Genomic DNA, 56,555 nt, shown 5'->3' with positions numbered 1-56,555 from the left:
GAAACCTGTGGTTGGTGGAGGCGGCGGGAATTGAACCCGCGTCCGCCAGCACGCACCCATTGGCTCTACATGCTTAGATTCCGTCATTTGCTTTAACGCTACTGGCTCCGACGGTCAGGATCCAGCCACGCGATTCCTCTGAAGTTTAACGACCGGCAAGAGGACGCTACCGATCGCGATCCCATCAGTCTTGGCTCGTATCCCCTCCGTGATGAATGGGCACATCACTTCGGGGCCGGACTAGAAGCTAGCGGCTGTTAAGCTGCCAGCGCGCCCTGAGCGTAGTTGTCGTCGTTTGCGACTATTTAGTCGTGATGTTGGATTTACGAGATACATCACGCTCTCGGCATGCACCGCAGGGGTTGTCACCGGCGTCGAAGCCATGTCGCCCCCTTAACTTCCATCCTATCAGGATGTTGCCACTTATGACAGATCAGCTACGGTTTTGTTCCCGCATGATGCGTCCCTTCTGGCGCTGCCAATCGCGATTCTTCTCGGTGGCGCGCTTGTCGTGCAGCTTCTTGCCGGTCACCAGCGCCAGCTCGCACTTCACCCGGTTGCCCTTCCAGTAGAGCTTGAGCGGTACACAGGTGTGCCCCTTGTCCTGGGTGCGCGAGAAGATCTTGGCGATCTCCTTCTTGTGCAGCAGCAGCTTGCGAGTGCGCGTGGGATCGGCCACCTCGTGGGTGCTCGCGGTATTGAGCGGCAGTATATGGCTGCCCAGCAGCCAGGCTTCGCCATTCTTGATCAGTATGTAGGTGTCGGTGAGCTGGGCCTTGCCCGCGCGCAGGCTCTTGACCTCCCAGCCCGCCAGCGACAGGCCGGCCTCGAAGCTTTCCTCGATGTGATATTCGAAGCGCGCCTTCTTGTTCAAGGCGATGACGTTGCTGCCGGGACCCTTGCCCTTGCCTTTCTTGTTGGCCATGAAACCTCGTATCGTGTCCTTGCCCGTGGCGGCTCCCTCCGAGATGGGGGGAAGCGTGGTACCATTCAAGGCCTGAAATGACGCCCATGATACGCCCTGGGCAGCGTGAAGTCAGCGAGGAGCGCAATGCCAACGGTCAACCGAACCGCCATGGTGCGGCATACCCCCCAGGAAATGTTCGATCTGGTCAACGATTTTGAGCGCTATCCGGAGTTCCTGCCGGGCTGCAGCCGTGCCCGCCTGGTGGAGCGTGACGATGCGCACCTGATCGGTGAGATGACGCTGGGGCGAGCCGGCATCGAGCAGAGCATCAAGACGCGCAATGATCTGATCGAACCGGAGCGCATCGAAATGTCGCTGGTCAGTGGTCCCTTCAAGCGTCTTCGCGGCCGATGGCTATTCACTCCAATGGGCGAGGACACTTGCAAGGTGAGCCTGGAGATGGAGTTCGAGTTTGCCAATCGCCTGCTCGGCATGGCCTTCGGCAAGCTCTTCCAGCAGGTGGCCGGGCAGCTGGTCGACTCCTTCACTCGTCGCGCCAACGACCTCTACGGGCGCTGAAGCATGGCCGAGATAGACGTCGAGGTCGCCTTCGCCCTCCCCGAGAAGCAGCGTGTCATTACCCTGCGAGTGCCAATAGGCACCACGGCCAGTGAAGCCGTATCGCTGGCTGACCTGCCGTCTCACTTCCCCGAGCTGTCCGCCGACACCTTCAACGCCCCTGATCTAGGGCTGTTCGGCAAACGTCTTCGCGAGCCCGAGGCCCACCGACTGCGCGCCGGTGATCGGGTCGAGGTCTATCGTGGGTTGATCATCGATCCCAAGGCCGCCCGTCAGGCGCGCGCCGGCACCCGGCGCTGACGCCCCGTCGAGCGAAGGCGTCGGGGCGGCCGGTATCAGCGCTGATCCGAGGGAGCGGCGTTGGGGGTTGCCAGCGGGGTGGTGGTGTCGCCTTCCGGCAGCGGACCGCCGTCGCTCTGGCCCATCTCGATCGCTTCGTCGAGCTTGCCCTCGCGCTGGATATCGACCAGGCGATTGTCATCGAAGGTCAGCGTCACGCGACGGCGTTCGGTACCCGCATAGGCCTTGTCCAGATAGAAGACATAATCCCACTGGTTGGCGTCGAAGGGTGCCTCCAGTAGCGGGCTGCCCATCACATAGATGACGTCATCGCGGGTCATCCCGGTCTGCAGCTGCCCGACCATCTCGGCGGTTACCAGGTTGCCCTGGGGAATGTCGCGCTTGTAGACCCCGAAATAGCTGCAGCCACTGGCCAGCAGGAGGGCGGCGGTAAGGGTGATGGTTTTCGTCAGCTTTTGCATTTGCGCCTGTTCTTCACTATCGTGGTTTCGGTCGATCATACCCGACCCTACCCGTTACTGCGAAGAGCTACCATGGCCGACCAGAACCATGAATTACGCAAGGCCGGTCTGAAAGTGACCCTGCCACGCGTCAAGATTCTGCAAATCCTGGAGAGTGCCCAGGGGGAACACCACCTGAGCGCCGAGGATGTCTACAAGACCCTGCTGGATGCCGGTGAAGACGTAGGCCTGGCCACCGTCTACCGCGTGCTGACCCAGTTCGAGACCGCGGGCCTGGTGGTTCGCCACAACTTCGATGGCGGCCACGCCGTGTTCGAGATCTCCCAGGAGGAGCACCATGACCACATGGTGTGCCTGGAGAGCGGCGAGATCGTCGAGTTCTTCGACGATGTGATCGAACGTCGTCAGCAGGAGATCGCCGAGGAGCATGGCTACGAGCTCGTCGACCATGCCCTGGTGCTTTACGTTCGCCCGCGCGGCTCCAGCGTGACTCGCCAGGATGGCCCGCCGCGAAAGTAGCCGGCAGTGCCACTCAGCATCAGCAAGCCGACGGCCCCGATCATCGATCGGGGCCGTCGTTTTTCAGGGCATGGCATCGGCGGGCCATGAGTAGCGGCACCGATGGTCGCGATCAGTGGTGAGGATGCTGGCTGGCGTCGAGCATCTCCCGGGCATGGGCCAGGGTGCGGTCGGAGAGGTTGACGCCGCCGAGCATGCGCGCCAGCTCGCCGACGCGGCCGGCCTCGTCCAACAGCGCCATGCGCGTCAGGGTGGTGTCGCCCTCGGCCTCTTTCTCGATATGCAGGTGACGGTGTGCCTGGGCCGCCACCTGGGGCAGGTGGGTCACGGTCATCACCTGGCCCTGTTCACCGAGGCGGCGCAGCAGCTGGCCGACGATTTCGGCGGTGGCGCCGGAAACCCCCACGTCGACCTCATCGAAGACCAGGCTGGGGATCGTGGAGTGGCGGGCCGCCACCACCTGGATCGCCAGGCTGATGCGTGACAGCTCGCCGCCCGAGGCGACCTTGGCCAGCGGTCGCGCCGGCTGGCCGGGGTTGGCGGCTATCAGGAAGCGCACGGTATCCAGGCCCTCGGCGGCGGGTGATTCACGTTCGCCGACTTCTACTTCGAAGCTCGCCTTGCCCATGGCCAGAAAGGCAAGCTGTTCCTGAACGGCCTTGCCGAAGCCCCGGGCGGCCTGGTGGCGCGTTTCACCCACGTCACGGGCCAGGCGTTTCCAGTGTTCACGGAGTGCCTCGACTTCGGCGCCAAGGGCATCCAGGTCCTGGTCACCATCATCGAGGGCCGCCAGCTCGGCATGCAGGCGCTGATGCAGGTCCAGGAGCTCTTCGGGCATTACATGGTGCTTGCGGGCCAGGCGATGCACGCTACCCAGGCGCTCATCCACATGGGCCAGGCGTTCCGGGTCGAGCTCGGTGTCGGCGGCGAGGTGGGTCAGCTCACGGGCCGCCTCTTCGACCTGAATGCGTGCCTCGCCGAGCATGGTCAGGACTTCCGCCAGGCGGCCTCGCTCGCAGCCGGGAAGCGCTTCGAGCCGGCCGATCGCCTGGGTGAGCCGAGTGATGGCGCCCCCCTCGTCGTTATCGCAGCATTCGCTGGCGAACTGGGCCTCGCTCAGGCGCTCCTCGGCGTGAGCCAGCTCCTCCTGCTCCTCTTCCAGGGCCTTCAGCTCGCCTTCGGCAAGCCCCAGCTGGTCGAGCTCCTCGACCTGGTAGCACACCAGTTGACGGCGGGCACTCAGCTCGTCGCCGTCCTCGGCCAGGCGCTTGAGCCGCCGTCGTGCCGCCTGCCAGGCGCGGAAGGTCTCGGCCATGTCGGCAACGGCCTCACGGTGACCGGCGAAATCATCGAGCAGGCGCAGGTGGGTCTCTTCACGCAACAGCTGCTGGTGGGCGTGCTGGCCATGCACCTCGATCAGGTGCTCCCCCAGGCCGCGCAGATCGGCGATGGTGGCCGGCTGGCCGTTAATCCATGCCTTGGAGCGGCCGTTGGCACTGACCACGCGCCGCAGCAGGCAATCGTCGGCGGGTAGCTCCCGGGTCGCCAGCCAGTCGCGGGCCAGGGGCAGGTCGGTGATATCGAAGCGCGCGGAAAGGTCGGCTCGCTCGCGGCCGTGGCGAACGCTGGCGGCATCGGCGCGTTCGCCCAGACACAGGCCGAGGGCCCCGAGCAGAATCGACTTGCCGGCACCGGTCTCGCCGGTGATGGCGGTCATGCCACCGGCAAGCTCCAGCTCGAGATGGTCGACGATGGCGAAGTCGCGAATGGCAAGTTCCGTCAGCATGGTGTCTCCCCGGGCGGGCCTGTTGGCGAGTGCCTGTTTATCTGTACACGGATTGAGTTTTTATACAGTAGTTCAGGATCTCCGGCAATGCACGGCCGGCTCCTTGCCGTTCGATGCCTTGAGTTCCGACGAGGCGTCCCCATATAGCGGGCATATCCCTTTCACATTCATGCTGCATTGGCGTCCCTTGGTCGCCGTTTTGCACTCAAGACAAGCGCTTCAGGAGAGACCCATGGCCAAAGACCCCCAGACCCCGCTGGACGAGGAGCTCAAGCGTCGCGAGGAGGAGGCAGACCCCCGGGTCGAGCCGGAGCCCGTGGAAGGCGAGCTGGAGGATGTGGCCGATGCCGCCGAAAAGGCGGAGCCGGTGGCATCAGACAGCGACAATCCCGAGGCTGAAATGCTGGCCGCCCGCGTCGAGGAGCTCGAGCAGAGCCTGACCGAGGCCAAGGACCAGTCGCTGCGCGCCGCCGCCGAAGCACAGAACGTGCGTCGTCGTGCCGAGCAGGACGCCGAGAAGTCGCGCAAGTTCGCCCTGGAGAAGTTCGTCAAGGAGCTGCTGCCGGTGGTCGACAGCCTCGAGAAAGCGCTGGAGGCCATGGCCGACGGGGCCAGCGACACCCATCGTGAAGGGGTCTCCATGACCCTCAAGCTGCAGCTCGATGTGCTCGGCAAGTTCGGCGTCGAGGTGGTCGACCCCGCGGGTGAGCCCTTCGACCCGCAGTACCACGAGGCCATGGCCATGGTGCCCAACCCTGAGCTCGACCCCAACAGCGTGATGGAAGTGATCCAGAAGGGCTATCTGCTCAACGGGCGCCTGGTGCGTCCGGCCATGGTGGTGGTCAGCCAGGCCGCCGGCTGAACGGCAACAAATCCGGGCCGCGGCACTTGAAATGTTCTCTGCGGCCCCCAGATAGAAAGCAACTCCGCGGCACACGCCGCTGAATACGACTACTGAATACATCACACGACTTTCGAGGATTTCCTATGGGACGCATCATCGGAATTGACCTGGGTACCACCAACTCCTGTCTCGCCGTGCTCGACGGTGACAGTGCCAAGGTGATCGAGAACGCCGAGGGTACCCGCACCACGCCGTCCGTTATCGCCTACACCGACGATGGCGAGACACTGGTGGGCCAGTCGGCCAAGCGCCAGGCAGTGACCAACCCTGAAAACACCCTGTACGCCATCAAGCGCCTGATCGGTCGTCGCTTCAAGGACGATGTGGTCCAGAAGGACATCAAGATGGTGCCCTATACCATCGCCGAGGCCGATAACGGCGATGCCTGGGTGGAAGTGAAGGGCGACAAGCTGGCACCGCCCCAGGTCAGCGCCGAAGTGCTGAAGAAGATGAAGAAGACCGCGGAAGACTACCTGGGTGAAAGCGTCACCGAGGCGGTCATCACCGTGCCGGCCTACTTCAACGACAGCCAGCGTCAGGCGACCAAGGACGCGGGCCGCATCGCCGGCCTCGAGGTCAAGCGCATCATCAACGAGCCCACGGCAGCGGCGCTGGCCTACGGCATGGACAAGTCGCGCGGCGACAAGACCATCGCGGTCTATGATCTGGGCGGCGGTACCTTCGATATCTCCATCATCGAAGTCGCCGACGTCGATGGCGAGACCCAGTTCGAGGTGCTGGCCACCAACGGCGACACCTTCCTGGGCGGCGAGGACTTCGACCTGGCGCTGATCAACTACCTGGTCGACCAGTTCAAGAGCGATAGCGGCATCGACCTCTCCGGCGACAACCTGGCCATGCAGCGCCTCAAGGAAGCCGCCGAGAAGGCCAAGATCGAGCTCTCCAGCGCCCAGCAGACCGACGTCAACCTGCCGTACATCACGGCCGACAACACCGGTCCCAAGCACCTCAACGTCAAGGTGACCCGCGCCAAGCTCGAGTCGCTGGTCGAGGACCTGGTCAAGCGCTCCCTGGAGCCGTGCAAGACCGCGCTCAAGGATGCCGGCCTGTCCGCATCCGAGATCGACGACGTCATCCTGGTCGGCGGCCAGACCCGCATGCCCATGGTCCAGCAGAGCGTTGCCGACTACTTCGGCAAGGACTCTCGCAAGGACGTCAACCCGGATGAGGCGGTCGCCGTGGGCGCTGCCATTCAGGGTGGCGTGCTGGGCGGCGACGTCAAGGACGTGCTGCTGCTCGACGTGACCCCGCTGACGCTGGGCATCGAGACCCTCGGCGGCGTGATGACACCGCTGATCGAGAAGAACACCACCATCCCGACCAAGAAGACCCAGACCTTCTCGACCGCGGATGACAACCAGACGGCCGTGACCATTCACGTGCAGCAGGGCGAGCGCAAGCAGTCCAGCGGTAACAAGTCGCTGGGTCGCTTCGACCTCTCCGATATTCCGCCGGCACCGCGCGGCGTGCCGCAGATCGAGGTCGCCTTCGACCTGGATGCCAACGGTATCCTCAACGTGTCCGCCAAGGACAAGGCCACCGGCAAGGAACAGTCCATCGTCATCAAGGCCTCCAGCGGTCTCTCCGATGAGGAGATCGAGCAGATGGAGCGCGATGCCGAGGCGCATGCCGACGAGGACAAGAAGTTCGAGGAGCTTGTCCAGCTGCGCAACCAGGCCGACGGCATGGTCCACGCCGCACGCAAGACCGTGGAAGAAGCCGGTGAAAAAGCCAGCGACGAGGAAAAGGAAGCCATCGAGAGCGCTGCCAAGGAGCTGGAAGAGGCCATCAAGGGTGACGACAAGGACGACATCCAGGCCAAGCTCGACACGCTGACCGAGGCCTCCGGCAACCTGGCGCAGAAGATGTACGCCGACCAGGCAGAAGCCGGACAGCAGGAAGGGGCCGAGGCAGGTGACGCCGGTGCCAAGCCGGAAGATGACGTGGTCGACGCCGAGTACGAAGAAGTCAACGACGACGAGAAAAAGCAGTAAATCACGCATCTTAGCCACGGATGACACCAGCGCGGGGGCCTGACTCCCGCGCTGGTGTTTCCGAGGGACCGCGACGGAGGCGGACAGACCCATGTCCAAGCGCGACTATTACGAGGTACTGGGCGTAGAGCGCGGTGCCGATACCAAAGAGATCAAGAAGGCCTACCGCCGGCTCGCCCAGAAGTATCACCCCGACCGTAACCCGGATGACGACACCGCAGCGGAAAAATTTCGCGAGGTCTCCGAGGCCTACGAGGTACTCAGCGACAGCGAGAAGCGTAGCGCCTATGACCAGTTCGGCCATGCCGGCGTAGACGGCCAGGGTGGCGGCGGCTTCGGTGGCGCCGGTGCGGGTGCCGGTGGCTTCAGCGATATCTTCGGCGATGTGTTCGGGGATATCTTCGGCGGCGGTGGCGGCCGGCGCCACCCCAACGCTCCTGCCCGCGGCAGCGACCTGCGCTATAACCTCGAGCTTGACCTCGAGGATGCGGTTGCCGGCACCAGCGTGGATATCCGTGTGCCGCGCCATATCGAGTGCGAGCGCTGCGACGGCGAGGGTGCCGAGCCGGGCTCCAGTAAGGAGACCTGCCCGACCTGCAGCGGTATGGGCCAGGTACGCATGCAGCAAGGCTTCTTCGCCGTGCAGCAGACCTGCCCGACCTGTCATGGCTCCGGCCAGCACATCAAGGTGCCGTGCCATAAGTGTAATGGCGAGGGTCGCGTGCGCGAGACCCGTACCCTGTCGGTGAAGATTCCCGCGGGAGTGGATACCGGCGACCGCATTCGCCTCAACGGCGAGGGCGAGAGCGGCATCAACGGCGGCCCGCCCGGGGACCTCTACGTTCAGGCACATCTCAAGCCGCACCCGATCTTCCAGCGCGACGGTCGCAATCTGCAGTGCGAAGTGCCGATCAACTTCGTGGATGCGGCGCTGGGCGGCGAGCTCGAAGTGCCTACCCTGGATGGCCGGGTCAAGCTGAAGATCCCGGCCGAGACCCAGACCGGCAAGCTCTTCCGCCTGCGTGGCAAGGGCGTCAAGCCGGTGCGCGGCGGCGCCCCGGGCGACCTGATCTGCAAGGTGGTGATCGAGACGCCGGTGAAGCTCAAGGAAGAGCAGAAGGAGCTGCTGCGCCAGTTCCAGGACAGCCTGGGAGGCTCCAGCAGCGCCCACCACTCGCCCAAGAAGAGCGGCTTCTTCGACGGCGTGAAGAAGTTCTTTGAGGACATGAAGCCGTAACGGCCGCATTGCCTCGCAGGCGCTTGTCAGGGCCCCGTCACCGAAAGGTGACGGGGCCCTGCCGTATCTAGAGGCGCCTCACCGCCGCAGGTGATCCAGACGCCAGGCCAGCGCCTCCGCTATAGCCACCCGGCGCGGCGGAAGCGTCGATAGAGGCCGCCGCAGGCGCCGCCCATGGTCAGCAGGGCCAGGGGATAGCCGAGCCGCCAGTCGAGCTCGGGCATATGGGTGAAGTTCATCCCCCAGATGCCGGCGAAGATGGTGGCCACCCCGAAGATCGCCGCCCAGGCGGCGAGCCGCTTGTTTACCTCGCCCTCGTCGATGGCCACCATCGAGAGGTTCACCTGGATGGCGGTGATGATCATCTCGCGGATGGTGTCCACCGCCGACTCGATGCGGTGCAGGTGGTCGTAGACGTCGCGGAAGTACTCCCGGGTCTCGCGGCAGAGTGCCGGCACCCGGCCGCCGAACAGATGACTGACCGCCTCGCCCAGCGGCATGGCGGCGTGTTTCAGCTGCATGGTCTGGCGCTTGAGTTGGTAGAGCCGCTCGAGGCTGGTGCGAGCCGACCCTTGAACGAAGATCTGGTCCTCGATGCTCTCCAGCTCCGCCTCCAGTGTCTGCACCATCGGGAAGTAGTGGTCGACCACCGCATCCAGCAGCGCGTAGAGCACGAAGGCCGGCCCCTGGCTGAGCAGCTTGGGGTCGCTCTCGCAGCGCCTGCGCACCTCGGCGAAGCCCTGGCCCGGATGCAGGCGTACCGAAAGTACATAGCTGGGACCGGCGAATACCGCCACCTGCCCAGACTGCAGTTCGCCCTCGGCCATGGAGACCATGTGCATGATCATGAACAGCGCCGAGTCATACTCCTCGAGCTTGGGACGCTGGTCGCCCTTGAGGGCATCCTCCACGGCCAGCTCATGCAGGTCGAACGCCTCCTGGTAGTGTGCCATCTCCTGTGCGCTGGGGTTGTGCAGGGCCACCCAGACAAAGCGCTCGGGTTGCGTCAGATAGTCGCTAATCTGGTCGGGCCGGATATCCTGCAGGCGGTGGCCCTGGTCGTAGACCACGCAATTGATAAGCATGGCGTGCCCCCCTTGTCGATAGTGTCTTCGCCAGTGCGCAGTATCGCGGGATGCGGGCTCCTTGTCTTCGTCGGAAGGCAAGGCGTCGAGTGAGTGGCGTTGCCGAGGGCAGTATCATAGGCTGGTGCTTTTTTATGTATTCCTGCTGGAGGTGAGGGTCATGTCGAGTCTTCGTGGCGCCCACCTCGGCATGCTGCTGTGGGCTTTTCTGGTCGGGCTCTCTTTCCCGGTGGTGGGATGGCTGAATGCGCTGCCGCCGCTGCAGCTTACCGCGCTGCGCTTTGCGGTCGCCTGCGCCGGGCTCTGGTGGCTGGCCCGGCGCTCACCGGACTTCTGGCCGGCATGGCGGACGCTGCCGCTCTACGGCGTGATGGGCCTGTGCCTGGCCGGCTTCTTCGCGGCCATGTTCTGGGCCGCGCACCGCGCCACGGCCCTATCCATGGCCACACTCTACGTCACCGTGCCGCTGCAGGCCTATGCCATGGGGCTCGTGCTCGGTGTGGAGCGCCGCGCCTGGCGTATGCCCGCCATTTTGCTGCTGGGCGCCTGCGGCGCACTGCTGCTGGCGCTGGCCGAGGCCATGGTCGAGGGCGGTGCCCTGCAACTGGGTCACGGCGAGGCGGTGTTCTTTTTCGGCTGCATGGCCTCGGCGTTGTATCCGGTGGTCAGCAAATGGGGGCTGTCCAGCGGACGACTGGCGTCCTCGGCGGCGGTACGTACCTTCTGGAGCCTGGCGCTTGGGGGGGGGCTGATCGGCGCCCTGGGGCTTGCGATAGAGCCTGCAAGCGAGATTGCCGCTATGGGCATGCGAGACGCGCTGTTGCTGGTCTATCTGGGGCTGGGGTCCAGTGCCCTGACCTTCTGGCTGATGCAGCGTGCCACCGCGGTGCTGACGCCTGGGGTGGTCACCGCCTACGGCTATCTGGTGCCCTTCGTCTCCATGCTGTTGCTGTTCGCGCGTTCGCCGCAGCATATCGGCTGGGTGTGGCTGCCCGGCAGCCTGGCGGTGCTGGTCGCCATGGCGCTGCTGATGTGGCGAGAGCGGCCGGCGCCACCGGCCGGGTAGCGTCGGCTCTGATATACTGGCGCCCATTCTCGAACCGCTACCGCTTACGCAGGAGTTCCTATGACCCGTATCGCCATCGTCGGTGTCGCCGGCCGCATGGGCCGCACCCTGGTCAACGCCGTTCAGCAGGATGATGGCGCCACCCTGGCGGGGGGCATCGTGGAGCCCGGCAGCACGCTGGTGGGGGTCGATATCGGCGAGCTGGCGGGAATCGGCAGGCAGAGGGTGACGGCCGTAGACAGCATCGAGGCCATCGTCGACGATTTCGATGTGCTGATCGACTTCACCGCGCCGCGGGTCACCCTGGCCAACCTGGCATTCTGTGCCGACCACGGCAAGCGCATGGTGATCGGTACCACCGGGCTCGCCGACGAGGAGCTGGCGGCGCTGGATGCCTTCCGCGAACAGATGCCCTTCGTCTTCGCGCCCAACATGAGTGTCGGGGTCAACCTGACCCTCAAGCTCCTGGAAACCGCCGCCAAGGCGCTGGGCGACGAGGGTTACGATATCGAGGTGATCGAGGCGCACCATCGCCACAAGGTGGATGCGCCCTCCGGCACGGCCCTGAAGATGGGCGAGGTAATGGCCGATGCCCTGGAGCGCCCGCTCAAGGAGTACGGTGTGTATGAGCGGGTCGGGCAGTGCGGGCCGCGCAGCGACACGGAGATCGGCTTTGCTACCGTGCGCGCCGGGGATATCGTCGGTGAGCATACCGTGATGTTCGCCACCGAGGGCGAGCGAATCGAGATCACTCACAAGGCGTCCAGCCGCATGACCTTCGCCAAGGGCGCGGTGCGGGCGGCGCGTTGGGTCGCCGATCAGGGCAATGGTCGCTATTCGATGCAGGACGTGCTCGGTCTGGAGTGACTCGGTCTGGAGTGAGGGGCCCCTCGGGGTCAGACCCCATTTCCGGGGGGCTGATCCCATAGGAGAGGAGCGGGGCGAGTCGGCCAAAGGGTAGTCGCCAGGCGGCATTTCCTGTAACATCCCCAAAATTTTGGCCGGGCGCATGGGCGAGAGCCCCTTCACAGCGCTTGTTGCTTCGGCCCCCAGAGTTCTGAGCACATCAGTTCCGAGCGAATGACAACAAGCGGGATGAAACCGGTTTAGATCAGGTTTCATCCCGCTTTTTTGCGACTGGCGTACGGCGGCGCTAGGAAATCCTTGACGAGCAGGAGGGCATTACCTTGAACAGACCCGCGATACTGGCCCTGGAAGACGGCAGTGTGTTTCACGGCACAGCGATTGGCGCTGATGGACAGACCTGCGGTGAGGTGGTGTTCAATACGGCCATGACCGGTTATCAGGAGATTCTTACCGATCCCTCTTATGCCCGCCAGATCGTTACCCTGACATACCCCCATATCGGCAATACCGGCGTCAATGCCGAGGACGTGGAGTCCAGCGGTATTGCCGCCGCCGGCCTGGTGATCCGTGACCTGCCGCTGTTGGCCAGCAACTTCCGCTGTGAGCAGACTCTCTCCGATTACCTCAAGAGTCAGAGCGTGTTGGGCATCGCCGAGATCGATACGCGCCGCCTGACCCGCTTGCTGCGCGACAAGGGGGCCCAGAACGGCGCAATCCTGGCCGGCGCCGAGGCCGAAGGCGATGATGCCGTCGAACGTGCCCTGGCCGCCGCTCGCGACTTCCCGGGCCTGGAGGGCATGGATCTGGCCAAGGTGGTCTCCTGCCAGAGCTCCTACGAATGGAGTGAAGGCGAGTGGACCCTGGGAGAGGGGTATGCCGATGTCATTCAGGGCGATGAGCGCGCCTTTCACGTGGTGGCCTACGACTTCGGGGTGAAGTACAACATCCTGCGCAAGCTGGCCTCCCGGGGCTGCCGGCTGACCGTGGTGCCGGCCCAGACCCCGGCCGCCGAGGTGCTGGCGATGAGCCCGGATGGCATCTTCCTCTCCAACGGCCCCGGCGACCCGGAGCCCTGTGACTATGCCATCAGGGCGATCGAGGAGCTCCTCGAGAGCGGCATTCCGCTGTTCGGCATCTGTCTAGGCCATCAGCTGCTGGCGCTGGCCAGCGGGGCCAGGACCATGAAGATGAACCATGGCCACCATGGTGCCAACCACCCCGTTCAGGATCTCGAGTCAGGCCGCGTGATGATCACCAGCCAGAACCATGGCTTTGCCGCCGACGAGGACAGCTTGCCGACCAATCTGCGTGCCACCCACCGCTCGCTGTTCGACGGCACCCTGCAGGGGGTCGAGCGTACCGATTGTCCCGCCTTCAGTTTCCAGGGACACCCGGAAGAGAGCCCCGGCCCTCGGGACGTCTCGCCGCTGTTCGATCGTTTCGTCGAAATGATGCGGGTTCGTCGGGCCTGAGCCCGCACTTAGAGTCAGATTAGAGCCAGAAACACGTCGCCACTCGTCACTTACTTCTGCGGGAAGCATCATGCCAAAGCGTACCGACATCCAGAGCATCCTGATCATTGGCGCCGGCCCTATCGTCATCGGCCAGGCGTGTGAATTCGACTATTCCGGCGCCCAGGCCTGCAAGGCGCTGCGTGAGGAAGGCTATCGAGTCATCCTGGTCAACTCCAATCCGGCCACGATCATGACCGACCCGGCCATGGCCGACGCCACCTATATCGAGCCGATCACCTGGCAGGCGGTGGAGAAGATCATCGAGGTCGAGAAGCCGGATGCCGTGCTGCCGACCATGGGCGGCCAGACCGCGCTTAACTGTGCCCTGGAGCTCGACAAGCACGGCGTGCTGGCCCGGCACGGCGTGGAGATGATCGGTGCCAATGCCGATGCCATCAACATGGCCGAGGACCGCGACCTCTTCGACCAGGCCATGAGGCGCATCGGCCTGGAATGCCCCAGGGCAAAGGTCGCTCACCGCATGGACGAGGCCTGGGAGATCCAGGGCGAGCTGGGCTTCCCGGTCATCATCCGTCCCTCCTATACCATGGGCGGCTCCGGCGGCGGCGTGGCCTACAACAAGGAGGAGTTCGAGGAGATCTGTACGCGTGGCTTCGAGCTCTCCAACAACCACGAGCTGCTGATAGACGAGTCGCTGCTGGGGTGGAAGGAATACGAGATGGAGGTCGTTCGTGACAAGAACGACAACTGCATCATCGTCTGTGCCATCGAGAACTTCGACCCCATGGGCGTGCACACCGGCGACTCCATCACCGTGGCGCCGGCCCAGACGCTGACCGACAAGGAATACCAGATCATGCGTGACGCCTCCCTGGCGGTGTTGCGTGAGATCGGCGTCGAGACCGGCGGCTCCAACGTGCAGTTCGGCGTCGACCCCGAGACCGGCCGCGTGGTGGTCATCGAGATGAACCCGCGGGTGTCGCGCTCCTCGGCGCTGGCCTCCAAGGCCACCGGCTTCCCGATCGCCAAGATTGCGGCCAAGCTGGCGGTGGGCTACACCCTGGACGAGCTGCAGAACGATATCACCGGCGGTCGCACCCCGGCCTCGTTCGAACCCTCCATCGACTATGTCGTCACCAAGATTCCGCGCTTTACCTTCGAGAAGTTCCCCCAGGCCAACGACCGCCTGACCACCCAGATGAAGTCGGTGGGCGAGGTCATGGCCATCGGTCGCACCTTCCAGGAGTCGCTGCACAAGGCGTTGCGGGGCCTGGAGACCGGCAACGATGGCCTGGATCCCAAGGTGATCCGGTTCGATGCCGACGGCATGGCGCATATCAAGGGCGAGCTGCAGGCCGCCGGCGCCGAGCGCATCTTCTTCATCGCCGATGCCATCCGTGCCGGCATGAGCCGTGATGAGCTCTTCGCCCTGACCAAGATCGATCCCTGGTTCCTGATTCAGCTCGAGGACCTGGTCGCCACCGAGGGCGAGGTCGCCAAGCGTTCGCTGTCCGAGCTCGATGCCCGTGAGCTGTTCCGCCTCAAGCGCAAGGGCTTCTCCGATGCCCGGCTGGCCGCCCTGCTGGGCGTTTCCGAGAAGGAATTCCGCAAGACGCGTCAGAAGGCGGGGATTCGTCCCGTTTACAAGCGGGTCGATACCTGCGCCGCGGAGTTTGCCTCGGATACGGCCTACATGTACTCCACCTACGAGGAGGAGTGCGAGGCCGAGGTCTCGGACCGCCAGAAGATCATGGTGCTGGGCGGTGGGCCCAACCGCATCGGCCAGGGCATCGAGTTCGACTACTGCTGCGTGCATGCCGCCTTCGCCATGCACGACGACGGCTACGAGACCGTGATGGTCAACTGCAACCCGGAAACCGTCTCCACCGACTACGACACCAGCGACCGCCTCTACTTCGAGCCGGTGACCCTGGAAGACGTGCTGGAGATCGCCGACAAGGAGCAGCCGGTGGGCGTGATCGTGCAGTTCGGCGGCCAGACCCCGCTGAAGCTGGCTCGTGAGCTGGAGGCCGCCGGCGTGCCCATCATCGGCACCACTCCGGACGCCATCGACCGCGCCGAGGACCGCGAGCGCTTCCAGAAGATGATCGACAAGCTGGGCCTCAGGCAGCCGCCCAACGCCACCGCGCGCAGCTTCGAGGAGGCCTTCGCCAAGGCTGAGACCATCGGTTATCCGCTGGTGGTGCGCCCCAGTTACGTGCTGGGGGGGCGCGCCATGGAGATCGTCTATGACGCCTCCGAGCTCGAAAATTACATGACCCACGCGGTCAAGGTCTCCAACGACTCGCCGGTGCTGCTCGACCACTTCCTCAACGCCGCGGTCGAGATCGATATCGATGCGGTCAGCGACGGCAAGGAGGTGGTGATCGGCGGCATCATGCAGCATATCGAGCAGGCCGGCGTGCACTCCGGTGACTCCGCCTGTTCACTGCCGCCCTACTCGCTGCCCGCCGAGGTGCAGGACGCGATGCGCGACCAGGTCCGCCAGATGGCGGTGGAGCTGGGTGTCAAAGGGCTGATGAACGTGCAGCTGGCCTGGCAGGACGGCGAGATCTATATCATCGAGGTCAATCCGCGTGCCTCGCGCACCGTGCCCTTCGTCTCCAAGTGCATCGGTACCTCGCTGGCCCAGATCGCCGCGCGTTGCATGGCCGGCATCACGCTCGCCGATCAGGGCTTCACCCGAGAGATCGTGCCGCACTTCTTCAGCGTCAAGGAGGCTGTCTTCCCCTTCAACAAGTTCCAGGGGGTCGACCCCATCCTGTCGCCGGAGATGAAGTCGACCGGCGAGGTCATGGGCAGCGGCGATACCTTTGCCGAGGCCTTCTACAAGGCGCAGCTGGGGGCCGGCGAGGCGATTCCGCCGATTTCCGGCCCGCGCAAGGCGTTCCTCTCGGTGCGCGAGCCGGACAAGGCGGGTGTTATCGAGGTGGCGCGTTCTCTGGTAACATTGGGCTTCACGCTGTGCGCGACCCGCGGTACCGCGGCGGCCCTCGAGGTCGCGGGTATCGACGTCGAGGTCGTGAACAAGGTCTTTGAAGGCCGCCCGCATATCGTCGATCTGCTCAAGAACGACGAGATCGCTTATATCGTCAATACCACCGAGGGTCGCCAGGCGATCAACGACTCTTCGGTGATCCGTCGCACCGCGCTTGCCCGCAAGGTCCCCTACGCCACCACACTGGCGGGGGCCAGTGCCGTTTGTCTGGCGCTTGAGTACGGCAACGAGATCACGGTGCGGCGGCTACAGGAACTGCATGCAGGAGCTGCACAATGAACAAGGTCCCGATGACCGTCGCCGGAGAGTCGCGCCTGCGCCAGGAGCTAGAGCACCTCAAGGGCGAGGCGCGTCCCAGGGTGATTGCCGCCATCGCCGAGGCCCGCGAGCATGGTGATCTCAAGGAGAACGCCGAATACCATGCGGCCCGCGAGGAGCAGGGCTTTATCGAGGGGCGCATCCAGGAGATCGAGGGCAAGCTCTCGAACTCCCAGGTGATCGACGTCACCAAGCTGCCCAAGACCGGCAAGGTGATCTTCGGTGTCACCGTGGAGCTGTTTAACCTCGATACCGACGAGGAAGTCACCTACCGGATCGTCGGCGAGGATGAGGCGGATATCAAGCAGAGCCTGATCTCGGTGACCTCGCCTATCGCCCGTGCCCTGATCGGCAAGGAAGAGGGCGATGTGGTGGTGGTCAGGACCCCCGGCGGCGACGTCGAGTACGAGATCTCCAGCGTCGAGCACCTGTGACCCTTCGGGTAGCTGTAAGCTTTAAGTCGCAAGCTGTAAGTTAAAACCTAAACACCCCCCAAGGCGCCGCCTTGGGGGGTGTTTTCTTACAGCTTAAAGCTTATGGCTTCCAGCTCGCGCGGAGCGCGTCAGTGCCGGCCGTGATGCCCTTCGTAACGCTGGACGTTGGAGAGCTTGGGGTTGGCCCGCGGGTTGCGCCGATAGAGCAGCGCCATCTTGCCGATCTTCTGTACCAGCTCGGCGCGGCTGGCGGTGACCAGCTCCTCGAGCATGGCGGCGCGCTCGTCGCGCTCCGGCATGGCAAACTTCACCTTGATCAGTTCGTGATCGTTGAGGGCTCGGTCGAGCTCCGCCAGCACTCCTTCGGAGATGCCGTTCTCGGAGATCATTACCACCGGGTTGAGGTGGTGGCCGATGCTGCGAAATGCTTTCTTTTGTGCCTGTGACAAGCTCATGGTATCTTGCGTCTTCTCGGTTGCGCGCAGCCCGTCATGGTACGCGCAAATCGTCACGCCGAAAACGTCTTCGGTGAAAGCGCCGTCTTGGCCGGCTATTTCTCGGCGCTCCAGTACCGTTTTTTACTACGCGCCAAGTCCTGTTTCCGTCATACCCCAGGTGATGCCGTGGCTCGTTCCCGCACCTCATCCTCCGCCTCCGGCAAGCACTCCGCCAGCAAGACCAGCAAGGGCTGGCTGAAGGAGCACTTCGACGATCAATACGTGCAGCGCTCCTGGCAGGAGGGCTATCGCTCGCGAGCCAGCTTCAAGTTGATCGAGCTCGACGAGAAGGACCGGCTGCTCTTGCCGGGCATGACGGTGATCGACCTGGGGGCGGCGCCCGGGGGCTGGAGCCAGGTCGCGGCCGAGAAGGTGGGCCCCGAGGGGGTAGTGATCGCCTCGGATATCCTCGAGATGGACGGCCTGGCCGGAGTCGACTTCATTCAGGGTGACTTCACCGAGGAATCGGTTCTCGACGCCATCCTGGCGGCGCTCGGCGAGCGACCGGTGGATCTGGTGATCTCCGACATGGCCCCCAACATGAGTGGCATGGCGGCCATCGACCAGCCCCAGGCGATGTATCTGGTGGAGCTGGCGCTGGACCTGGCCGGCCAGACCCTGCGTCCCGGCGGTACCTTCCTGGCCAAGGTGTTCCAGGGTGAAGGATTCGATGAATACCTGAAGGCGCTGCGCGGCGCCTTCTCGCGGGTGGTCACCCGCAAGCCCGGCGCCTCGCGGGCGCGCTCCCGAGAGGTCTATCTGCTGGCCCAGGGCTTCCGTGGATAGCGACAGACAAGTGTGAAAGTCCGGTTGATCGGCGCCCGCGAGGCGCCACGATAACGACGATAGTCCCGGCCTAATGAGCCCATTGCCAGACAGCGCAGAACAAGATGTGTCACAGTGGCTGTCGCGAATGACCGCCGCGTAGCGGTGGTCGAACGCGGCCGCCTCATGTAGTGTCCAACGTGCCAGGTCCTTGCGGCCGACAGATTTCAGATATTGAGGGTAGTCCCTTGAACGATATGGCGAAGAACCTGATCCTGTGGTTGGTCATCGCGGCAGTGCTGCTGACGGTGTTCAACAACTTCAGCGTCGACAACTCACCTCAGACGATGAACTACTCCCAGTTCGTCCAGCAGGTGCAGAATCAGCAGGTGCGCACCGTCACCATCGATGGCTATACCATCACCGGTGAGCGTACCGACGGGTCGCAGTTTCAGACCATCCGCCCGGCGGCGGAAGATCCCAAACTGATGGATGACCTGCTTTCCAGTAATGTCACCGTGGTGGGCAAGGAGCCCGAGCAGCAGAGCCTGTGGATGCGCCTGCTGATCGCCAGCTTCCCGATCCTGCTGATCCTGGCCATCTTCATGTTCTTCATGCGACAGATGCAGGGCGGGGGAGCCGGCAAGGGCGGTCCCATGAGCTTCGGCAAGTCCAAGGCCAAGCTGCTGTCCCAGGACCAGATCAAGACCACCTTCTCCGACGTGGCGGGTTGCGACGAGGCCAAGGAAGAAGTCGAGGAGCTGGTCGACTTCCTGCGTGATCCCACCAAGTTCCAGCGCCTGGGCGGCACCATTCCCCGCGGTGTGCTGATGGTGGGGCCGCCGGGTACCGGCAAGACGCTGCTCGCCAAGTCGATCGCCGGCGAGGCCAAGGTGCCGTTCTTCTCGATCTCGGGCTCCGATTTCGTCGAGATGTTTGTCGGCGTGGGCGCCTCCCGCGTACGTGACATGTTCGAGCAGGCCAAGAAGCAGGCGCCCTGCATCATCTTCATCGACGAAATCGACGCCGTGGGCCGTTCCCGCGGGGTCGGCATGGGTGGGGGTAACGACGAGCGCGAACAGACCCTCAACCAGCTGCTGGTCGAGATGGATGGCTTCGAGGCCAACGAGGGCATCATCGTCATCGCCGCCACCAACCGCCCCGACGTTCTCGACCCCGCGCTGCTGCGCCCGGGCCGTTTCGACCGTCAGGTGGTGGTGCCGCTGCCCGATATCCGTGGCCGCGAACATATCCTCAACGTGCACCTGCGCAAGGTACCGCTGGGTGATGATGTCAAGCCGACACTGATCGCGAGGGGCACCCCTGGCTTCTCCGGCGCCGACCTGGCCAACCTGGTCAACGAGGCCGCCCTGTTCGCCGCCCGGCGCAACAAGCGCCTGGTGGGCATGGATGAGCTGGAGATGGCCAAGGACAAGATCATGATGGGTGCCGAGCGTCGCTCCATGGTCATGACCGAGAAGGAGAAGCTCAATACTGCCTACCATGAGTCGGGTCACGCCATCATCGGCCTGGTAATGCCCGAGCATGACCCGGTCTACAAGGTAACCATCATCCCGCGGGGTCGCGCCCTGGGTGTGACCATGTTCCTGCCCGAGCAGGACCGCTACAGCCTGTCGCGCCAGCAGATCATCAGTCAGATCTGTTCGCTGTTCGGCGGCCGTATCGCCGAGGAGATGACGCTCGGCCCGAATGGAGTGACCACGGGGGCCTCCAACGATATCAAGCGTGCCACCGAGCTTGCCCATAACATGGTGGCCAAGTGGGGCCTCTCCGAGGAGATGGGGCCGATCATGTACGACGAGGATGAGTCCCATCAGTTCATGGGTGGCTCCGGTCAGGGTGGCAAGCTCAAGTCCGGCGAGACCGTGTCCAAGCTCGACAAGGAAGTGCGCAAGGTCATCGATGACTGCTATGCCCAGGCCAAGCAGATCCTCGATGAGAACAGCGACAAGCTCGATGCCATGGCCGATGCGCTGATGAAGTACGAGACCATCGACTCCACTCAGCTCAAGGACATCATGGCGGGACGTGACCCGCAGCCGCCCGAAGGCTGGGATGATCCCAGCGGCGGCGCCCCTTCCGCCGGTGGCAGCGAGCCCGAGCCGGTGAGCGATGCCGACGCGCCGGAGCAAGGCGACAGCGATGGGGATGATGATGGTGAGCCGCGGCGTCGGCCCTCCGATCCCCTCGGTGGCCCCGCCGGCTCCTGAGTTCATCACGGCACTCTCTCGACAGGCGCCCCCGCGGGGGCGCCTTTGCGATTCTAGTTCACTCCACTGCGATACCCGTCGAGCAAAGATGACTGCGAATTCCTCCTCCCTGATGTGTGGCCGGCACCGGCTCGACCTCTCCTATCCCCGTGTCATGGGGATCCTCAACGTCACCCCCGACTCCTTCTCCGATGGCGGTCGCCATGTGGCGCTGGATGACGCCCTGCGCCATGCCGAGCGCATGTTGTCGGAAGGCGCGGCAATCATCGACGTCGGTGGCGAGTCGACCCGGCCGGGGGCCGCCTCGATATCGTCTCAGGAAGAGCTCGAACGGGTGGCGTCGGTGGTGGAAGTGCTGGTGCGCGAACTCGATGCCCTGGTGTCGGTGGATACCAGTAGCCCCGAGGTGATGCGCGAGAGTGCCGCCCTGGGGGCGGGGATGATCAACGATGTCCGTGCGCTGGAGCGTGAGGGGGCCCTGGCGGCCGCCGTCGGCAGCGGCCTGCCGGTGTGTCTGATGCATCGCCAGGGCGAGCCCCGCGACATGCAGCAAGCGCCCCGTTATGATGTGCCCATCGAGGAGGCGGTAGCCGAATTCCTTGCCGAGCGAGTGGCCGCCTGCGAGGCCGCCGGCCTGCGCCGTGATCGGCTGTTGCTCGATCCGGGCTTCGGCTTCGGCAAGACGGTGGAACATAACCTGCGCCTGCTCAATCGCCTGGAGTGTCTCGCCGACCTCGAGCTGCCGCTGCTGGTGGGAATGTCGCGCAAGAGCATGATCGGCAAGGTGCTGGATCGCCCGGTCGAGGAGCGCCTGCCCGGAGGGTTGGCGTTGACGGCCCTGTCGGTCGAGCGCGGCGCCCGCATCCTGCGTGTCCACGATGTTGCCCCCAGCGTGGACGCGGTGAACATGACATGGGCCGTACTCGAGGAGGGTTGTTGATGGCACGACGTTATTTTGGAACGGATGGAATTCGTGGCACCGTGGGCGAGGCGCCGATCACCGCTGACTTCATGCTCAAGCTGGGCTGGGCCACCGGGCGTGTGCTTGCCGCGCGTAACCCCCGGCGCCGTTGCCGGGTACTGATCGGCAAGGACACTCGCATTTCAGGCTATATGTTCGAATCGGCCCTGGAGGCGGGGCTCTCGGCGGCGGGGGTCGACGTGGCGCTGCTCGGCCCCATGCCGACCCCGGGTATCGCCTACCTGACGCGAACCTTCCGTGCCGATGCCGGCATTGTCATCTCGGCATCGCATAACCCCTTCGCCGATAACGGCATCAAGTTCTTCTCCACCGAGGGCGCCAAGCTCAGCGACGAGCTCGAGGAAGCGATCGAGGCGATGCTCGATGAGCCGCTGACCACCGTGCCCGCGGACTGCCTGGGCAAGGCCGAGCGCATCGATGATGCCGACGGCCGCTATATCGAGTTCTGCAAGTCCACCATTCCCGACCGGGTCAGCCTCGCGGGCCTCAGGGTCGTGCTGGATTGTGCTCACGGTGCCACCTATCACATCGCCCCCAGCGTGTTTCGTGAGCTGGGCGCCGAGGTCAGCCTGATCGGCGCCACCCCCGATGGGCTCAATATCAATCGCGAGGTGGGCTCCACGCATCCGGCAGCGCTGCGTGCGGCCGTGATCCGCCAGGGGGCAGACCTGGGGGTGGCCTTCGACGGTGACGGTGACCGTGTACTGCTGGTGGATAGCGATGGCCGCGAGATCGACGGTGACGATATCCTCTACCTGATCGCCCGTGATCGCCATGCGCGCGGTCAGCTGGGTGGCGGCGTGGTCGGCACCCTGATGTCGAACTTCGGCCTGGCCGCGGCGCTGGAGACCATGGGCGTACCCTTTGAGCGCGCCAAGGTGGGTGATCGCTATGTCATGGAGCGGCTCGCCTGCAACGGCTGGCAGCTGGGTGGCGAGTCGTCCGGCCATATCGTCTGCGGCCATGTGCAGACCACCGGTGACGGCATCGTCTCGGCGCTGCAGGTGCTGGCCTTCATGGTACGTGAGGGCAAGTCGCTGCAGAGCCTGCTGGCCGGCCTGGAAAAGGCGCCCCAGGCGCTGGTCAATGTGCGCCTGACGCCCGGCAGCGATGCCCGGGCGGTGATGGCCATGCCGGCGCTTCAGGCGTCGGTGAGCGAGGCCGAGAGCGAGCTCGGCGAAGAGGGTCGGGTGCTGTTGCGTCCCTCCGGCACCGAGCCGCTGATTCGGGTGATGGTCGAAGGGCGCCCGCACCTGGACGTGGATGGCCTGGCGCGGCGGCTCGCCGAGCGGGTCGAGACGTTGCTCGAGGCCTGAGCGCACAGGGTGGCCGGTTGTCTTGACAGGGCCTCTCCTATACCATTTCGCTCCACCTTGAAAGAGGACAGTCGATGCGCACGCCGCTGATCGCCGGTAATTGGAAGATGAACGGTTCCACCGAACTGGTGGAAACCTTCGGCCGCACCTTCTCCCGTGCCGAGTTGCCAAGCTCGGTGGAGGTGGCGATCTTTCCGCCCTATCCCTATCTGGGGGCGGCACGGAGTGCCTTCGCCGAGTCGCCGCTGGCGCTCGGGGCCCAGACGCTGAACCCGCACCCCTCGGGGGCGCATACCGGTGAGGTGAACGGGTCCATGCTGCGCGAGTTCGCCGTCCAGTATGCCCTGGTGGGTCACTCCGAGCGTCGTCAGCTCTACCGCGAGGGAGACGATCAGGTGCTCGAGCGCCTGCTGGCAGCACTCGATGTCGACATCACGCCGGTGCTTTGCGTGGGCGAAACCCTCGCGGAGCGCGATGCCGGGGATACCCAGCGAGTGGTGCTGCATCAGGTCGACCACGTGATGTCGAGGCTGGAGCCGAAGCAGCGGGAGCGCGTGATCATCGCCTATGAGCCGGTCTGGGCCATTGGTACCGGCCGTACCGCCACGCCCGAGCAGGCCCAGGAGGTCATGGCCGTGATTCGCGGTTACCTGGCCGGCCTCGATGGTGACCTGGCGGCTGTGCTGCGGCTGCTTTACGGCGGCAGCATGAACGCGGGCAATGCAGCGGAGCTGCTTGCCCAGCCCGATATCGACGGCGGCCTGGTGGGCGGTGCCTCACTCAAGGTCGACGATTTCCTAGCCATCTGTCAGTCAGCAGGTTGATTCCATGCAAGTTGCCATTCTCATGACCCACGTGACGGTCGCCATCGCCCTGATCGTCTTTATCCTGCTGCAGCAGGGCAAGGGTGCCGAGGCCGGTGCCTCCTTCGGTGGCGGCGCCTCCCAGACGGTGTTCGGCTCCCGCGGCAGCGGTGGCTTCCTGTCGAAATTTACCGCCCTGCTGGCGGCAGCCTTCTTCGCGACCTCCCTGGCCCTGGCCTGGTACGCGGGCCAGGCCGGTGACGCGCCGGAGGCAGGCATTCCCGACGCACGCCTTATCGAGCAGCAGAATAACGTGCCGGCTCTTGACGAAGGTGAGTCAAGCATGGATAATGCAGCGCCAGTGCTGGAGGGCAGCGACGACTAGATCGCTGTGCAGTTTCCAGCCTCCCCTGATGCCGAAGTGGTGGAATTGGTAGACACGCTATCTTGAGGGGGTAGTGACCTTACGGTCGTGCGGGTTCAAGTCCCGCCTTCGGCACCATCTGAATCATCACGACGCTTGTTGAAAGCCTATCGACGTCGAGGATTCTTCAGAAGCAGGATTGGCAAAGCGGTGTGCAGTCCTTGACGAATATGTCAGCGGCATGTAATATCACCGACCTAGATTGATGCGGGGTGGAGCAGTCTGGTAGCTCGTCGGGCTCATAACCCGAAGGTCATCGGTTCAAATCCGGTCCCCGCTACCATCTTCCGGCAGGTGCCTATCGAATGCGCAACGCGCGCTTTCGAGTGAAGGGGCAGCCACTAATCGCCGGAATGGTTTACAGGTTTCTTGTGAAAGCCCCTTCCTGCGAAGGGGCTTTTTGTTAGCAGCTTGCTCAGGGCGCCAAGCGCCGGGGCACTGTTCCGGGCAATGCCAATCAGCCACCTGACTTCCCAGTTCACTCCCGGCCAGGTGCCTGATGCAACGGCTGTAGGAGTCTATTCCGTGGCTACCAAGGATGCTGCGCTACACACATTGATCGACCCGGTGGTCACCGCCATGGGCTTCGAGTTGTGGGGCATCGACCATCTCTCCCAGGGTAAACACTCGCGCCTGGTGATCTACATCGATCACGATGACGGTATCACCGTCGACGACTGTGCGGATATCAGTCGCCAGGTCAGCGCTCTGCTCGATGTGGAAGACCCGATTTCCGGCGAGTATCGCCTCGAGGTCTCCTCGCCGGGGATGGATCGTCCGCTATTTACCCTCGACCATTTTTCCCGCTACCGCGGCCATGATGTGGCCCTGAAGTTGCGGACGCCCTTCGAGGGGCGTCGCAAGTTCCAGGGTCGGCTGGCCGGCGTCGAGGGTGACGAGGTGCTGCTGCAGGTCGATGGCGAGGAATACTGTTTCCCCGTCGATGGCATCGATCAGGCCCGCGTGGTGCCCCGTTTCGAGGATTAGCCCGCGGTTCAAGGATTCGGCCTCCCCGAGGGGAGGCGTATTGAGCATCAGCTCGAGAACAGGTTTTCTGGCGAGGCAAAGGCATGAGTAAAGAGATTCTGGCGGTCGTCGATGCGATCTCCAATGAAAAAGGGGTTCCCCGCACGGTGATCTTCGAAGCCGTCGAGGCGGCTCTGGCCAGTGCGTCGCGCAAGCGCTTCGAGGATGAAGAGGCCAGCGTGCGGGTGCATATCGATCGCGGCACCGGCGACTACGAGACCTTTCGTCGCTGGGAGGTGGTCGAGGATGATGACTTCGACGGCCCCGACCATCAGATCAAGCTCACCTTTGCCGAGCGTCGCGACCCGCCGCTGGGCCTGGGTGACGTGGTCGAGGAGCGCATCGAGAATGCCGAGTTCGGCCGTATCGCCGCCCAGACCGCCAAGCAGGTCATCGTCCAGAAGGTTCGCGAGGCCGAGCGTGCCGAAGTGGTGCGCCTCTATGCCGACCGTGAAGAAGAGCTGGTCTCGGGCATCGTCAAGAAGACCACCCGGGATGGCCTGATCATCGACCTGGGCGACAACGCCGAGGCGTTTCTGCCGCGCAGCGAGATGATTCCCGGCGAGCGTTACCGCATGAATGAGCGGGTTCGCGCGTTGCTGGTCAAGGTCGACCCGGAGGCACGCGGTGCCCAGCTGATCCTGTCGCGTACCTGCCCCGAGCTGATCATCGAGCTGTTCAGTATCGAGGTCCCGGAGATCGCCGAGCAGCTGATCGAGATCAAGGGAGCCGCTCGCGACCCCGGGTCTCGCGCCAAGATCGCGGTGAAGACCAACGATCGTCGAATCGATCCGGTGGGCGCCTGTGTGGGCATGCGAGGCTCACGCGTTCAGGCGGTCTCCACGGAACTGCAGAACGAGCGCGTCGATATCGTGCTGTGGGATGACAACCCCGCCCAGCTGGTGATCAACGCCATGGCGCCGGCGGATGTGGCCTCCATCCTGGTCGATGAGGATGCCCACGCCATGGATGTGGCCGTCGCCGAGGATAACCTGGCCCAGGCCATCGGCCGTAGCGGCCAGAATGTGCGCCTGGCCTCCGAGCTCACCGGCTGGCGGATCAACGTCATGACCGAGGCCGAGGCGGAGGACAAGCGGGACCAGGAAATCGACAGCCTGGTGGAGCACTTCGTGCAGCATCTCGACGTCGACGATGAGGTGGCGCGCCTGCTGGTGGAAGAAGGCTTCACCACCCTGGAGGAAATTGCCTACGTGCCGGTCGAGGAAATGCTCGAGATCGAGGAGTTCGATGAGGAAACCGTCGAGGAACTCCGGGCGCGTGCCAAGGATGAGCTGCTCAACCTCGCCATCGCCTCCGAGGAGCAACTCGACGGTGCCCAGCCCGCCGATGACCTGCTGGAGATGGACGGCATGGAGCGCCACCTGGCCTTCATCCTGGCCAGCCGTGAGATCGTCAGCATGGAGGATCTGGCCGAGCAGTCCGTCGATGATCTGCTGGATATCGAGGGCATGGATGAGGAGCGTGCCGCGTCACTGATCATGACTGCCCGTGCGCCCTGGTTTGAAAGCGAGTAGTTCGCATAGGAGCGACTCGACGGCGAATAACGTGCAGACAAGGGTCCGATGCCGAGCGCTCGGACCGGCAGCATTCGAAGCGAACAGAATTGGGGTCACGGGCTCAGGAGGGTCTACATGTCAGACATGACCGTTAAGGATTTTGCAGCGAAGGTGGGGCGCGATGCTCCCCGCCTGCTGGAACAGATGAAAGAAGCCGGGCTCAAGCACAAGTCCGAGAACGACGCCGTGTCCGAGGAGGACAAGCGGCAGCTGCTCGACCACCTGACCAAGAGCCATGGTGGCAGTGCCGAGAAGGCGGCGCCGAAGAACCGTATCACCTTGACGCGCAAGACGCGCAGTCGCATCAATACCGGCGAGCGTGGCAAGACCATCGAGGTGCAGGTGCGCAAGAAGCGCACCTACGTCAAGCGTGCCGAGGAAGAGAGCAAGCCGGAACCGGTGGAAGATGCCGGCCCACGCCAGCTGGTCGGCGATATGGCCGATTCCCAGCAGGCCCAGGCCGCCAAGGAGGCCCGCGAGGCCGAGGAGGCCAAGGCCCGCGCCGCGGAAAAGGCGGCCCAGGAGGCTGCCGCCAAGCTGGAGGCCCAGAAGGCCGCCGAAGTGCCCGATATTCCGCTGCCCGAACTCGAGACGCCGGCGCCGAGCAACGAGCCTCCGGCACCGCCCAAGGAGGGGCGTACCGACCGTCGTACTGCGCCGCCCAAGAAGGCCGCCGCCAAGAAGGGGCGCCACGATCGAGACGACGATCGCGGTGATCGCGAGGATCGTCGCCGTGGCGGCAAGAAGGCCAAGCGCGCCGAGCGTCGCGGCGGTCGCCGCGGTGGCAACACCCAGGGCAATGGCAAGCATGGTTTCCAGAAACCGACTCAGCCGATCGTCCGTGAAGTGTCGATCCCCGAGTCGATCAGCGTTGCCGAGCTGGCCGACAAGATGTCGATCAAGGCCAACGAAGTCATCAAGACCATGTTCACCATGGGTGCTGCGGTGACCATCAACCAGACCATCGACCAGGATACGGCAGCCATCGTGGTCGAGGAGATGGGCCACAAGCCCAAGCTGGTCAAGGACGATGCGCTGGAAGAAGAAGTGCTGGAAAGCATTTCCTACGAGGGTGAAGAGCTCACTCGCGACCCGGTGGTGACCGTGATGGGTCACGTCGACCACGGCAAGACTTCATTGCTGGACCATATCCGCCAGGCCAAGGTGGCTACCGGCGAGGCGGGCGGCATCACCCAGCATATCGGCGCCTACCATGTGAGTGGCGACAAGATCCGAGGCGATCACGGCGTTACCTTCCTGGATACGCCGGGTCACGCGGCCTTCACCGCCATGCGTGCCCGTGGCGCCAAGGCGACCGACGTGGTGATCCTGGTGGTCGCCGCCGACGACGGCGTGATGCCCCAGACCATCGAGGCGGTCGAGCATTCCAGGGCCGCCGAGGTTCCCCTGGTGGTGGCCGTCAACAAGATCGACAAGCCGTCCGCCGACCCGGATCGTGTCAAGAACGAGCTCTCCCAGCACGGAGTCATCTCCGAGGAATGGGGCGGCGACACCCAGTTCGTTCACGTCTCCGCCAAGACCGGCGAGGGCATCGACGAGCTGCTCGAGGCGGTACTGCTGGTCTCCGAGGTGCTCGAGCTCAAGGCCGTTCCCGAGGCGCCCGGCAAGGGCGTGGTGGTCGAGTCGCGCCTGGACAAGGGGCGCGGCCCGGTGGCCTCCGTTCTGGTCCAGAACGGTACCCTGAAGAAGGGCGATATCGTGCTGGCCGGCCTGCATTATGGCCGCGTGCGCGCCCTGACCAACGAGCTCGGCAAGCAGGTCGACGAGGTCGGTCCGGCGATGCCGGTGGAAATCCAGGGCCTCGACGGTACCCCCGAAGCGGGCGATGACTTCATGGTCGTGGCCGACGACAAGAAGGCACGTGAGGTCGCCAACTTCCGTCAGGGCAAGTATCGGGAAGTCCGCCTGGCGCGCCAGCAGAAGGCCAAGCTGGAGAACATGTTCAGCCAGATGGGCAAGGAAGTGGCCGCCAAGCTCAACATCGTGCTCAAGGCCGACGTCCAGGGCTCCCTGGAGGCGATCAGAAGCGCACTGGAAGAGCTCTCCACCGGCGAAGTGGAAGTGGCCGTGGTCTCCTCCGGTGTGGGTGGCATCACCGGCACCGACGCCAACCTGGCGCTGGCCTCCGAGGCCATCGTGGTCGGCTTCAACGTGCGTGCCGATGTCGCGGCTCGCGAGATCATCGAGCGCGAAGGCCTCGACCTGCGCTACTACAGCGTCATCTACCAGCTGATCGATGAGGTCAAGCAGGCGATGAGCGGCATGCTGGCGCCGGAATGGAAGGAAGAGATCGTCGGCGTGGCCGAGGTTCGTGACGTCTTCCGTGCGCCGAAGATCGGCGCCGTGGCCGGCTGCATGGTGGTCGAGGGCAGTGTCTTCCGTAACAAGAAGATCCGCGTACTGCGCGATAACGTGGTGATCTACGAGGGCGAGCTCGAGTCGCTGCGTCGCTTCAAGGACGATGCCCAGGAAGTGCGCAACGGCATGGAGTGCGGCATCGGCGTGAAGAACTACAACGATGTTCAGGTCGGCGACAAGATCGAGGTCTTCGACCAGATCCGGGTCGAGCGGACGCTCTAGGAGCCAAGCATGCGCGAATTCAAGCGTACCGATCGGGTAGCCGACCAGCTCCAGAAGGAGCTGGCGGTACTCATCCAGCGCGAGGTCAAGGACCCGCGCCTGGGCATGATCACCGTCAGCGGCGTCGATGTCAGCCGTGACCTCGGCTATGCCGATGTGCATGTGACCCTGCTCGGTGAGGATACGCCGGAACGGATCAAGGAGAACCTCAAGGTTCTCAAGCAGGCCGCCGGCTTCCTGCGCGGGCAGATCGCCCGCCGCATCAAGCTGCGTCATGTGCCGGAACTGCGCTTTCATTACGATGAGAGCGTGGTGCGGGGCCAACGCCTCTCCTCGCTGATCGACGAGGCGGTGGAGAGCGATCGTTTTCGTCACGGTGACGATGAGGCCGCCGATGACGAGGGATCCGACGACGAGTCCAGGAACGACTGATGGCTCGACGTCGCCGCGGCCTTCCCGTCAACGGAGTTCTGCTGCTGGACAAGCCCGCGGGCCTGTCCAGCAATCATGCCTTGCAGCGGGCCCGACGCCTGTTCCAGGCCCAGAAGGCCGGTCATACCGGTACCCTGGACCCCATGGCGACCGGCCTGCTGCCGGTGTGCTTCGGCGAGGCGACAAAGTTCTCCGCCCACCTGCTGGCGTCCGACAAGGTCTATCGCACCCGGGTGGAGCTGGGCGTGGTGACCGATACCGGCGATGCGGAAGGAGAGGTGGTCGAGCGTCTGGTCGTCCCGCCCCTGACCGCCGCCGAGGTGGAGGCCGTGCTGGCTCGCTTTCATGGCGAGATCGAGCAGGTGCCGCCGATGTACTCGGCGCTCAAGCACCAGGGACGCAAGCTCTACGAGCTGGCCCGCGAGGGCAAGTCGGTGGAGCGTGCAGCCCGGCGCGTGACGGTGTATGATGCGCGGCTCGCTTCCTTCGAGGGTAGCGCCTTCGAGCTGGAGGTGACGGTCAGCAAGGGCACTTATGTGCGCACCCTGGCCGAGGACATCGGCCGTGCGCTCGGCAGCGGCGCGCATATCAGCGCGCTGCGTCGCCTGGCGACCGGCCCCTTCGGCGCCGAGGGCATGCTGACGCTGGCGTCCCTGGAGGCACTGCCCGACCAGGCGGCCCGGGAAGCGACGCTGCTGCCGGTCGATGTGCTGGCCGAGCACCTGCCGCGACTCGCGGTCGACCCCGTAGCAGCCAGGCGCCTGACCCAGGGTCAAGCGGCCGCGGTGGATGCCGGCGAGACCGGCGTCGGGGAAACGGCAAGGCTCTACTGCAACGAGGCCTTTCTGGGGCTCGGTGTGGTGACGACGCCACAGGAAGTGGCGCCGAAACGGCTGCTGAGCACCGCAGCCGATTGAGGGAGATACGCCCGAGACTGCAAATATGCGTGGTCTCACACACTCATTATTCAGGCATATTGCTTACTGGAGAGACAGATGGCACTGACAGCCGAGCAGAAGTCGACAATCGTCAGCGAATTTGGTCGTGGCGACAACGACACCGGTTCCCCCGAAGTGCAGGTGGCCCTGCTGAGCGCCAACATTAATGGCCTGCAGGACCACTTCAAGACCAACAAGCAGGATCACCACTCGCGTCGTGGCCTGATCCGCATGGTCAACCAGCGCCGCAAGCTGCTGGACTACCTGAAGCGCAAGGACCTCGAGCGTTATCAGGCTCTGATCCAGCGTCTGGGTCTGCGTCGCTAAGCGTCGTATTCCACGCGGTAACAAAACGGGCAGCCTTCGGGCTGCCCGTTTTGCTGTTTGGCCGGAAATCTCGCTATCCGGTGGCCGCGGGGCGCGTCAACCCCTAAAATGGTCGGCGAGTCGAAGCGCCCCAAACACAGAAAAGTAGATATTGAAGGAAGTCGCCGTGAATCCGGTCAAGAAGACATTTCAGTACGGTCGCAGCACCGTCACCCTGGAAACCGGGCGCATCGCCCGCCAGGCCTCCGGTGCCGTGATGGTTACCATGGACGATACCGTGGTGCTGTGCACCGTGGTTGCCAGGAAAGACGCCAAGCCCTCCCAGCCATTCTTCCCGCTCTCCGTGCACTATCAGGAGAAGACCTATGCGGTCGGCAAGATTCCCGGCGGCTTCTTCAAGCGCGAGGGACGCCCCACCGAGAAGGAAACCCTTACCTCGCGGCTGATCGACCGCCCGATCCGCCCGCTCTTCCCCAAGGGCTTCATGAACGAGGTGCAGGTCGTCTGTACCGTGCTCTCCACCGATCGTAACCATGATCCGGATATCGCGGCGCTGCTCGGCACGTCCGCGGCCCTGGCGATCTCCGGAGTGCCCTTCAGTGGCCCCATCGGCGCGGCCCGGGTCGGCTTCAGCGAGGAGAATGGCTACTTCCTGAACCCCACCGTGGAAGAGCTCGCCAGCTCCGAGCTGAACATGGTTGTCGCCGGTACCGAGAAGGCGGTGCTGATGGTGGAGTCCGAGGCCGATGAGCTGCTCGAGGACGAGATGCTCGGCGCCGTGCTCTATGGCCACCAGGAAATGCAGACGGCGATCCAGGCCATCAACGAGCTCGTCGCCGAGGCGGGCAAGCCGAAATGGGATTGGCAGCCGCCGGTGGAGAACACCGCACTCAAGTCCGCGATGGCCGAGGCCTTCGAGGGTCGTGTGGGCGAGGCCTATCGCATCACCGACAAGATGGAGCGTCAGGACGCCCTGTCGGCCCTCAAGGCCGAAGCGGTGGAGCAGCTGGCCGGTGAAGACGACGGCACATTCGAGGCCGACGATGTCAAAGGCGCCTTCTCGAGCCTCGAGAAGCGCGTGGTGCGCTCCCGTGTGGTGAAGGGCGAGCCGCGCATCGATGGTCGTGACCACAAGACCGTGCGTCCGTTGGAGATCGAGGTGGGTAACCTGCCCAAGACCCACGGTTCGGCGATCTTCACCCGTGGCGAGACCCAGGCCATCGTGGTGGCCACCCTGGGTACCCTGCGCGACTCTCAGCTGATCGAATCACTGGAAGGTGAGCGCAAGGACCGCTTCCTGCTGCACTACAACTTCCCTCCCTACAGCGTAGGGGAAGCCGGCTTCATGGGCGGGCCCAAGCGTCGCGAGATCGGCCACGGTCGCCTGGCGCGTCGCGGTGTTCAGGCCATGCTGCCCGACGATGCCGAGTTCCCGTACACCATCCGCGTGGTCTCCGAGATCACCGAGTCCAACGGCTCCAGCTCCATGGCCTCCGTATGCGGCACCTCGCTGGCCCTGATGGATGCCGGCGTACCCATCAAGGCGCCGGTGGCCGGCATCGCCATGGGCCTGGTCAAGGATGATGACGGCGTTGCCGTACTCACCGATATCCTCGGCGACGAGGACCACCTCGGCGACATGGACTTCAAGGTGGCCGGCTCCGGCGATGGCGTGACTGCCCTGCAGATGGACATCAAGATCGAGGGCATCAACGAGGAGATCATGGAGCAGGCGCTGCAGCAGGCGCTGGAGGCACGCCTCAGCATCCTCGAGCAGATGAACACGGTGATTGCCCAGAGCCGCGCCGAGGTCTCCGATAACGCCCCCTCCATGGCCACCATCAAGATCGATCCCGAGAAGATCCGCGACGTGATTGGCAAGGGTGGCGCCACCATCCGCAAGATCTGCGAGGACACCGGCGCCTCCATCGATCTCGATGACGACGGTACCGTGCGTATCTATGCCGAGGACAAGTCGGCGGCCAAGGCGGCCATCGACACCGTGGTGGCGATTACCGCCGAGCCCGAGATCGGCAAGCTCTACCGCGGCAAGGTGGTGCGTATCGCCGACTTCGGCGCCTTCGTCAACATCATGCCCGGCACCGATGGCCTGGTGCACATCTCACAGATCGTGCCGGAGCGGGTCAACGACGTGCGTGACTTCCTCAACGAGGGCGACGAGCCCATCGTCAAGGTGCTCGATATCGATAACCGCAACCGGGTGAAGCTCACCATCAAGGAGATCACCCCGGAAGAGAAGGCGGCATTCGAGGCCGAAGCGGCCGCCGAGCCCGAGCTTTAAGTGAGCGCCTTCGGCGAGCTCTAAGCGATAAGCTTTAAGCCGTAAGAAAACCCTTCATGGTTCAGCCGTGGAGGGTTTTTCGATGGCGGGCGGCAAACGAAGAAAAGCCCTTGTGGAACTCGTCCGCAAGGGCTTATTTCATTCTGCTTACAACTCGCGCGGTGCGCGTAGCGCGTAGGCGTTACCGTTCGATGGCGAGTGCCACGCCCTGGCCGCCGCCGATGCATAGCGTGGCGAGGCCCTTCTTGGCGTCCCGGGCGATCATCTCGTGGACCAGGGTCACCAGGATGCGACAGCCGGAGGCGCCGATGGGGTGGCCGATGGCGATGGCGCCGCCGTTGACGTTGATCTTGCTGGCATCCCAGCCCAGCTCCTTGTTGACGGAGAGTGCCTGGGCGGCAAACGCCTCGTTGGCTTCGATCAGGTCGAGGTCGTCGGTGCTCCAGCCGGCCTTCTCGAGGCAGCGGCGGGTCGCCGGGGCCGGGCCGATGCCCATGATGCTCGGGTCAACGCCGGCATTGCTGTAGGCCTTGATGCGAGCCAGCGGCTCGAGACCCAGGGCCTTGGCCTTCTCGGCGGTGCACAGCATCACCACGGCGGCGCCGTCGTTGATGGAGGAGGCGTTACCGGCGGTGACGGTGCCATCCTTCTTGAAGGCGGGACGCATGCCGGAGAGCTTCTCGGCGGTCACGTCCCGCGGGCCCTCGTCGGTGTCGAATATCACCGGGTCGCCCTTGCGCTGGGGGATCTCCACGGGAACGATCTGCCCCTTGAACTTGCCCTCACGAATGGCGGCGGAGGCCTTCTGCTGGGAATCGGCGGCGAAGGCGTCCATCTCCTCGCGAGTGATGCCATATTTCTCGGCGAGGTTCTCGGCGGTGATGCCCATATGGTAGTTGTTGAAGGCATCCCACAGGCCGTCGTTGACCATGGAGTCAATGGCCTTCCAGTCACCCATGCGCTGGCCGTTGCGCGAGTTGGGCAGCACGTGGGGCGAGGCAGACATGTTTTCCTGGCCGCCGGCGATGATCAGCTCGGCGTCGCCACAGCGGATAGCCTGGGTGGCCAGGTGCAGCGCCTTGAGACCGGAGCCGCATACCTTGTTGATGGTCATGGCCGGTACGGCCTCGGGAAGCCCGGCCTTGATGGACGCCTGACGGGCGGGGTTCTGACCGACGCCGGCGGTCAGTACCTGGCCGAGCAGCACCTCGTCCACCTGATCGCCGGCCACGCCCGTGGTGGCGAGGACATCCTTGATGACCTGGGCACCCAGGTCGCTGGCGGGAACGCCGGCGAGGGAGCCACCGAAGGAACCAACGGCGGTACGACGGGCGGCAACGATAACCACTTCTTGCATGGGAGCACTCTCCTTGCTGGAAAGACGAGCTTACGGTCTTGTCGAGGCAGCGGGACTCGACCGAGGGTCTTCAGCATAGGGGAGTCTTGTGCGGTGCCGCAATGTTTGCGTGGCGGCCATTGGTGGTAGGCGTTGCCGATTGGCGCCGTGTACCGCTCAGGCCATCTGAACGGGAATGGCGTGACTGGTATGGCTGACCCGATTACCTTCCTGTAGATACACCAGAGCGGGCTGATGAGCGTCCAGCTCGGCGTCGCTGTAGTGGGCGTAGCTGCAGATGATCACTCGGTTGCCTTCGGTAGCCAGATGGGCGGCGGCGCCGTTGACGGAGATCATCCTTGAGCCTGCTTCGGCGCGAATGGCGTAGGTGGTGAAGCGCTGGCCATTCTCGACGTTGTAGATCTGAATCTGCTCGTTCTCGCGAATGCCGGCCATGTCGAGCAGGTCGCCGTCAATGGCACAGGAACCTTCGTAGTTGAGCACGGCGTGGGTGACGCGAGCCATGTGCAGCTTGGCTTTTAGCATGATGGTATACATGGAATCAGGGTCTCCAGAGAGCTGCCTCAGTGGGGCAGTGTCAGGGTCAGGTTGTCGATCAGCCGGGTGCTTCCCAGCCGGACGGCGGCGAGCAGTACCGCTTCACGGGTAGAGGTCGTGACCGGCCTCAGGTCGCAGGTGCGCAGCTTCAGGTAGTCGGGATCGAGGCCGGCCGCCTGAAGGTCTGCCCAGCCATGCGCCAGGCTTGTGGAGGCGTCGGTCCCGGACTCCAGCTTGTCGCGCAGCCGGCACAGGGTAGCGTAGAGGCAAGGAGCACTGGCGCGCTGCTCGGTGCTTAGATAGCCGTTGCGCGAGGAGAGGGCCAGGCCGTCGGCGGCGCGCACGATGGGCACGCCGACAATCTCGATGGGGAGGTGCAGGTCGGTGACCATGCGACGTATCACCGCCAGCTGCTGGTAGTCCTTCTCGCCGAAGCAGGCGAGGTCGGGCTGTACCAGGTTGAAGAGCATGCCCACGACCGTGGAGACTCCGTCGAAGTGGCCGGGACGAGAAGCGCCACACAACCCCTCGGTCACTTCGGGCACCACGATGCGGGTCTGGGCCTCCAGGCCGCGTGGATAGAGAGTACTGGTATCCGGGGCGAAGAGCAGTTCACAGCCGGCGGCCTCAAGCCGCGACTGGTCCTCTTCGAGCGTACGCGGATAGGCGTCGAGGTCTTCACCGGCGCCGAATTGCAGCGGGTTGACGAAGATGGTGGCGACCACCATCTCGGCCCGCTCACGGGCCGCGGCGACCAGGGCCAGATGGCCGTCGTGAAGGTTGCCCATGGTGGGCACCAGGGCGATACGCTCTCCGCGCCGACGGGCGTTGCCCAGTACTTCACGCAGGGCGGGGATGTCTCTCAGGGTGCGCATGACAAGGTTCCGGGCTGGAAGCGGTAGTTAATACCGTGTTTAAAAACCGTATTTAACTTCCACAGTTAAAAACAGTGCTCCTCGGCGGGGAACCGCCGCGCCTTGACGTCCTCATGGTAGCGACGGAAGGCACCGTGAATGTCCTCGGCGTCAGCCATGAAGTTCTTGACGAAGCGTGGCTTGCGGCCGGGCGTGACGTCCAGCACATCGTGCATGACCAGGATCTGGCCATCGGTATCGGGGCCGGCACCGATACCGATCACCGGCACGTCGAGGGCCTCGGTGATGGCGCGGCCCAGCTCGGCCGGCACGCACTCCAGCAGGATGACCGAGGCGCCGGCCTCGACCAGGATGCGGGCGTCCTCGAGGATCTGGCTGGCGCGATCGGCATCGCGGCCCTGCACCTTGTAGCCGCCGAGCTGGTAGACGGTCTGAGGCGTCAGCCCCAGGTGGACACACACCGGCACGCCACGCCGAGTCAGTTCACGGATGCCATCGGCCATCCAGGCCTCGCCCTCCACCTTGACGAGCTCGGCGCCGGCCCGCATCAGCTCGCCGGCATTTTCCAGCAGGCGCTCGGTGCTGGCGTTACCCATGAAGGGCAGGTCGACCATCAGCAGGCTGGCACCCTTGCCCCGGGCCACGCAGCGGGTGTGGTAGCAGATTTCCTCCAGTGTGACCGGCAGCGTGCTGGTATGGCCCTGCAGGACCATGCCCAGGGAGTCACCGACCAGCAGGACGTCGATGCCGGCATCGCTGGCGGCCCTGGCGAAGGAGGCATCGTAGGCGGTCAGGGAGCTGAAGGTGTCACCGGCGCGCTTGTAGGCCTGCAGCGTGCTCAGGGTGATGGGTTTCATAGCGTGCTCTCTCGTTTGTGACGTCGGAGCGCGGCATGGGGTGCCGGCCCGTGTAACTCGCGATTGTTACCTGAATGGCCATGCTGTGTCGATGGGTAACACTTACGGACTGTCTTCCTGGAGCGGTAACACTTCGTTCAATAGACTATTGGCCTGTGTGGCCTCCAGGTCCGCCAGTTGCCGCCCGTCGGGCAGGCGCATCCGCGGTGCCATCGCCAGCAGTGGCACCAGTACGAAGGCGCGGCGGGTCATTTCCGGGTGTGGCACCGTCAGGCGCGGCAGGCACAGGGTGCTATCATCGAACAGTAGCAGGTCCAGGTCGAGGGTGCGGGGGCCCCAGCGGCGAGACCGCGTCCGGCGATGGCGTTGTTCCAGGGCCTGGAGCTGGTCGAGCAAGGCCAGTGGCGAGAGGCGTGTTTCCAGGCAGGCCACGGCATTGATGAAATCGGGTTGGTCCTGGGGGCCGACGGGACGACTCGCATACAGCGACGAGGCGGCGAGGCGCCGCGTCAATGGCAACCGGTCGAGCGACTCGATGGCCGACTCGACCCGGTGGCGAGGGTCATCGAGGTTGCTGCCCAGGCCGACCCAGGCGCGGTGCAGGCTCATGAGTCCAAGTTGCCGCCGTTGTTGCTTGAGTTCGAGCTGCCCCCCTTGTTGCTGTTACGGGGCTTGCGGCGCCGCGGACGCCGCTTGCGACCGGGTTTGCCGCTGCCGGCGGGATTGGCACCGGCCTTGTCGAGCAGGCGTGCCTGTTCGTGTTCGTCGGCCTTCTGGAAGGCGGTCCACCAATCACCCAGACCCGGGGCCAGCTCACCGGCGGCTTCGCGCAACAGCAGCATGTCGTAGGCGGCACGGAAGCGTGGGTGCTCACGGGTCTGGAAGGCTCGGCGGCCGCGGCGCAGCGGCAGCCGATGCTGTAGATCCCAGATGTCGCGCATGGGCATGCTGAAGCGCTTGGGGATCGATACATGCTGCAGCTGGCGGGATATCACCTGCTGGGCAGCGGCCTGTAGCGCGGGAATCGGCGGCAGGCCATTGGCCTGCTGCTCGGCCTGGCGCTTCACTACCGGCCCCCACAGCATGGCGGCGAACAGGAAGGCTGGTGTGACCGGGCGCTCCTCGTGGATGCGTCGATCGGTACTGGCCAGGGCCTCCTCGACCAGACGCTCGGCCCAGGGTAGCTCATCCATGGCCTCGGCAGCCTCGGGGAGTAGCATCTCGAACAGGCCGTAGTGGCGCAGCAGGCGGAATGTTTCGACGCCATAGCCGGCCATGAACAGCTTGAGCACTTCGTCGAACAGCCGCGCCGGAGGAATCTGCAGCATCAAGGGGGCGAGTTCGCGAATCGGCGCCTCGGTGGAGGGGGCCAGCTGGAAGTCGAGCTTGGCCGCAAAGCGTACGGCACGCAACATGCGCACCGGATCCTCGCGGTAGCGGGTCGCCGGCTCGCCGATCAGGCGCAGGGTGCGTGTCTCGATATCGTCCACGCCATTGGCGAAGTCGTGGATCGAGAAGTCGGCAATACTGTAGTAGAGGGCGTTGATGGTGAAGTCGCGGCGCAGCGCGTCTTCCTGGACGTTGCCCCAGACGTTGTCGCGCAGCAGCAGGCCGTCGTCGGACTGCTGGGCGATATGATCGGCGTGGTCGTCACCGGGCTTGCCGCGGAAGGTGGTGACCTCGATGACCTCCCGGCCGAAGCGCACGTGGACGATACGGAAGCGGCGGCCGATGATCCGCGAGTTACGAAACAGGCCCTTGACCTGTTCCGGTGTGGCGTCGGTCGCCACATCGAAGTCCTTGGGCATTCGTCCCAGCAGGGAGTCACGTATGCAGCCCCCGACGAGGTATGCCTCGAAACCGGCGTTATGCAGCCGATAGAGGACCTTGAGGGCAGCATCGCTGAGGTGCTGGCGCGAGACAGAGTGCTCTTCGCGAGGGATGACGCGGACCTCGGGTGCGGCGGCGGCTGCCTCGGTGCCGAACAGTGACTTCAGGCTCTCGCCGGGACTCTGCAGAAAACGGGTAAATCCTTTGAACATGCGACGATATCGACTCGCAGGGCGGAGAAAGCGTGTAAAGGCGTTGAGTGTAGCGGACCCCCGTGAGATTGCATAGCGCCGGTACCTCTTTGGCGCCTGCCTCCTGCTGGTGCCCAGACGTAGAAGGGGGAGGCCAGTGGCCTCCCCCTCAAGCAACGTTGCAGCGTCCCTACTGCTTGATTTTTCTTCGTGATGGCACATCGCCTTGAATACGCACCACAGTCACCAAGGAGTTCAGGCAAGCAGTGTTGTTATCCTTGTTGGCGCTCCCGGTGGAGACCGCCTCGTATTCAAAACAATAATCCAACCACGACGGCAAAAATTGCCTTCCCCCGGTGTGTTGTTGTTGTTTCCGGGGGTGCGCCTCGCTGGCCCCTTGTTCTTGTTGTGGGCGTGGCTGGCGCGTCGCGTCCTGAGTTTCCGGTGCCTCGTGTCTTGCTGTTGTTGTTAGGGCCGAGGGGCCGGGCACGTCATTTCAATTGTGCTTGTTGATGTCGTGCCTGTACGGCACTGGCCCACGCCTCTTGGCTTTGTTGTAGTGGGCCTGTGTCATCCGGGTTTCGCTGTTGTCGTTGTGTTGGGCGGCGGATGACGCCGGAACTTGTTTTTCTTGCCCTGTATGTAGCAGGTGGCATGCCAGGTTTAAATTTATCCATCAAATTCATGTTGTTATGTTTTTAGTGTGGAGAGGGTGCCTTGGGAAGGAACGAGAGTGTTACTCGGTTGGTGCCGTAACCGGGCACGACCTGTGTGGGACGGTAACAAATGGTGCGTGGACCGCCCGAAATGTGGCTCGATATACCAGAAGAGGGCGATAGAGCGGGGGTTGCACTTTGGTCGAAGATCGCCGGGAATGCAGCAATATTCGGGCATGAAAGGGGCGATGGAGTGCGGATTGCACTTTGGTCAAAGACCGTCGGGGGAGCGTTCGGGCCAAACAAGGTGGTGGCCGCGGGGCGGCCAGGGTCAATCGCTTCTGCGTCGCGAACTCTTCTTGCGAGGGATGCCGAGGCGTTGGCGGCGCTCCCAGAGCGACTTGCGGCTGATGCCGAGTTTCTGGGCCAGCTCGGTTTCGCTCATATTATCCTGATGTTCCAGCACAAAGTGCTGAAAGTAGTCTTCCAGAGAGAGGTCACCCTCGGGGGGGGGCTCCTCGTCGGCGGCGAGAGGTTGCCGGGGGGGAGTGGGATGCCGCTGCACCGGCGGGGCGCCAGCAGCCTCGCTAAGGCCCAGGTCATCGGGGTGGATCAGATGACCCTCGGAGAGGATCACGCCCCGTTCCAGGGCGTTTTCCAGTTCGCGTACGTTGCCGGGCCAGGGGTAGTGGCGGATCTCGTCGCGGGCGGCCCGTGAGAGGCGTAGCCCCTCACGTTCATGACGCCGACACGCCTTTTCCAGCAAGACATCGGCGATCAGCAGTACATCATCCTCTCGTTCGCGCAGGGGGGGAAGGTCGATCTGCATGACGTTGAGGCGGTAGTAGAGGTCGAGCCGGAATTCACCGGTCTTGGACAGTGCCTGCAGGTTGCGGTGGGTGGCGGCGATCAGGCGTACATCGACATGGCGAGTTTCCACCGAACCGATCTTGCGGATCTCCCCTTCCTGAAGCACGCGCAGCAGTCGCGCCTGGGCGTCCAGAGGCAGCTCACCAATTTCGTCGAGAAACAGGGTGCCGCCGTCGGCGGCCTCCACCAGGCCGGTACGTGCCGCACTGGCGCCGGTGAACGCCCCCTTTTCATGGCCGAACAGCTCCGACTCGATAAGCGTCTCGGGAATCGCCGCGCAATTGACGCAGATCAGCGCCGCCCGGGCTCGCCTGCTCTGCTGATGCAGGGCGCGGGCGACCAGTTCCTTGCCGGTGCCGGATTCGCCCTGGATGAGCACGGTGACATCGGCCGGCGCGGTCTTGCGAATCCGGGCGTACACCCGCTGCATCGCCTCGCAGTGGCCGATCATCGGTCGCGCCTGTCCGCTGGTATCCGCGATATCGGGAGGCTCGGCACGCAGGCTGCCCTGCTGATGCAGTACCCGGGCCACGGTCTCCAGCAGTTCGTCGTGGTCGAAGGGCTTGGCCACGTAGTCCACGGCACCCAGCTTGAGGGCGTCCACGGCGGAGCGCATGCTGGCGTAGCTGGTCATGATCAGTACCGGTGCCGGGGCGGCCCGGGCGATCAGTTCGGTACCCGGCTCGCCCGGCAGGCGCAAGTCGCTGATCACCAGGTCGAAGCACTGCGGATCCAGGGCCATGGCATCGCTCACCGAGCCGGCCTCGTCCACTCGATAGTCGTGGCGCTCGAGCAGCCGGCGCAGCGCGCTGCGGATAATGGCTTCGTCTTCTACGATCAGGATCCGGCTCATCGGGGTGTCTCACCCTCCTTCTGGTGATGCGGTAGCCACAGGCTGATGCGGGTGCCGCGTTCGGCTCCGGGCGGTGGCGACTCGACGTCGAGGGAGCCGTGGTGCTCGGCAACGATGCTGTAGACCAATGGCAGGCCGAGACCGGTCCCCTCGCCGGGAGGCTTGGTGGTGGTAAAGGGCTCGAAGAGGTGATCGCGCACGCTGGTGTCGATACCTGCCCCTTCATCGGTGACGCTGACTCTCAACCCGGAGGCTTCCGGGGTGGCCTCGATGATCACGTCATCCCCCGGGCCACTGGCGTCCCGGGCGTTGCCCAGCAGGTTGACCATCACCTGCAGCAGACGTTGGCTATCGCCTTCGACATGCTCCGCTGCCGGACACCGATTGTCGAAGTGCACATCGTCCCTCGAGCGGGCCAGGTGGATCAAGTGGATGGCCTCGTCGACCATCTCGGCAATCGCCACCGGGGCGAGCTCGCGGCCGGCGAGATGGCGACCGCCGTGGGCGAAGCCCACCAGCGAGGAGACGATTCGCGAGACGCGATCGGTGAGCTGCTGGATCTGCTCCGTGGTCTCCAGCACTTCCGGGTCGCTGGTCTCGTAGCGCAGATTCTGGGCCAGTGACGAGATGCCGGTGATGGGATTGCCGATCTCGTGGGCGACCCCGGCGGCCAGCTGGCCAATGGAGGCGAGGCGGGCGGCGTGTACCAGTTCATCTTCCAGCCACTTCATCTCGCTGTGATCCTCGACCAGGATCACCATGCCGCCGGGTTCGCTGTCGCTACCCTCCAGCGCGGCCTTGTGCAGGCTGAGATAGCGCGTGGCATCGTCCAGCACCACCGGTTGCTTGTAGAGCTGAGTACCGGGCTCGGCGATGATGTGTCCAAGCAGCTCGTTCCACGGGGTTGGCAGGCTTTCGCGCCGTGAACCTATCACGCCACCACCGTCGATGCCCGAGAGCCGGGCCAGGGCATCATTCCACATCAGCAGCTCGCCATCCTCGCCGAAGGCACATAGTCCCATCGGTAGTCGGGTCAGGGTGCGGCGATGATAGCGACGCAGGCCGTCGAGTTCCCGCGCCAGGCCGGTGAGCCGCGAGCGGTAGGCCTCCAGGCGGCTCTCCACGAAGTGGATATCTTCGGTGGCCCCCGGGCCATCCTGGCGATAGGGCAGGTAACGGTCGACGATGTCCTGAGCCACCGAGGGGCCCATCAGTCCCGAGAGGTTGGCCTGCAGACGGTCGCGCAGGCGCCGCAGCGCATAGGGACGACCATCCTGAGGGGACAGGCTAAGATCATCCAGGGCACGATCCACCTCGCGGGTCGCCACCGACTCGCCGAGGGCGCGGGCCAGAGGAAGCTTGAACTCCTCTCCGGAGGCCATCTCCAGCGGTAGGCGCTTGGGACGGATGACTGCATCCACCGAGCAGGCCTCGGCGGCGGCGCGCTCACCTTCGGATGTCGGAGTGGCCAGGGAGACCACGATAAGGACCAGGGCATTGCTCGCCAGGGAGACGAGGGTGACCGCATACCAGGCCGGCTCACCGTTCAGCATCTCGAGTCCCGGCGGAATGACAATCAGGGCGGGCAAATCGCTCAGCAGGGGGACCCACAGGCCGGCGAGCCACACCAGCAGGCCGACGACCAGGCCCGAGACCATGCCACGTCGGTTGGCGCCCGGCCAGTAGAGCAGGGCCAGCAGCCCCGGGAGGCACTGGGCCATGCCCACGAAGGCGGCCAGCCCCAGGCTGGTCAGGTCATGGTGTACGCCGATGAGGCGGTAGAACAGCCAGCCGCCGAGCACCACGGCGGCGACCAGGCCGCGGCGCAGCCAGCGCAGCCAGCGGTAGAGATCATGGTGAGCCTCGGGAGGGTGTGCCACCAGGAAGATGTGGTTGACCAGCATGCCCGATAGCGCCAGGGCGATCAGCAGCGTGGTGGCGCTGGTGGCGGCCAGCCCGGCGAGGAAGGCCAGGGCCTGGAGGGCTATCGAGTCGGAGAGGCCGAACGCCAGGTAGGCGGTCTCCAGGGAGGCGCTGATGCCCAGGCGCTGGCCGGCCCACAGGATCAGCGGCACCGGCAGCGCCATCAGCAACAGGAACAGGGGGAGTGCCCAGCTGGCCTGCAACAGGGTGTGGCGCGAGCGGGTCTCGGTAAACACCAGGTGGAAGATATGCGGCATCAGCAAGCCGGCGAAGAACAGCAGCAGCAGCGAGCGCCAGTGGGCCGGGTCGGTCTGGGTCACGCTGTCCTGGAAGGCCTGGCCCGGGCCCTCGAGCCAGGCCTGCACATCGGCGGGGCCCTCGAAGACCGCAAACAGCGCAAAGGCGCCCAGGCCCAGCATGGCAAGCAGCTTGATCAAGGACGAGAGTGCCATCACGGCCAGCAGGCTGTCGTGTTGGCCATCGATGCGCCGTCGACCCACGAAGCTCATGTCGAACAGCGCCAGCAGCACACAGAAGAACAGCGCCAGAGTGGCCGGCGAAGCGACGCCGGTCATCAGGTAGATGGCGTTGCCCATGGTCTGCACCTGCAGTGCCAGCAGCGGCAGCACCGTCAGCAGGCTCACCAGGGTGATCAGGGTGCCGACCCAGCGTGAGCGATAACGAAAGGCGAAGAGGTCGGCCAGCGAGGCCAGCTGGTAGGTGCGCACCATGCGCTGGATCGGCACCAGCAGCACCGGCGCCAGGAGGAAGGCGCCGGCCATGCCCAGGTAGTAGGTTAAATAACCGTAGCCCGAGGCGGCGGCCAGTTCCAGGCTGCCATGGATCGCCCAGGCACTGGCGTAGACGCCCAGCGCCAGGGCATAGACCAGTGGGTGACGGGTGATGCGCGTGGAAATCCAGCCGCGCTCCACGGCCTGGGCGCAGAGCCAGAGCAGCAGCAGAAAGCCGGCCCCCGAGCCAAGCATGCCGACCAGGCTAGCATTCATCGAGTTTTCTCCTGGCGATCATGACGGTACCCGGCGAGCGATACGGTCTCAGGCTAGCGTTCATCGAGCTTTCTCTTCTGCTCCAGCCACAGGGTCAGGGCGATCAGTACGCCCCAGATGACGAAGGGACGGTACCAGGCGACGTCGGGGCTGGCCCAGCCGTTCATCATCAGCGGCGAGAGCAGATAGCCGATGAACACCAGGAACAGCATTAAGCGGTAGGCGTACATGGCGCTTCCTTCTCCTTGGCTACGCCCTCGCCTGAGCGTCGGCGAGGGGGTGCTCGGCCCGAGGGCGAATGCGGGCCACCGACCACGTCTCCACGGCCCAGGCGAGCTGCTCGGTCACGGGTGCGGTGGCAAGCGCCTCGGGAGGTACCTGGTCGAGCGCCCTCAGGGCAGCGTGGAGCAGCGGACGCACCGAGGCGTCCCGCGTGGGGAGCGCCGGCGCCAGGTTCTGCTTCGAGAGCTTCTGGCCGTCTTCACCGGTGATCAGCGGCAGGTGCAGATAACGCGGTTCGGCGGCCCCGAGGGCATCCTGCAGCTGGCGCTGCCAGGGAGTGTTATCGAGCAGGTCGAAACCGCGCACGACTTCGGTAATGCCCTGGTCGGCGTCGTCCACCACCACGGCAAGCTGATAGGCCCAGAGACCATCCTTGCGCTTCAGGACCACATCACCGAGTTCGGCCGGGTCGAAGCGTTGTTCCCCGAACAGGCGATCCTGCCATATCACCGGGCGTAACCCCAGGTCGCTGCGTAGTCGCCATGCCACCGGCTTGTCGGGTTCGCAGACGGCATTGCGGCACCATCCGGGGTAGACAGGGTAGCCACGCCACTGCTTGCGTGAGCAGCTGCAGGGGTAGGCGAGGCCACGTTCGGTCAAGCGCTCGAGGGCGGCCTGATAGGCCGCGTCGCGGGCATGTTGCCAGAGCACCGGGCCATCCCAGTGCAGCCCGAAGGCGTCCAGCTGGCGCTGGATCTCGTCGCCCGCGCCGGCCGGGCAGCGTGGCGGGTCGATATCCTCGATGCGTAGCCGCCACTCGCCGCCGGCTTGGCGGGCATCGAGGAAGCTGGCCAGGGCCGCGATCAGCGAGCCGAAGTGGAGTGGCCCGGAGGGGGTGGGGGCGAAGCGTCCACGGTAGCGATTCATGCAGGCTTCCAGGCGTCGGATGCATGGACGGGCACCCAAGGGTGCCCGTCATGAAGGGTCAGCCACAGCACCGGCATACCGGAATCATCCGCCTAGCTGCTTTTCCTTGAGCTCGGCCAGCGTCTTGCAGTCCACGCACAGGGTGGCGGTGGGGCGGGCTTCCAGTCGGCGAATGCCGATCTCGACGCCGCAGGCCTCGCAGAAGCCGTAGTCGTCCTCGTCGATCATTTCAAGCGTCTCGTTGATTTTCTTGAGCAGCTTGCGCTCGCGGTCCCGGGTGCGCAGCTCCAGGCTGAAGCCCTCCTCCTGGGTAGCGCGATCGGCGGGGTCGGCGTAGTTGTTCGCCTCCTCCTGCAGATGGCGAACGGTACGGTCTACCTCTTCCATGAGATCCTGTTTCCAGCCCAGCAGGATCTGTCGGAAGTGCTCCAGCTGCTTCTCGTTCATGTATTCCTCACCCGCCGCCGGTTCGTAGGGGGTGAACTTCTCGAGAGCTTCCATTTTCTTATCGGCTACTGGCATGGTGCTGCCTCGTTACTTGTGTGACTGCTGATCGATATTCGCCGCCAGGCAAGATATCTCACGCCAAAGGCATGCTTGTTTAGCCGATAAACCATAGCTTTGCAAGCTTGAGCGGTTGTTCGGCTGCGATCTTGCCACCAAAGTCGCTACACTAGGGCCTCAGTAACACCATTCCTTGACCGTGTCGGAGAGGCCTTTCCCTCTGCATGGTGGCCTATCGACAGGAGACTTACCATGGCGTGGAGCCCGCGCATCGATCGAGTCGCCCCCTTCCGGGTAATGAATCTGCTGGAAACGGCCCAGGCTCGCGAGGCGGCCGGCCATGACGTGATCCACCTGGAGATAGGCGAGCCGGACTTTCCGACTCCGGAACCGGTGGTCGCCGCTGGACAGGCCGCCTTGTCGGCGGGTCACACACGCTACACGCCGGCGGCCGGGCTGCCCGCCCTGCGCGAGGCGATTGCCGGTCACTATGCGGCCCGATTCGGTGCCGAGGTGGACCCGCGCCGAATCCTGATCACGCCCGGGGCCTCCGGGGCGCTCTTGCTGGCCAGTCAGCTGCTGGCCGGGCCCGGCGACCGCGTGCTGATGGCCGACCCCAACTACCCCTGCAACCGCCACTTCATGGCCCTGGCCGGGGCCGAGGTGGATGCCGTGCCGGTGGGGCCGGCCAGCGGCTGGCAGCTGAATGCCGAACTGGTCGAGTCGCACTGGCATGACGCCACACGCCTGGCGATGCTGGCGACCCCCTCCAATCCTACCGGTCATATGCTGGACGCCGACCAGCTGGCGGCAGTGGCCGAGACGGTGTCTCGGCGCGGCGGACACCTGCTGGTGGATGAGATCTATCAGGGACTCTGCTATGACCTGGAGCCGCTGTCCATGGCCGCGATCACGCCGGACGCCTTCGTGGTCAACAGCTTCTCCAAGTACTTCGGCATGACCGGCTGGCGCCTGGGCTGGCTGCTGGCGCCCGAGGAGGCGGTCGAACCGTTGACGCGGCTCGCCCAGAACGTCTTCCTGGCCGCTCCCACCCCGGCACAGCATGCGGCACTGGCCGCCTTTACCCCCGAGAGTCTGGATATCCTCGAGGAGCGGCGAGTCGAAATGGGTCGCCGCCGGGATGCGCTGCTGGCCGGGCTGGCACGGCTCGGACTCGCCCCGGCGTTGCCGCCTCAGGGTGCCTTCTATCTGTGGCTGGATATCTCCCGCTACAGCAACGACAGCCAGGCCTTCTGCCAGCGCCTGCTGGACGAGGAGAACGTCGCCATCACGCCGGGAAGCGACTTTGCCCTGGAGGGCGGCGAGCGGCATGTGCGCATCGCTTTCACCACCGGAGTCGAGCGACTGGAGGAAGCGGTGAGTCGTCTCGAGCGCTTCCTGGCGCGTCAATAAGGAACGAATGCATGGACTATCCTCCGCTGGTCGGCGGTGTTCTGCTGCGCCGCTACAAGCGCTTCCTGGCCGATGTGCGGCTCGATGATGGCCGTGAGGTGGTAGCCCACTGCCCCAATACCGGCTCCATGCGCGCGGTCAACATGCCGGGCTGCCGGGTATGGCTATCGCCCAGCGATAATCCCAGACGCAAGCTGGCATGGACCTGGGAGCTGATCGAGCTGCCTCAGCCCGATGGCAGCCTGGCGATGGCCTCGGTGCAGACCGGGCGCGCCAATCGCATCGTCGAGGAGGCGCTGCGTGGCGGGTGGGTGTCGGCGTTGAGCGGGTATGCCGACCTGCGACGCGAGGCGCCGGTCGCCACCGAGGGCGAGAAGGCCTCGCGGATCGACTTTCGTCTCGATGACCCCGAACGCGGCACGGCCTTCGTGGAGGTCAAGCAGGTGACGCTCAGGGAGAGCGACGGGCATGGCTACTTTCCGGATGCGGTGAGCGAACGCGGCAGGAAGCACCTGGAGGCACTGATGGCCCTGGCTGAGGTGGGGCAGCGCGCGGTGCTGCTGTTCTGCGTGGCCCACGAGGGTATCGACGATGTCGCCCCCGCCGAGCACCTGGACCCCGCCTATGCGGCCACCCTGCGCGAGGCGGCGGGGCGGGGCGTGGAGGTGCTGGCACGCCGCTGCCGGGTGCGGCGCCGCGACGGGGTGCCGGTGGCCATATGCCTGGATGCCGAACTGCCCGTGGCGCTTCAGCGGCGGTTAACGGTCGGTGCGGTTAACGGTCGATATAGAAGCGCTGGATAAACTGCACATGGGCGGGTTCGCCGTTACGGTCGTGATACACCTCCAGGTCGAAGCGCATTGGCGCGCCGTCGTCGATGCGAAACACCGCGACCTGTGAGGGCGTGTCGCCGATGCGCAGGGTGCGAAAGCTCAACGGGCTGTCATCGGCATGCTCGCCTACGCCGCCCACCCGGCCATCGACCCTGGCCGGTACGCTGCGGGTGGTGCCATCCTCGCGCTTTTCGAGCACGCTGACGTTGAGCAGCGCCAGCGCCGGGTTGCGCTGGATCTGGTGGTCGCGGGCCACCGCCTCGGGCAGGAAGCTGGTGGCCACCGCACTGTAGTGAATCTGGACGTCGCCGACCCGTTCGAACTGCTGGGCGGTAGCGGTACCGGTCAGCATCATCATTGCGCCGAGTAACAGGGCGCTCACAAGGCTTCGCATCGTCGTCTTGCCTCTTGCCGTCTATCGCTGATGGCTTTTGGGTCAGCCGCGGGTGACCCGGAAGATGGCGATCTCGCCGAACAGGTTGGGCCACAGCCGCGAGGTCCAGTGGCCCTCGTGGTCGCCGATGCCCACCGCCCGGTCGACGATGATCAGCCCCTTGTCGCGGCAGAGTTGCTCGAAGTCGTTGAAGGTCGACAGGTGAATGTTGGGCGTGTCGTACCAGGCGTGGGGCAGCGACTTGGAGACCGGCATATAGCCGCGGATGCCCAGGTGCACCCGGTGGCGCCAGTAGGCGAAGTTGGGGAAGGTGATGATGGCCTCGTCGGCCACCCGGAACATCTCGTCGAGGGCGCGATCGGGGCGCCGCAAGGCCTGGAGGGCCTGGGTCATCACCACCAGGTCGCAGGCCTGGTCGTCGAAGTTGGCCAGCCCATCGTCGATATTCTGTTCGATGACGTTGACCCCCTTGGCGACACAGGCGGTGATGCCTTCGGAGTCGATCTCCAGGCCGTAGCCGGTGACTCCCTTGTCGCGGGCCAGGGCGTCGAGCAGGGTGCCGTCGCCGCAGGCCAGGTCGAGAATATGCGCGCCCTGGGGCACCCATTCATGGATCAGCTTGAGGTCCGCGCGGTTCATGGGGAGTCCTCCAGGCCCAGGTCCCGAGCCACCCGCGACATGAAGGCGGCGAATACCGCCTGGTAGCGAGGCTCGGGCATCAAAAAGGCATCGTGGCCGTGACGCGAGTCGATGTTGGCATAGCTGACCGGCTTGCCGGCACGAATCAGGGCGTCGACCAGCTCCCGGGAGCGGGACGGCGGGAAGCGCCAGTCGGTGGTGAAGCTGGCCACCAGGAAGGGGCAGCGGGCCGGCGCCAGGGCTTGGGCCAGGTCACCGTCGTGCAGGGAGGCCGGGTCGAAGTAGTCCAGCGCCTTGGTCATCAGCAGGTAGGTGTTGGCGTCGAAGGACGTGGAGAAGGTGTCTCCCTGATAGCGCAGGTAGGATTCGACCTGGAACTCGACGCCATAGCCGAAGTTGAACTCATCGCTGCGCAGGTCGCGGCCGAACTTGTGGCCCATGGCGTCTGCGGAGAGATAGGTGATGTGCCCGACCATGCGGGCCAGCTTGAGCCCGCGACGGGGGATCGCCGAATGCTCGGCGTACCAGCCGTCATGAAACTCGGGGTCGGAGCGAATGGCCTGGCGGGCGACCTCGTTGAAGGCGATATTCTGGGCCGAGAGCCTGGGCGTGGCGGCGATGACGGCGGCACTGGCGACCCGCTCCGGGTAGCTCAGGGACCACTGCAGTGCCTGCATGCCGCCGAGGCTGCCGCCGATGACCGCGGCGAAGCGCTCGATGCCCAGGCGGTCGGCCAGCCGGGCCTGGCTGTGCACCCAGTCGCCCACGGTCATCATCGGAAACTCCGGGCCCCACAGGCGGCCCGTCTCGGGGTTGAGGCTGGCCGGGCCGGTGCTGCCGTGGCAGCCGCCGAGGTTATTGAGCGAGACCACGAAGAAGCGCTCGGTGTCGATGGACTTGCCGGGGCCGATATGCGCGTCCCACCAGCCCGGTTTGCGCTCCTCGGCGTCGTGGTAGCCGGCGGCGTGGTGGTGGCCGGAGAGAGCATGGCAGATCAGCACGGCGTTGGAGCGCTCGGCGTTGAGGGTGCCGTAGGTCTCGTAGACGAGGTCGTAGGCCGGCAGCGTCATGCCGCAGGCCAGGTCAAGGGGGTCGTCGAAGTGAGCCGTCTGGGGCGTCACCAGGCCGACCGAGTCGCGTGCGATCTCGGGCATCAGTCCTTCCGTCTCCCGTCGTTGCGAGGAAGTGTTTGCCGCTGTTGTCAGAGCCCTACCAGGGCGCCGGCGAGTCCGGCGGCACGGGTCAGCGAGGTCACCACGATACCATCGATCAGGCTGATGGCGATGAAGACGAAGATGGGCGACAGGTCAATCATGCCCAGCGGCGGGATCACCTTGCGCACCGGCGCCATGATCGGTTCGAGCAGCTGCATGACCAGCAGGGCCCCCGGGTGGCTGGCGTTGGGGGCCACCCAGCTGAGGATGATCATCATGATCAGCGCGAAGAAGTAGATCTTGAGAACGGCATTCGCCAACGCCGCCACGGCACCGATGGCCACTCCCGCGATGGATGGCATGCCGAAGCCCGCGATCTGCAGGATCAGCACGATGCTGACCGCCTTGATCACCAGGCCGCAGGCCAGGGTGGCCAGGTCGAAGCGACCCATCACCGGCCCCAGGAAGCTCTGGAAGGGGCGGACCGCCGGCTGGGTGACCTTGACCACCGACTGGCTGATGGGGTTGAAGTAGTCTGCGCGGGAGGCCTGCAGGAGCAGGCGCAGCATCAGCAGGAAGATGTAGATATTGACCAGGGTGTTGATCAGCGTCAGGCCGGCGCTGCCCAGTTGACTGCCCATAGGGGCCTCCTCAGGATTGGTTGGAAGTCGCGTGGCGTATCGGTACGCCGGGACTCAGTTCTTGTCGAGTTCGGTGGCCATCTCGCTGGCACGCGTCGCAGAGGCGTTCATGGCCTCGGCCAGGATGGTGCGCAGGCCAGCCTGCTCCAGATGCTCGATGGCACGCTCGGTCGTGCCACCGGGCGACATCACATTGCGCTTGAGCTGGGCGGGCGACTCGTCGCTGGCCATGGCCATCTTCGCCGCCCCGAAGGCCGTCTGCATGGCCAGGCGACGAGCGGTATCCGCGGGGAGTCCCTGCTCGACGCCGGCGGCCTCCATGGCCTCGAACATCAGGAAGAAGTAGGCGGGGGCGCTGCCAGAGACGGCGGTGACGGCCTCCAGCAGGGACTCATCGTCCACCCACTCCACCAGGCCCACGGCCTCCATCAGCTCGGTCGCCAGGTGGCGCCGGGCCTCGTCGACCCGGGCATTGGCGTAGAGCCCGGAGGCGCCGGCGCCGACCAGCGAGGGTGTATTGGGCATGCAGCGTACCAGCGGCAGATTACCGCCCAGCCAGCGCTCGAGGGTCTCGGCGGACAGGCCGGCGGCCACCGAGATGACCAACGGGCGGCGGGCCTGGATGGCGTCGTGCAGGTCCTCGCATACCTGGCGCATGACCTGCGGCTTGACGGCCAGTATCACCACGTCGGCCTCGGCGACCGCCGCGACGTTGTCGGTGGTGGTGTGAATGCCGAGCCGCTCACGCAGCGGGGCCAGCCCGGCGTCATGGCGTGAGGTGGCGGTGATGCTGTCGGCACCGAAGCCGCTTTCGATCATGCCGCCGATGATGGCACCGGCCATGTTGCCGGCGCCGATAAAGGTGACTCGGTTTGCCATGGAGATGTCCTATATGACTCGCTGAAGGCGGCCGCCCCTGGCGGCCGCGGCGTTGGATTAGTCGTGTCGCTGCCTGGCCCCGAAGATGGCGGTGCCCAGGCGCACCAGGGTGGCCCCCTCGAGTACGGCGGCCTCCAGATCATCGCTCATACCCATGGAGAGGGTGTCCAGCGGGGCATCGGGGAAGCGCTTGCGGAGTTCCTCGAGGGCCTCGCGCAGCCGGGCCATGGGGGCGCGCTGGGCGGTTCGGCCCTGGGCCGGTGCGGGGATCGCCATCAGGCCGCGCAGGCGCAGTCGCGGCATGTCCAGTATGGCCTCGGCCAGCGTCGGCAGCTCCGCCAGGGATACCCCGGACTTGGAGGCCTCGGCACTGATATTGACCTGCAGGCAGATATCCAGCGGCTCGAGGGCGGCCGGACGTTGATCATTGAGGCGGCGGGCAATCTTCACGCGGTCTACGCTATGAACCCAGGCGAAGTGCTCGGCCACCTCGCGGGTCTTGTTCGATTGCAGCGGGCCGATGAAATGCCATGCGATGCCTTCGAGGTCGGCCAGAACCGCCTGCTTGTCCAGGGCTTCCTGAACATAGTTTTCGCCGAAATCGCGCTGGCCCAGGTGCCAGGCCTCGCGAATCATGGCGGCGGGCTTGGTCTTGCTTACCGCCAGCAGGCGGGCGTCGGCCACCGGGCGGCCGGCCTCTGCCAGGGCATCGGTCAGGCGCCGTCGGGCGGTGGCAAGGGATTCGGAGATTGCCGGCTCCGTCATGTCTCGGGCTCTGTCATTCTGATTCTCACAAGACGCACCATAGCGGGAGCGGGGGAAACGCATGGATATTACCGAATTGCTGACGTTCTCGGCAAAGCAGAACGCCTCGGACCTCCATCTTTCGGCCGGCCTGGCGCCGATGATTCGTGTGGATGGCGACATTCGCCGGCTCGAGATGCCGGCCATGGACGACAGCGAGGTTCGCGGGCTGATCCACGCCATCATGGCGGATCGTCAGCGCCGCGACTACGAGGAGTACCTGGAAACCGACTTCTCCTTCGAGCTGCCGGGGGTCTCGCGCTTCCGTGTTAACGCCTTTCATCAGGCTCGTGGCGCGGGGGCGGTGTTTCGTACCATTCCCACCGAGGTGCTGACCCTCGAGGACCTGGGGCTGGGGCAGGCGTTTCGGCGGCTCTCCATGCTGCCGCGTGGCCTGGTACTGGTCACCGGCCCCACCGGCTCGGGCAAGAGCACCACCCTGGCGGCGATGATCGACTACATCAATGAGCATCGCCATGAGCATATCCTGACCATCGAGGACCCGGTGGAGTTCGTTCACGGCTCCAAGCGCTGCCTGGTCAATCAGCGCGAGGTGCATCGCGATACCCATGGCTTTGCCCCGGCACTGCGCAGCGCCCTGCGTGAGGACCCGGACATCATCCTGGTCGGCGAGTTGCGTGATCTGGAAACCATCCGGCTGGCGCTGACCGCCGCCGAGACCGGCCATCTGGTGTTCGCCACCCTGCATACCACCTCCGCGGCCAAGACCATCGACAGGATCATCGATGTCTTCCCCGGCGATGAGAAGTCCATGGTGCGTTCGATGCTCTCGGAGTCGCTGCAGGCGGTGGTCTCCCAGACCCTGCTCAAGCGCATGAGTGGGGGGCGGGTGGCGGCCCATGAAATTCTGGTGGCCACGGCGGCGGTGCGCAACCTGATTCGTGAGGACAAGGTGGCGCAGATCTACTCGGCCATCCAGACCGGTGGCGGTTTGGGCATGCAGACCCTCGATGCATCGCTGGCCAGGCTGGTGGCGGATAACGTCGTGGCCCATGACGAGGCTCAGGCCAAGGCCAGGGGCGTCATCTGAGCCGGTGGCCCAGGCATTCGTCAGGCGGCGTAGACCCCTCCCAGCACTCGAGGGCCCGCGGCGCCGGTGACACTGGGCAGGTTGCCCGGGAGTCGGGCCAGGCGTCGCCAGGCCAGCCAGGCGAAGGCGCCGGCCTCCAGCCAGTCGGCGTGCCAGCCCCACTCGGCGCTGTCGCCGAGAGTGGTGTCCGGCAGGCGCCGCGACAGTCGACCCAAAAGGTCGCGATTGTGGGCACCGCCGCCACAGGGAATCAGCTGCGCCGCGGGTGGAGCAGCGAAACGCTCCCTAGCCATCTCTACCGCCAGGGCCACGCTCGCCGCCGTCAGTTCGGCCAGGGTGGCCTGCACGTCCTCCGGGCGCTCCTGACCGCCTAGCCGTTCGGCCAGCCAGTCGAGATGAAACAGCTCGCGGCCGGTGCTGCGGGGCGGTGGCAGGTGGAAGAAGGGCTCTTCCAGCAGGCGTGCCAGGAGTGCCTCGTCGACCCTGCCCGAGGCTGCCCAGGCGCCATCGGCATCGAAGGCACCGCCCCGGTGGCGCGCATGCCAGGCGTCCAGCAACGCGTTGGCAGGGCCCGAATCGAAGCCTAGCGGGGCGCGGGTGTCCTCGTCGGGAGGCAGCAGCGTCAAGTTGGCGAACCCCCCGAGATTGAGCACCAGTCGCCACTCCTGCGGGGCCTGGAACAGGGCCCGATGGAAGGCCGGCGCCAGTGGCGCCGCCTGGCCACCGGCCGCCAGATCGCGGCGTCGGAAGTCAGCCACGACCGTGATGCCGGTGAGTTCGGCCAGGCGGCTGGGGTTGTCGAGCTGCAGGGTATAGGCGGGGCCGCCGTCATGACCGTAGGGGGCATGCTCGATGGTCTGGCCATGGCTGCCGATGGCCTCCACCGCGTCGGGCGAGGTGTTACTGGCCTTCAAGAGGGCGGCGACGGCTTCTGCCTGGAGCCGGCAGAAGGCCTCCTCGGCCGCCGCCAGTTCGGCGAAGCTGACCCGGCTGGCGTGGCAGAGCTCCCATAGCAGCGTCCGTAACCCCGGCGGCATGGTTTCGGCATGGCTGGCCAGCAGGCGGGGCCGGCCGCCATCCGGTCCAGGGTCGATCTCCACCAGGGCGGCATCGAGACCGTCCAGGCTGGTGCCGGACATCAGGCCGATATATAGAGGCATGGGGGTCTCCCGAGTCGTGTGGTGTCAGCGTAAGGCGATGACTCATGCTACCATTCCGCCCCATTCGATGGCCCCGTCGGGCCCGGCAACCTTATGCATGGAGTAGGAGACGATGAGTGATGTGGCGAGCGCGCTGGCGCTGCTGAAGCGGGGAACCCAGGAGATCCTGCTGGAAGAGGAACTGGTCAAGAAGCTGGAGTCCGGGCGCAAGCTGCGCATCAAGGCGGGCTTCGACCCCACCGCGCCGGATCTGCACCTGGGCCATAGCGTGCTGCTGACCAAGATGCGCCAGTTTCAGGATCTGGGGCATGAAATCGTCTTCCTGATCGGCGACTTTACCGGGCGCATCGGCGATCCCTCCGGCAAGAACGTCACGCGCAAGCCCCTCACCCAGGAAGCGGTCAAGGCCAACGCCCAGACCTACAAGGAACAGGTCTTCAAGATTCTCGATCCCGAGAAGACCGAGGTGCGCTTCAACTCGGAGTGGTTCACCGCCATGAGCGCCGCCGACATGATCGAACTGGCGGGGCAGAGCACGGTAGCCCGCATGTTGGAGCGCGATGATTTCGAGAAGCGCTACAAGAGTGGGCAGTCTATCTCCCTCCACGAGTTCCTCTATCCGCTGGTTCAGGGCTACGACTCCGTGGCCTTGAAGGCGGATATCGAGCTGGGTGGCACGGATCAGAAGTTCAACCTGCTGATGGGGCGCGAGATTCAGAAGCATTTCGACCTTGAGCCTCAGGTGGTGATCACCCTGCCGCTGCTGGAGGGGCTCGACGGCGTGCAGAAGATGTCCAAGTCCCTGGGCAACTACGTGGGGGTTGATGAATCGCCGGGTTCGATATTCAACAAGCTGGTCTCCATGCCGGACAGCCTGATATGGCGTTATTTCGAACTGCTCTCGCTGAAGTCCAACGAGGAGATCGAGGCGCTCAAGCGTGATGTCGAGCAAGGCGCCAATCCGCGCGATATCAAGATGCTGCTGGCGCGCGAGCTGATCGGCCGCTACCACGGTGAAGACGCCGCCGCCAATGCCCACCGTTCCGCGGGGAATCAGCTGGCCGAAGGCGAACTGCCCGAGGATCTCCCCGAGGTGGAGGTGGATTTCGAAGGCGTCGCCCAGGCCCCGATCGCTGCCGTACTCAACCGCTCCGAACTGACCAGGAACAGTGCCCAGGCCAAGGACATGCTCGGTAATGAGCGAGTAAGGGTCGATGGCGAGGTCGTCGAGCGCGACCATATGCTGGATACCGGGAAGAGCTATGTCATTCAGGCTGGCAAGAAGCGCTATGCCCGGGTGACGCTCAAGTAGCGAAGAAGGCATGGCCAGCAATAACGCAACGCCCGCCGAGAGCGGGCGTTGTTGTTTCTACGGGGTAATCCGTGAAACGGCCTTCCTCATTATCTGCCTGTCGATGCTTTCCCGATGCATCGACCGGGGAAGAACTCCGACCCCGGGAGGTGTATCCACAGGCCTGTCGCAGCACCGGCATGTGGATGGATCGAGTGGTCATCAGGGCAGCGTATTCGGCGGCCGGCCGTGGCCCTGAAACTTTTTTACGCCGAGGGCTTGCAGGCCCGAGGGGAAAGCCGTAAAGTACGCATCCGCTGCCGGCAACGGGCAAACGTTGCAGGCGGTGAATGTGGCAGAAGTGGCTGTTCTGCAATGGGTTTTTCGGAAGGCTTCGAAAATCACCGGTTGACAGTCGCGGCAGATTCGGTAGAATGTGCGCCACTCGTGACGAGGCCTCATTGAGGCGTCAGGCGAACCTCTCGATGCTTCGG

The 56,555-nt window shown here is 64.8% G+C and carries 51 protein-coding genes, 2 tRNA genes and 1 other RNA gene; 30 read left to right on the top strand and 24 right to left on the bottom strand.

Annotated features, from left to right (window positions below; genetic code table 11):
* Positions 1-12: 12 nt before the first annotated feature.
* Positions 13-393: a transfer-messenger RNA gene (gene ssrA / locus Q358_RS18410) on the bottom strand.
* 40 nt (positions 394-433) lie between these two features.
* Positions 434-925, bottom strand: coding sequence for an SsrA-binding protein SmpB (gene smpB / locus Q358_RS0114185; protein ID WP_027962574.1), 492 nt, complete (start codon positions 923-925; stop codon positions 434-436).
* A 126-nt stretch (positions 926-1,051) separates the two neighbouring features.
* Between smpB and Q358_RS0114180 the strand changes: the two genes are divergently transcribed.
* On the top strand, positions 1,052-1,486 hold the full coding sequence (locus Q358_RS0114180) for a type II toxin-antitoxin system RatA family toxin (RefSeq protein WP_027962573.1): 435 nt from the start codon (positions 1,052-1,054) through the stop codon (positions 1,484-1,486).
* Between the two features lie 3 nt (positions 1,487-1,489).
* Positions 1,490-1,786 (top strand): RnfH family protein, encoded by a 297-nt coding sequence (locus tag Q358_RS0114175; RefSeq protein WP_027962572.1) that lies wholly within the window; start codon positions 1,490-1,492, stop codon positions 1,784-1,786.
* A 35-nt stretch (positions 1,787-1,821) separates the two neighbouring features.
* Here Q358_RS0114175 and Q358_RS17685 read toward each other — a convergent pair whose 3' ends face one another.
* Complete coding sequence (locus Q358_RS17685; protein ID WP_043488517.1) at positions 1,822-2,247, bottom strand: outer membrane protein assembly factor BamE; 426 nt, start codon at positions 2,245-2,247, stop codon at positions 1,822-1,824.
* 72 nt (positions 2,248-2,319) lie between these two features.
* On the opposite strand from Q358_RS17685, the gene fur reads away from it, so the two are divergent.
* Positions 2,320-2,766, top strand: a complete 447-nt coding sequence (gene fur / locus Q358_RS0114165) for a ferric iron uptake transcriptional regulator (protein ID WP_027962571.1) — start codon at positions 2,320-2,322, stop codon at positions 2,764-2,766.
* A 112-nt stretch (positions 2,767-2,878) separates the two neighbouring features.
* On the opposite strand, the gene recN is transcribed toward fur, so the two are convergent.
* Complete coding sequence (gene recN / locus Q358_RS0114160; protein WP_027962570.1) at positions 2,879-4,552, bottom strand: DNA repair protein RecN; 1,674 nt, start codon at positions 4,550-4,552, stop codon at positions 2,879-2,881.
* Positions 4,553-4,784: 232 nt separating this feature from the next.
* Between recN and grpE the strand changes: the two genes are divergently transcribed.
* From grpE to dnaJ, 3 genes are all read left to right on the top strand, one after another.
* Complete coding sequence (gene grpE, locus Q358_RS0114155) at positions 4,785-5,414, top strand: nucleotide exchange factor GrpE (RefSeq protein WP_027962569.1); 630 nt, start codon at positions 4,785-4,787, stop codon at positions 5,412-5,414.
* 125 nt (positions 5,415-5,539) lie between these two features.
* Positions 5,540-7,471 (top strand): molecular chaperone DnaK, encoded by a 1,932-nt coding sequence (gene dnaK / locus Q358_RS0114150; RefSeq protein WP_027962568.1) that lies wholly within the window; start codon positions 5,540-5,542, stop codon positions 7,469-7,471.
* Positions 7,472-7,562: 91 nt separating this feature from the next.
* The gene (dnaJ, locus tag Q358_RS0114145) at positions 7,563-8,708 is read left to right on the top strand and encodes a molecular chaperone DnaJ (RefSeq protein WP_027962567.1); all 1,146 of its coding nucleotides are present in this window, start codon (positions 7,563-7,565) and stop codon (positions 8,706-8,708) included.
* Between the two features lie 119 nt (positions 8,709-8,827).
* On the opposite strand, the gene corA is transcribed toward dnaJ, so the two are convergent.
* Positions 8,828-9,793 (bottom strand): magnesium/cobalt transporter CorA, encoded by a 966-nt coding sequence (gene corA / locus Q358_RS0114140; RefSeq protein ID WP_027962566.1) that lies wholly within the window; start codon positions 9,791-9,793, stop codon positions 8,828-8,830.
* Positions 9,794-9,953: 160 nt separating this feature from the next.
* Here corA and Q358_RS17680 point away from each other — a divergent pair, with 160 nt between their 5' ends.
* The 5 genes from Q358_RS17680 to greA all read left to right on the top strand — a co-directional run bounded on the left by Q358_RS17680 (position 9,954) and on the right by greA (position 16,972).
* A complete protein-coding gene (locus Q358_RS17680; protein ID WP_043488515.1) occupies positions 9,954-10,859 on the top strand; it encodes a DMT family transporter in 906 nt (301 codons plus the stop codon).
* A gap of 60 nt (positions 10,860-10,919) precedes the next feature.
* Positions 10,920-11,726, top strand: coding sequence for a 4-hydroxy-tetrahydrodipicolinate reductase (dapB, locus tag Q358_RS0114130; protein ID WP_027962565.1), 807 nt, complete (start codon positions 10,920-10,922; stop codon positions 11,724-11,726).
* 320 nt (positions 11,727-12,046) lie between these two features.
* Positions 12,047-13,198 (top strand): glutamine-hydrolyzing carbamoyl-phosphate synthase small subunit, encoded by a 1,152-nt coding sequence (gene carA / locus Q358_RS0114125; RefSeq protein WP_027962564.1) that lies wholly within the window; start codon positions 12,047-12,049, stop codon positions 13,196-13,198.
* A gap of 70 nt (positions 13,199-13,268) precedes the next feature.
* Positions 13,269-16,499 carry a carbamoyl-phosphate synthase large subunit gene (gene carB / locus Q358_RS0114120; RefSeq protein ID WP_027962563.1) on the top strand — a complete coding sequence of 1,077 codons (3,231 nt, stop codon included), beginning with the start codon at positions 13,269-13,271 and terminating at the stop codon, positions 16,497-16,499.
* Positions 16,496-16,972 carry a transcription elongation factor GreA gene (gene greA, locus Q358_RS0114115; protein WP_027962562.1) on the top strand — a complete coding sequence of 159 codons (477 nt, stop codon included), beginning with the start codon at positions 16,496-16,498 and terminating at the stop codon, positions 16,970-16,972. The genes carB and greA overlap by 4 nt, the downstream gene beginning before the upstream one ends.
* A 128-nt stretch (positions 16,973-17,100) precedes the next feature.
* Here the strand turns inward: greA and yhbY are convergent, their stop codons facing one another.
* Positions 17,101-17,427 (bottom strand): ribosome assembly RNA-binding protein YhbY, encoded by a 327-nt coding sequence (gene yhbY, locus Q358_RS0114110; RefSeq protein ID WP_027962561.1) that lies wholly within the window; start codon positions 17,425-17,427, stop codon positions 17,101-17,103.
* Between the two features lie 168 nt (positions 17,428-17,595).
* Here yhbY and rlmE point away from each other — a divergent pair, with 168 nt between their 5' ends.
* The 15 genes from rlmE to pnp all read left to right on the top strand — a co-directional run bounded on the left by rlmE (position 17,596) and on the right by pnp (position 33,193).
* A complete protein-coding gene (gene rlmE / locus Q358_RS0114105) occupies positions 17,596-18,255 on the top strand; it encodes a 23S rRNA (uridine(2552)-2'-O)-methyltransferase RlmE (protein WP_027962560.1) in 660 nt (219 codons plus the stop codon).
* 227 nt (positions 18,256-18,482) lie between these two features.
* Positions 18,483-20,465, top strand: a complete 1,983-nt coding sequence (gene ftsH, locus Q358_RS0114100; RefSeq protein ID WP_027962559.1) for an ATP-dependent zinc metalloprotease FtsH — start codon at positions 18,483-18,485, stop codon at positions 20,463-20,465.
* 88 nt (positions 20,466-20,553) lie between these two features.
* A complete protein-coding gene (gene folP, locus Q358_RS0114095) occupies positions 20,554-21,405 on the top strand; it encodes a dihydropteroate synthase (protein ID WP_027962558.1) in 852 nt (283 codons plus the stop codon).
* Positions 21,405-22,763 carry a phosphoglucosamine mutase gene (gene glmM / locus Q358_RS0114090; protein WP_027962557.1) on the top strand — a complete coding sequence of 453 codons (1,359 nt, stop codon included), beginning with the start codon at positions 21,405-21,407 and terminating at the stop codon, positions 22,761-22,763. The genes folP and glmM overlap by 1 nt, the downstream gene beginning before the upstream one ends.
* A 74-nt stretch (positions 22,764-22,837) precedes the next feature.
* The gene (gene tpiA, locus Q358_RS0114085) at positions 22,838-23,587 is read left to right on the top strand and encodes a triose-phosphate isomerase (RefSeq protein ID WP_027962556.1); all 750 of its coding nucleotides are present in this window, start codon (positions 22,838-22,840) and stop codon (positions 23,585-23,587) included.
* A 4-nt stretch (positions 23,588-23,591) separates the two neighbouring features.
* On the top strand, positions 23,592-23,951 hold the full coding sequence (secG, locus tag Q358_RS0114080; RefSeq protein WP_027962555.1) for a preprotein translocase subunit SecG: 360 nt from the start codon (positions 23,592-23,594) through the stop codon (positions 23,949-23,951).
* Positions 23,952-23,981: 30 nt separating this feature from the next.
* Positions 23,982-24,068, top strand: a tRNA-Leu gene (locus tag Q358_RS0114075).
* A 128-nt stretch (positions 24,069-24,196) separates the two neighbouring features.
* A tRNA-Met gene (locus Q358_RS0114070) sits at positions 24,197-24,273 on the top strand.
* A 242-nt stretch (positions 24,274-24,515) separates the two neighbouring features.
* Positions 24,516-24,977 carry a ribosome maturation factor RimP gene (gene rimP / locus Q358_RS0114065; protein WP_027962554.1) on the top strand — a complete coding sequence of 154 codons (462 nt, stop codon included), beginning with the start codon at positions 24,516-24,518 and terminating at the stop codon, positions 24,975-24,977.
* An 83-nt stretch (positions 24,978-25,060) separates the two neighbouring features.
* Complete coding sequence (gene nusA / locus Q358_RS0114060) at positions 25,061-26,551, top strand: transcription termination factor NusA (protein WP_027962553.1); 1,491 nt, start codon at positions 25,061-25,063, stop codon at positions 26,549-26,551.
* 117 nt (positions 26,552-26,668) lie between these two features.
* The gene (gene infB, locus Q358_RS0114055; RefSeq protein ID WP_027962552.1) at positions 26,669-29,194 is read left to right on the top strand and encodes a translation initiation factor IF-2; all 2,526 of its coding nucleotides are present in this window, start codon (positions 26,669-26,671) and stop codon (positions 29,192-29,194) included.
* 9 nt (positions 29,195-29,203) lie between these two features.
* Positions 29,204-29,626: a 30S ribosome-binding factor RbfA gene (rbfA, locus tag Q358_RS0114050; protein ID WP_027962551.1), complete on the top strand. Its 423-nt coding sequence runs from the start codon at positions 29,204-29,206 to the stop codon at positions 29,624-29,626.
* Complete coding sequence (gene truB, locus Q358_RS0114045) at positions 29,626-30,543, top strand: tRNA pseudouridine(55) synthase TruB (RefSeq protein WP_027962550.1); 918 nt, start codon at positions 29,626-29,628, stop codon at positions 30,541-30,543. The genes rbfA and truB overlap by 1 nt, the downstream gene beginning before the upstream one ends.
* A gap of 78 nt (positions 30,544-30,621) precedes the next feature.
* Positions 30,622-30,891 carry a 30S ribosomal protein S15 gene (gene rpsO, locus Q358_RS0114040; protein WP_027962549.1) on the top strand — a complete coding sequence of 90 codons (270 nt, stop codon included), beginning with the start codon at positions 30,622-30,624 and terminating at the stop codon, positions 30,889-30,891.
* 166 nt (positions 30,892-31,057) lie between these two features.
* A complete protein-coding gene (gene pnp / locus Q358_RS0114035) occupies positions 31,058-33,193 on the top strand; it encodes a polyribonucleotide nucleotidyltransferase (protein ID WP_027962548.1) in 2,136 nt (711 codons plus the stop codon).
* Between the two features lie 181 nt (positions 33,194-33,374).
* Here the strand turns inward: pnp and Q358_RS0114030 are convergent, their stop codons facing one another.
* The 11 genes from Q358_RS0114030 to dksA form a co-directional block, all read right to left on the bottom strand.
* The gene (locus tag Q358_RS0114030; RefSeq protein WP_027962547.1) at positions 33,375-34,550 is read right to left on the bottom strand and encodes an acetyl-CoA C-acetyltransferase; all 1,176 of its coding nucleotides are present in this window, start codon (positions 34,548-34,550) and stop codon (positions 33,375-33,377) included.
* A 156-nt stretch (positions 34,551-34,706) separates the two neighbouring features.
* Positions 34,707-35,087: an aspartate 1-decarboxylase gene (panD, locus tag Q358_RS0114025; protein ID WP_027962546.1), complete on the bottom strand. Its 381-nt coding sequence runs from the start codon at positions 35,085-35,087 to the stop codon at positions 34,707-34,709.
* Between the two features lie 26 nt (positions 35,088-35,113).
* On the bottom strand, positions 35,114-35,962 hold the full coding sequence (gene panC, locus Q358_RS0114020) for a pantoate--beta-alanine ligase (protein ID WP_027962545.1): 849 nt from the start codon (positions 35,960-35,962) through the stop codon (positions 35,114-35,116).
* Between the two features lie 65 nt (positions 35,963-36,027).
* On the bottom strand, positions 36,028-36,819 hold the full coding sequence (gene panB / locus Q358_RS0114015; protein ID WP_027962544.1) for a 3-methyl-2-oxobutanoate hydroxymethyltransferase: 792 nt from the start codon (positions 36,817-36,819) through the stop codon (positions 36,028-36,030).
* 102 nt (positions 36,820-36,921) lie between these two features.
* Positions 36,922-37,428 carry a 2-amino-4-hydroxy-6-hydroxymethyldihydropteridine diphosphokinase gene (folK, locus tag Q358_RS17675; protein WP_043488509.1) on the bottom strand — a complete coding sequence of 169 codons (507 nt, stop codon included), beginning with the start codon at positions 37,426-37,428 and terminating at the stop codon, positions 36,922-36,924.
* A complete protein-coding gene (gene pcnB / locus Q358_RS17670; protein WP_043488507.1) occupies positions 37,425-38,861 on the bottom strand; it encodes a polynucleotide adenylyltransferase PcnB in 1,437 nt (478 codons plus the stop codon). Before pcnB ends, folK begins: the two co-directional genes overlap by 4 nt.
* 966 nt (positions 38,862-39,827) lie before the next feature.
* Complete coding sequence (locus Q358_RS0114000; RefSeq protein ID WP_027962543.1) at positions 39,828-41,219, bottom strand: sigma-54-dependent transcriptional regulator; 1,392 nt, start codon at positions 41,217-41,219, stop codon at positions 39,828-39,830.
* The gene (locus Q358_RS0113995) at positions 41,216-44,149 is read right to left on the bottom strand and encodes an ATP-binding protein (protein WP_027962542.1); all 2,934 of its coding nucleotides are present in this window, start codon (positions 44,147-44,149) and stop codon (positions 41,216-41,218) included. The genes Q358_RS0114000 and Q358_RS0113995 overlap by 4 nt, the downstream gene beginning before the upstream one ends.
* A 53-nt stretch (positions 44,150-44,202) precedes the next feature.
* On the bottom strand, positions 44,203-44,379 hold the full coding sequence (locus Q358_RS18830; RefSeq protein ID WP_027962541.1) for a hypothetical protein: 177 nt from the start codon (positions 44,377-44,379) through the stop codon (positions 44,203-44,205).
* A gap of 19 nt (positions 44,380-44,398) precedes the next feature.
* Positions 44,399-45,298: a tRNA glutamyl-Q(34) synthetase GluQRS gene (gluQRS, locus tag Q358_RS17665; RefSeq protein ID WP_043488504.1), complete on the bottom strand. Its 900-nt coding sequence runs from the start codon at positions 45,296-45,298 to the stop codon at positions 44,399-44,401.
* Positions 45,299-45,382: 84 nt separating this feature from the next.
* Entirely contained in the window at positions 45,383-45,820 is a 438-nt protein-coding gene (gene dksA, locus Q358_RS0113980; RefSeq protein WP_027962540.1) for an RNA polymerase-binding protein DksA, read from the bottom strand.
* Between the two features lie 234 nt (positions 45,821-46,054).
* On the opposite strand from dksA, the gene Q358_RS0113975 reads away from it, so the two are divergent.
* Positions 46,055-47,215 (top strand): pyridoxal phosphate-dependent aminotransferase, encoded by a 1,161-nt coding sequence (locus Q358_RS0113975; protein WP_043488503.1) that lies wholly within the window; start codon positions 46,055-46,057, stop codon positions 47,213-47,215.
* Positions 47,216-47,226: 11 nt separating this feature from the next.
* Positions 47,227-48,018 (top strand): DNA/RNA nuclease SfsA, encoded by a 792-nt coding sequence (sfsA, locus tag Q358_RS0113970; RefSeq protein WP_027962538.1) that lies wholly within the window; start codon positions 47,227-47,229, stop codon positions 48,016-48,018.
* On the opposite strand, the gene Q358_RS0113965 is transcribed toward sfsA, so the two are convergent.
* From Q358_RS0113965 to Q358_RS0113940, 6 genes are read right to left on the bottom strand one after another with little or no spacing between them, the layout of a single operon-like run.
* A complete protein-coding gene (locus Q358_RS0113965; RefSeq protein WP_043488501.1) occupies positions 47,990-48,442 on the bottom strand; it encodes a DUF4426 domain-containing protein in 453 nt (150 codons plus the stop codon). The genes sfsA and Q358_RS0113965 overlap by 29 nt on opposite strands.
* Positions 48,443-48,484: 42 nt before the next feature.
* A complete protein-coding gene (metW, locus tag Q358_RS0113960; RefSeq protein WP_027962536.1) occupies positions 48,485-49,081 on the bottom strand; it encodes a methionine biosynthesis protein MetW in 597 nt (198 codons plus the stop codon).
* Positions 49,078-50,235 (bottom strand): homoserine O-succinyltransferase MetX, encoded by a 1,158-nt coding sequence (metX, locus tag Q358_RS0113955; RefSeq protein ID WP_027962535.1) that lies wholly within the window; start codon positions 50,233-50,235, stop codon positions 49,078-49,080. Before metX ends, metW begins: the two co-directional genes overlap by 4 nt.
* 47 nt (positions 50,236-50,282) lie before the next feature.
* Complete coding sequence (locus Q358_RS0113950; RefSeq protein ID WP_027962534.1) at positions 50,283-50,876, bottom strand: YggT family protein; 594 nt, start codon at positions 50,874-50,876, stop codon at positions 50,283-50,285.
* Positions 50,877-50,930: 54 nt separating this feature from the next.
* Positions 50,931-51,755 carry a pyrroline-5-carboxylate reductase gene (proC, locus tag Q358_RS0113945; protein WP_027962533.1) on the bottom strand — a complete coding sequence of 275 codons (825 nt, stop codon included), beginning with the start codon at positions 51,753-51,755 and terminating at the stop codon, positions 50,931-50,933.
* Between the two features lie 57 nt (positions 51,756-51,812).
* The gene (locus Q358_RS0113940; RefSeq protein ID WP_027962532.1) at positions 51,813-52,520 is read right to left on the bottom strand and encodes a YggS family pyridoxal phosphate-dependent enzyme; all 708 of its coding nucleotides are present in this window, start codon (positions 52,518-52,520) and stop codon (positions 51,813-51,815) included.
* Positions 52,521-52,581: 61 nt separating this feature from the next.
* Between Q358_RS0113940 and Q358_RS0113935 the strand changes: the two genes are divergently transcribed.
* Complete coding sequence (locus Q358_RS0113935) at positions 52,582-53,610, top strand: type IV pilus twitching motility protein PilT (protein WP_027962531.1); 1,029 nt, start codon at positions 52,582-52,584, stop codon at positions 53,608-53,610.
* A gap of 20 nt (positions 53,611-53,630) precedes the next feature.
* Here Q358_RS0113935 and Q358_RS0113930 read toward each other — a convergent pair whose 3' ends face one another.
* On the bottom strand, positions 53,631-54,770 hold the full coding sequence (locus tag Q358_RS0113930) for an anhydro-N-acetylmuramic acid kinase (RefSeq protein ID WP_027962530.1): 1,140 nt from the start codon (positions 54,768-54,770) through the stop codon (positions 53,631-53,633).
* Positions 54,771-54,882: 112 nt separating this feature from the next.
* On the opposite strand from Q358_RS0113930, the gene tyrS reads away from it, so the two are divergent.
* A complete protein-coding gene (tyrS, locus tag Q358_RS0113925) occupies positions 54,883-56,082 on the top strand; it encodes a tyrosine--tRNA ligase (RefSeq protein ID WP_027962529.1) in 1,200 nt (399 codons plus the stop codon).
* The last annotated feature ends 473 nt before the right edge of the window (positions 56,083-56,555 follow it).

Source organism: Halomonas halodenitrificans DSM 735 (assembly GCF_000620045.1).
In the GTDB taxonomy this organism is placed as follows: Bacteria; Pseudomonadota; Gammaproteobacteria; order Pseudomonadales; family Halomonadaceae; genus Halomonas; species Halomonas halodenitrificans.
The sequence above is the reverse complement of the archived record's forward strand: the minus strand, read 5'-3'. Positions and strand labels throughout refer to the sequence as shown.

Excerpts from the sequence above, each read along its gene's own strand:
- metX (WP_027962535.1), bottom strand. The coding sequence starts at position 50,235 with ATGCCCGAGATCGCACGCGACTCGGTCGGCCTGGTGACGCCCCAGACG.
- Q358_RS0113940 (WP_027962532.1), bottom strand. The coding sequence starts at position 52,520 with ATGACGGAGCCGGCAATCTCCGAATCCCTTGCCACCGCCCGACGGCGC.
- sfsA (WP_027962538.1), top strand. The coding sequence starts at position 47,227 with ATGGACTATCCTCCGCTGGTCGGCGGTGTTCTGCTGCGCCGCTACAAG.
- panB (WP_027962544.1), bottom strand. The coding sequence starts at position 36,819 with ATGAAACCCATCACCCTGAGCACGCTGCAGGCCTACAAGCGCGCCGGT.
- tpiA (WP_027962556.1), top strand. The coding sequence starts at position 22,838 with ATGCGCACGCCGCTGATCGCCGGTAATTGGAAGATGAACGGTTCCACC.
- carB (WP_027962563.1), top strand. The coding sequence starts at position 13,269 with ATGCCAAAGCGTACCGACATCCAGAGCATCCTGATCATTGGCGCCGGC.
- dnaK (WP_027962568.1), top strand. The coding sequence starts at position 5,540 with ATGGGACGCATCATCGGAATTGACCTGGGTACCACCAACTCCTGTCTC.
- metW (WP_027962536.1), bottom strand. The coding sequence starts at position 49,081 with ATGAACCGCGCGGACCTCAAGCTGATCCATGAATGGGTGCCCCAGGGC.
- truB (WP_027962550.1), top strand. The coding sequence starts at position 29,626 with ATGGCTCGACGTCGCCGCGGCCTTCCCGTCAACGGAGTTCTGCTGCTG.
- Q358_RS0114175 (WP_027962572.1), top strand. The coding sequence starts at position 1,490 with ATGGCCGAGATAGACGTCGAGGTCGCCTTCGCCCTCCCCGAGAAGCAG.
- fur (WP_027962571.1), top strand. The coding sequence starts at position 2,320 with ATGGCCGACCAGAACCATGAATTACGCAAGGCCGGTCTGAAAGTGACC.
- Q358_RS17685 (WP_043488517.1), bottom strand. The coding sequence starts at position 2,247 with ATGCAAAAGCTGACGAAAACCATCACCCTTACCGCCGCCCTCCTGCTG.
- greA (WP_027962562.1), top strand. The coding sequence starts at position 16,496 with ATGAACAAGGTCCCGATGACCGTCGCCGGAGAGTCGCGCCTGCGCCAG.
- Q358_RS0113965 (WP_043488501.1), bottom strand. The coding sequence starts at position 48,442 with ATGCGAAGCCTTGTGAGCGCCCTGTTACTCGGCGCAATGATGATGCTG.
- nusA (WP_027962553.1), top strand. The coding sequence starts at position 25,061 with ATGAGTAAAGAGATTCTGGCGGTCGTCGATGCGATCTCCAATGAAAAA.
- tyrS (WP_027962529.1), top strand. The coding sequence starts at position 54,883 with ATGAGTGATGTGGCGAGCGCGCTGGCGCTGCTGAAGCGGGGAACCCAG.
- grpE (WP_027962569.1), top strand. The coding sequence starts at position 4,785 with ATGGCCAAAGACCCCCAGACCCCGCTGGACGAGGAGCTCAAGCGTCGC.
- rbfA (WP_027962551.1), top strand. The coding sequence starts at position 29,204 with ATGCGCGAATTCAAGCGTACCGATCGGGTAGCCGACCAGCTCCAGAAG.
- recN (WP_027962570.1), bottom strand. The coding sequence starts at position 4,552 with ATGCTGACGGAACTTGCCATTCGCGACTTCGCCATCGTCGACCATCTC.
- Q358_RS0113950 (WP_027962534.1), bottom strand. The coding sequence starts at position 50,876 with ATGGGCAGTCAACTGGGCAGCGCCGGCCTGACGCTGATCAACACCCTG.
- dksA (WP_027962540.1), bottom strand. The coding sequence starts at position 45,820 with ATGCCAGTAGCCGATAAGAAAATGGAAGCTCTCGAGAAGTTCACCCCC.
- dapB (WP_027962565.1), top strand. The coding sequence starts at position 10,920 with ATGACCCGTATCGCCATCGTCGGTGTCGCCGGCCGCATGGGCCGCACC.
- Q358_RS0114180 (WP_027962573.1), top strand. The coding sequence starts at position 1,052 with ATGCCAACGGTCAACCGAACCGCCATGGTGCGGCATACCCCCCAGGAA.
- folK (WP_043488509.1), bottom strand. The coding sequence starts at position 37,428 with ATGAGCCTGCACCGCGCCTGGGTCGGCCTGGGCAGCAACCTCGATGAC.
- gluQRS (WP_043488504.1), bottom strand. The coding sequence starts at position 45,298 with ATGAATCGCTACCGTGGACGCTTCGCCCCCACCCCCTCCGGGCCACTC.
- Q358_RS0113930 (WP_027962530.1), bottom strand. The coding sequence starts at position 54,770 with ATGCCTCTATATATCGGCCTGATGTCCGGCACCAGCCTGGACGGTCTC.
- smpB (WP_027962574.1), bottom strand. The coding sequence starts at position 925 with ATGGCCAACAAGAAAGGCAAGGGCAAGGGTCCCGGCAGCAACGTCATC.
- panC (WP_027962545.1), bottom strand. The coding sequence starts at position 35,962 with ATGCGCACCCTGAGAGACATCCCCGCCCTGCGTGAAGTACTGGGCAAC.
- Q358_RS0114030 (WP_027962547.1), bottom strand. The coding sequence starts at position 34,550 with ATGCAAGAAGTGGTTATCGTTGCCGCCCGTCGTACCGCCGTTGGTTCC.
- panD (WP_027962546.1), bottom strand. The coding sequence starts at position 35,087 with ATGTATACCATCATGCTAAAAGCCAAGCTGCACATGGCTCGCGTCACC.
- yhbY (WP_027962561.1), bottom strand. The coding sequence starts at position 17,427 with ATGAGCTTGTCACAGGCACAAAAGAAAGCATTTCGCAGCATCGGCCAC.
- glmM (WP_027962557.1), top strand. The coding sequence starts at position 21,405 with ATGGCACGACGTTATTTTGGAACGGATGGAATTCGTGGCACCGTGGGC.
- rpsO (WP_027962549.1), top strand. The coding sequence starts at position 30,622 with ATGGCACTGACAGCCGAGCAGAAGTCGACAATCGTCAGCGAATTTGGT.
- proC (WP_027962533.1), bottom strand. The coding sequence starts at position 51,755 with ATGGCAAACCGAGTCACCTTTATCGGCGCCGGCAACATGGCCGGTGCC.
- Q358_RS0113975 (WP_043488503.1), top strand. The coding sequence starts at position 46,055 with ATGGCGTGGAGCCCGCGCATCGATCGAGTCGCCCCCTTCCGGGTAATG.
- secG (WP_027962555.1), top strand. The coding sequence starts at position 23,592 with ATGCAAGTTGCCATTCTCATGACCCACGTGACGGTCGCCATCGCCCTG.
- infB (WP_027962552.1), top strand. The coding sequence starts at position 26,669 with ATGTCAGACATGACCGTTAAGGATTTTGCAGCGAAGGTGGGGCGCGAT.
- Q358_RS0113935 (WP_027962531.1), top strand. The coding sequence starts at position 52,582 with ATGGATATTACCGAATTGCTGACGTTCTCGGCAAAGCAGAACGCCTCG.
- dnaJ (WP_027962567.1), top strand. The coding sequence starts at position 7,563 with ATGTCCAAGCGCGACTATTACGAGGTACTGGGCGTAGAGCGCGGTGCC.
- Q358_RS18830 (WP_027962541.1), bottom strand. The coding sequence starts at position 44,379 with ATGTACGCCTACCGCTTAATGCTGTTCCTGGTGTTCATCGGCTATCTG.
- pcnB (WP_043488507.1), bottom strand. The coding sequence starts at position 38,861 with ATGTTCAAAGGATTTACCCGTTTTCTGCAGAGTCCCGGCGAGAGCCTG.
- corA (WP_027962566.1), bottom strand. The coding sequence starts at position 9,793 with ATGCTTATCAATTGCGTGGTCTACGACCAGGGCCACCGCCTGCAGGAT.
- folP (WP_027962558.1), top strand. The coding sequence starts at position 20,554 with ATGACTGCGAATTCCTCCTCCCTGATGTGTGGCCGGCACCGGCTCGAC.
- Q358_RS17680 (WP_043488515.1), top strand. The coding sequence starts at position 9,954 with ATGTCGAGTCTTCGTGGCGCCCACCTCGGCATGCTGCTGTGGGCTTTT.
- Q358_RS0113995 (WP_027962542.1), bottom strand. The coding sequence starts at position 44,149 with ATGAATGCTAGCCTGGTCGGCATGCTTGGCTCGGGGGCCGGCTTTCTG.
- Q358_RS0114000 (WP_027962543.1), bottom strand. The coding sequence starts at position 41,219 with ATGAGCCGGATCCTGATCGTAGAAGACGAAGCCATTATCCGCAGCGCG.